This is a genomic window from Shewanella sp. SW1 (genome assembly GCF_025653545.1).
GTDB lineage: Bacteria > Pseudomonadota > Gammaproteobacteria > Enterobacterales > Shewanellaceae > Shewanella > Shewanella oncorhynchi.
Window position 1 is genome coordinate 1 of record NZ_JAKKSG010000027.1, and the last position, 57671, is coordinate 57671.

At 45.9% G+C, this 57671-nt stretch carries 42 protein-coding genes (1 of these 42 running past the window's edge); 18 read left to right on the forward strand and 24 right to left on the reverse strand.

Annotated elements, in window-relative coordinates; genetic code table 11:
- Together L5M71_RS20030 and L5M71_RS20035 are read right to left on the reverse strand one after the other, a co-directional pair.
- Positions 1-121: transposase family protein (locus L5M71_RS20030; protein WP_263205711.1), on the reverse strand; the 121-nt coding region annotated here is incomplete at its 3' end.
- A 30-nt stretch (positions 122-151) separates the two neighbouring features.
- Positions 152-1279 (reverse strand): TonB-dependent receptor plug domain-containing protein, encoded by a 1128-nt coding sequence (locus L5M71_RS20035; RefSeq protein ID WP_411569137.1) that lies wholly within the window; start codon positions 1277-1279, stop codon positions 152-154.
- A gap of 300 nt (positions 1280-1579) precedes the next feature.
- Here L5M71_RS20035 and L5M71_RS20040 point away from each other — a divergent pair, with 300 nt between their 5' ends.
- Positions 1580-2395: a hypothetical protein gene (locus tag L5M71_RS20040; RefSeq protein WP_263209407.1), complete on the forward strand. Its 816-nt coding sequence runs from the start codon at positions 1580-1582 to the stop codon at positions 2393-2395.
- Positions 2396-2542: 147 nt separating this feature from the next.
- On the opposite strand, the gene L5M71_RS20045 is transcribed toward L5M71_RS20040, so the two are convergent.
- On the reverse strand, positions 2543-3505 hold the full coding sequence (locus L5M71_RS20045; RefSeq protein ID WP_168825534.1) for a hypothetical protein: 963 nt from the start codon (positions 3503-3505) through the stop codon (positions 2543-2545).
- Between the two features lies 1 nt (position 3506).
- Complete coding sequence (locus tag L5M71_RS20050; protein ID WP_105251375.1) at positions 3507-3893, reverse strand: PadR family transcriptional regulator; 387 nt, start codon at positions 3891-3893, stop codon at positions 3507-3509.
- 411 nt (positions 3894-4304) lie between these two features.
- Between L5M71_RS20050 and L5M71_RS20055 the strand changes: the two genes are divergently transcribed.
- Both L5M71_RS20055 and L5M71_RS20060 read left to right on the forward strand, forming a co-directional pair.
- Positions 4305-4952, forward strand: a complete 648-nt coding sequence (locus L5M71_RS20055; RefSeq protein ID WP_263169188.1) for an excalibur calcium-binding domain-containing protein — start codon at positions 4305-4307, stop codon at positions 4950-4952.
- A gap of 282 nt (positions 4953-5234) precedes the next feature.
- The gene (locus L5M71_RS20060; protein ID WP_263209409.1) at positions 5235-5582 is read left to right on the forward strand and encodes a thioredoxin family protein; all 348 of its coding nucleotides are present in this window, start codon (positions 5235-5237) and stop codon (positions 5580-5582) included.
- Between the two features lie 19 nt (positions 5583-5601).
- Here L5M71_RS20060 and L5M71_RS20065 read toward each other — a convergent pair whose 3' ends face one another.
- From L5M71_RS20065 to L5M71_RS20075, 3 genes are all read right to left on the reverse strand, one after another.
- On the reverse strand, positions 5602-6117 hold the full coding sequence (locus L5M71_RS20065; RefSeq protein ID WP_263209411.1) for a NifB/NifX family molybdenum-iron cluster-binding protein: 516 nt from the start codon (positions 6115-6117) through the stop codon (positions 5602-5604).
- The gene (locus L5M71_RS20070; RefSeq protein ID WP_263209413.1) at positions 6114-6410 is read right to left on the reverse strand and encodes a DUF134 domain-containing protein; all 297 of its coding nucleotides are present in this window, start codon (positions 6408-6410) and stop codon (positions 6114-6116) included. Before L5M71_RS20070 ends, L5M71_RS20065 begins: the two co-directional genes overlap by 4 nt.
- A 532-nt stretch (positions 6411-6942) precedes the next feature.
- Positions 6943-8457 (reverse strand): ATP-binding cassette domain-containing protein, encoded by a 1515-nt coding sequence (locus L5M71_RS20075; RefSeq protein ID WP_263209415.1) that lies wholly within the window; start codon positions 8455-8457, stop codon positions 6943-6945.
- Positions 8458-8783: 326 nt separating this feature from the next.
- Here L5M71_RS20075 and L5M71_RS20080 point away from each other — a divergent pair, with 326 nt between their 5' ends.
- Entirely contained in the window at positions 8784-9035 is a 252-nt protein-coding gene (locus tag L5M71_RS20080) for a DUF2999 family protein (RefSeq protein ID WP_006083102.1), read from the forward strand.
- Between the two features lie 127 nt (positions 9036-9162).
- On the opposite strand, the gene L5M71_RS20085 is transcribed toward L5M71_RS20080, so the two are convergent.
- Together L5M71_RS20085 and L5M71_RS20090 are read right to left on the reverse strand one after the other, a co-directional pair.
- Positions 9163-9549 (reverse strand): carboxymuconolactone decarboxylase family protein, encoded by a 387-nt coding sequence (locus L5M71_RS20085; RefSeq protein ID WP_131524148.1) that lies wholly within the window; start codon positions 9547-9549, stop codon positions 9163-9165.
- 106 nt (positions 9550-9655) lie between these two features.
- Positions 9656-10231, reverse strand: coding sequence for a hypothetical protein (locus tag L5M71_RS20090; protein WP_263209417.1), 576 nt, complete (start codon positions 10229-10231; stop codon positions 9656-9658).
- A gap of 1481 nt (positions 10232-11712) precedes the next feature.
- Here L5M71_RS20090 and L5M71_RS20095 point away from each other — a divergent pair.
- A complete protein-coding gene (locus L5M71_RS20095) occupies positions 11713-13317 on the forward strand; it encodes an ATP-dependent nuclease (RefSeq protein ID WP_212600122.1) in 1605 nt (534 codons plus the stop codon).
- Positions 13310-14377 carry a UvrD-helicase domain-containing protein gene (locus L5M71_RS20100; protein WP_263209419.1) on the forward strand — a complete coding sequence of 356 codons (1068 nt, stop codon included), beginning with the start codon at positions 13310-13312 and terminating at the stop codon, positions 14375-14377. Before L5M71_RS20095 ends, L5M71_RS20100 begins: the two co-directional genes overlap by 8 nt.
- Before the next feature lie 592 nt (positions 14378-14969).
- Here L5M71_RS20100 and groL read toward each other — a convergent pair.
- Both groL and L5M71_RS20110 read right to left on the reverse strand, forming a co-directional pair.
- Positions 14970-16607 (reverse strand): chaperonin GroEL, encoded by a 1638-nt coding sequence (groL, locus tag L5M71_RS20105; protein WP_071938647.1) that lies wholly within the window; start codon positions 16605-16607, stop codon positions 14970-14972.
- A 57-nt stretch (positions 16608-16664) separates the two neighbouring features.
- A complete protein-coding gene (locus L5M71_RS20110) occupies positions 16665-16955 on the reverse strand; it encodes a co-chaperone GroES (RefSeq protein WP_006086113.1) in 291 nt (96 codons plus the stop codon).
- Positions 16956-17179: 224 nt separating this feature from the next.
- Here L5M71_RS20110 and L5M71_RS20115 point away from each other — a divergent pair, with 224 nt between their 5' ends.
- Entirely contained in the window at positions 17180-18547 is a 1368-nt protein-coding gene (locus L5M71_RS20115) for an MATE family efflux transporter (RefSeq protein ID WP_263180421.1), read from the forward strand.
- 1 nt (position 18548) lies between these two features.
- Here the strand turns inward: L5M71_RS20115 and L5M71_RS20120 are convergent, their stop codons facing one another.
- Positions 18549-19538 (reverse strand): LysR family transcriptional regulator, encoded by a 990-nt coding sequence (locus L5M71_RS20120; RefSeq protein ID WP_263209449.1) that lies wholly within the window; start codon positions 19536-19538, stop codon positions 18549-18551.
- A 128-nt stretch (positions 19539-19666) separates the two neighbouring features.
- On the opposite strand from L5M71_RS20120, the gene L5M71_RS20125 reads away from it, so the two are divergent.
- The 3 genes from L5M71_RS20125 (at position 19667) to L5M71_RS20135 (ending at position 25522) form a co-directional block, all read left to right on the forward strand.
- On the forward strand, positions 19667-20749 hold the full coding sequence (locus tag L5M71_RS20125) for an efflux RND transporter periplasmic adaptor subunit (RefSeq protein ID WP_263180422.1): 1083 nt from the start codon (positions 19667-19669) through the stop codon (positions 20747-20749).
- Between the two features lie 3 nt (positions 20750-20752).
- Positions 20753-23839: an efflux RND transporter permease subunit gene (locus L5M71_RS20130; protein ID WP_263209421.1), complete on the forward strand. Its 3087-nt coding sequence runs from the start codon at positions 20753-20755 to the stop codon at positions 23837-23839.
- A gap of 696 nt (positions 23840-24535) precedes the next feature.
- Positions 24536-25522 carry a DUF3187 family protein gene (locus L5M71_RS20135; protein ID WP_263209423.1) on the forward strand — a complete coding sequence of 329 codons (987 nt, stop codon included), beginning with the start codon at positions 24536-24538 and terminating at the stop codon, positions 25520-25522.
- 271 nt (positions 25523-25793) lie between these two features.
- On the opposite strand, the gene L5M71_RS20140 is transcribed toward L5M71_RS20135, so the two are convergent.
- Complete coding sequence (locus L5M71_RS20140) at positions 25794-26390, reverse strand: FxsA family protein (RefSeq protein ID WP_263209425.1); 597 nt, start codon at positions 26388-26390, stop codon at positions 25794-25796.
- A gap of 225 nt (positions 26391-26615) precedes the next feature.
- Here L5M71_RS20140 and cutA point away from each other — a divergent pair, with 225 nt between their 5' ends.
- The 5 genes from cutA (at position 26616) to L5M71_RS20165 (ending at position 33273) form a co-directional block, all read left to right on the forward strand.
- Entirely contained in the window at positions 26616-26939 is a 324-nt protein-coding gene (gene cutA, locus L5M71_RS20145) for a divalent-cation tolerance protein CutA (RefSeq protein WP_113940010.1), read from the forward strand.
- The gene (locus L5M71_RS20150; RefSeq protein WP_263209427.1) at positions 26936-28771 is read left to right on the forward strand and encodes a protein-disulfide reductase DsbD; all 1836 of its coding nucleotides are present in this window, start codon (positions 26936-26938) and stop codon (positions 28769-28771) included. Before cutA ends, L5M71_RS20150 begins: the two co-directional genes overlap by 4 nt.
- Before the next feature lie 181 nt (positions 28772-28952).
- Positions 28953-30608: a cation:proton antiporter family protein gene (locus tag L5M71_RS20155; protein WP_263209429.1), complete on the forward strand. Its 1656-nt coding sequence runs from the start codon at positions 28953-28955 to the stop codon at positions 30606-30608.
- 294 nt (positions 30609-30902) lie between these two features.
- Positions 30903-32048 carry a galactokinase gene (gene galK, locus L5M71_RS20160; RefSeq protein ID WP_263176406.1) on the forward strand — a complete coding sequence of 382 codons (1146 nt, stop codon included), beginning with the start codon at positions 30903-30905 and terminating at the stop codon, positions 32046-32048.
- Positions 32049-32238: 190 nt separating this feature from the next.
- Positions 32239-33273, forward strand: coding sequence for an aldose epimerase family protein (locus tag L5M71_RS20165; RefSeq protein ID WP_263209432.1), 1035 nt, complete (start codon positions 32239-32241; stop codon positions 33271-33273).
- Positions 33274-33407: 134 nt separating this feature from the next.
- Here L5M71_RS20165 and L5M71_RS20170 read toward each other — a convergent pair whose 3' ends face one another.
- Together L5M71_RS20170 and L5M71_RS20175 are read right to left on the reverse strand one after the other, a co-directional pair.
- Positions 33408-33812, reverse strand: coding sequence for a hypothetical protein (locus tag L5M71_RS20170; protein WP_105251357.1), 405 nt, complete (start codon positions 33810-33812; stop codon positions 33408-33410).
- Between the two features lie 490 nt (positions 33813-34302).
- Positions 34303-35304 carry an NAD(P)H-quinone oxidoreductase gene (locus L5M71_RS20175; protein ID WP_263209434.1) on the reverse strand — a complete coding sequence of 334 codons (1002 nt, stop codon included), beginning with the start codon at positions 35302-35304 and terminating at the stop codon, positions 34303-34305.
- Between the two features lie 409 nt (positions 35305-35713).
- Between L5M71_RS20175 and L5M71_RS20180 the strand changes: the two genes are divergently transcribed.
- A complete protein-coding gene (locus L5M71_RS20180; protein ID WP_263209436.1) occupies positions 35714-38830 on the forward strand; it encodes a M9 family metallopeptidase in 3117 nt (1038 codons plus the stop codon).
- A gap of 158 nt (positions 38831-38988) precedes the next feature.
- Here the strand turns inward: L5M71_RS20180 and L5M71_RS20185 are convergent, their stop codons facing one another.
- From L5M71_RS20185 to L5M71_RS20200, 4 genes are all read right to left on the reverse strand, one after another.
- Positions 38989-40806, reverse strand: a complete 1818-nt coding sequence (locus tag L5M71_RS20185) for a sel1 repeat family protein (protein WP_317630057.1) — start codon at positions 40804-40806, stop codon at positions 38989-38991.
- Positions 40807-41006: 200 nt separating this feature from the next.
- Positions 41007-44078, reverse strand: a complete 3072-nt coding sequence (locus tag L5M71_RS20190) for an efflux RND transporter permease subunit (RefSeq protein ID WP_263209440.1) — start codon at positions 44076-44078, stop codon at positions 41007-41009.
- Positions 44078-45292, reverse strand: coding sequence for an efflux RND transporter periplasmic adaptor subunit (locus L5M71_RS20195; RefSeq protein WP_263172830.1), 1215 nt, complete (start codon positions 45290-45292; stop codon positions 44078-44080). The genes L5M71_RS20190 and L5M71_RS20195 overlap by 1 nt, the downstream gene beginning before the upstream one ends.
- A 296-nt stretch (positions 45293-45588) precedes the next feature.
- Entirely contained in the window at positions 45589-46926 is a 1338-nt protein-coding gene (locus L5M71_RS20200) for a leucine-rich repeat-containing protein kinase family protein (protein WP_263209441.1), read from the reverse strand.
- A 210-nt stretch (positions 46927-47136) separates the two neighbouring features.
- Here L5M71_RS20200 and L5M71_RS20205 point away from each other — a divergent pair, with 210 nt between their 5' ends.
- Complete coding sequence (locus tag L5M71_RS20205) at positions 47137-48576, forward strand: LysM peptidoglycan-binding domain-containing protein (protein WP_263209442.1); 1440 nt, start codon at positions 47137-47139, stop codon at positions 48574-48576.
- A gap of 175 nt (positions 48577-48751) precedes the next feature.
- Here the strand turns inward: L5M71_RS20205 and L5M71_RS20210 are convergent, their stop codons facing one another.
- Together L5M71_RS20210 and L5M71_RS20215 are read right to left on the reverse strand one after the other, a co-directional pair.
- The gene (locus tag L5M71_RS20210; protein ID WP_263181805.1) at positions 48752-49873 is read right to left on the reverse strand and encodes a sterol desaturase family protein; all 1122 of its coding nucleotides are present in this window, start codon (positions 49871-49873) and stop codon (positions 48752-48754) included.
- A 249-nt stretch (positions 49874-50122) separates the two neighbouring features.
- Positions 50123-51493 (reverse strand): DUF4397 domain-containing protein, encoded by a 1371-nt coding sequence (locus L5M71_RS20215; RefSeq protein ID WP_263209443.1) that lies wholly within the window; start codon positions 51491-51493, stop codon positions 50123-50125.
- Positions 51494-51865: 372 nt separating this feature from the next.
- On the opposite strand from L5M71_RS20215, the gene L5M71_RS20220 reads away from it, so the two are divergent.
- Positions 51866-54583, forward strand: coding sequence for a DEAD/DEAH box helicase (locus L5M71_RS20220; RefSeq protein WP_263209444.1), 2718 nt, complete (start codon positions 51866-51868; stop codon positions 54581-54583).
- A gap of 17 nt (positions 54584-54600) precedes the next feature.
- On the opposite strand, the gene yidZ is transcribed toward L5M71_RS20220, so the two are convergent.
- The 3 genes from yidZ to L5M71_RS20235 all read right to left on the reverse strand — a co-directional run.
- Positions 54601-55560, reverse strand: coding sequence for an HTH-type transcriptional regulator YidZ (gene yidZ, locus L5M71_RS20225; protein ID WP_263209445.1), 960 nt, complete (start codon positions 55558-55560; stop codon positions 54601-54603).
- The gene (locus L5M71_RS20230; RefSeq protein ID WP_263209446.1) at positions 55529-56725 is read right to left on the reverse strand and encodes an MFS transporter; all 1197 of its coding nucleotides are present in this window, start codon (positions 56723-56725) and stop codon (positions 55529-55531) included. Before L5M71_RS20230 ends, yidZ begins: the two co-directional genes overlap by 32 nt.
- A gap of 254 nt (positions 56726-56979) precedes the next feature.
- On the reverse strand, positions 56980-57671 hold the final stretch of the coding sequence (locus L5M71_RS20235) for a M16 family metallopeptidase (RefSeq protein WP_263209447.1). 2143 nt of this gene lie beyond the right edge of the window; the window shows 692 of its 2835 coding nt (coding positions 2144-2835); its start codon lies off the right edge, out of view; its stop codon occupies positions 56980-56982.

Consider the following 57671-nt stretch of genomic DNA (forward strand, 5'->3'; position numbering starts at 1 on the left):
CAGACCAGCTTTGAGCGCCTGAGATGACGGCACTAAGCACAAGAAAACAGATGTCAATGACATCATGTTCTTGATTTATATGGGAACGGCAATCAGCAATGTTATCGAGATGTTTGAGCATATATAGGTCAAAAGACAAAGAAAAAGTGACCTATTTGATCACATTGGCGGGATCAATCAAGCTATTTCTTATCTCATTGTTTTTAAGGGTTATGCATAAAAAGCGATCGAGTATGATCAGCCCCTGCTTAAGATCACCGCCCCAAATCGTGCGTTCATCGACTTGTTCAAACTCATCACCATTGATGGGATCGTTTAAGAAATAGGTAAAATTAGAGAATAAATTCATAGTCGAGCGAATGGCGTAGACATTTCCCTGCCAATCACCCGCATCGTAATTAGCTGAAACGCTATAACGGTTAGATTTACCGCCGACGTCTTTATCTAAAGATCCATAAAAATCAATCAATCCAGAATCCACCGCACGGGCGGGGATCTGATCCGCCGAATTCCAGCTGTTATCGTAGGCCATCATAGTGACGCTCAAGTCACCCTCGCCGAGCCGAGTTAAATAACGCCCGACGAGACTGATCTTACTCACATCCTCATCAATATCCGTCCACGGGCCATCATAGGTTTGTGCCTCACCACCCCAAATAAAACGCCCCATGTCAGTGTTTAACTCCTGAGTCGCCACGAGTCGCTGGTAGCCATATTCACCCAACGTCACCCCAACTTGGTTATGGGGGAGTTGATCTGCCAGCAGTAATTGGGCTGCACCCGCGCCAGAAAAATCGGCCACCTCAGGATAATAAGCGCCTTTGGCATAATGGATCTCGCCTATAAGTTCAGGGATCAAAAAGTTAAGATCCGTATAACCCTGACCATGCCCATGGGTTCGCATATTCACAGGCATACCATCGACTCGTGTATTAAAGTCTGTGCCATGATCCAAATTAAAGCCGCGTAAGAAATACTGATTCGCTTTACCCGAACCACTGTGCTGAGTGACTATCATCCCAGGAACAAATTCGAGGATTTCGCCGGTTCGTAATAGGGGTCGACTCTCGATTTCTGCCGCGCCGACTATCCCCTCAGATGCCGAAGTACTATGGCCTAAGGTGTTAATTTGCCTGCCGCGCACCTCAAGGCGTTCGATATTGTCCGTTGCCGCCTCTGCCACTACGGCACTCGATAAACAACAAAGAGGTAATAACCACGTCATTGATAACCAAAGCTTTGATAACCGCATTCCTGATAATCCCAGTCCCGATTTCATCCTTTCTTTCCTACTACAGGTGATAGACGGCAGGGATTTAACGCCTTATTTACAAGCAAAAAACCGATCAAGCTCAAACTCTGATGAATAAAAAACCAGCAAAATACAGGCAAATATCATTTCTATGTGCCGTATCGCACATTTTTAAACCCAAAAGGACAAAATGTCCGCCAGCAGATCACATTTCAACCGTGTGTTAGTGCGAAATCATGGTAATGAAATAATCTTGCTTGAATAAAAATGAACCCATTTATCAGGCTAGCTATACTCTAAATAACTCAACACTTTGAGAGACACGCTATGCAACGATGGAGCAATATGCACATTTGGAGTGTGTGGGTAGGCCTTTTCTTTTGTGTCTCGGTTCATGCAACCAGCAAATCAACAGCAGAAACCACAGCGATGATTGCTGATAAACCTATCATTACGATGGCGTTTTATGAGGACCCCAAACATAACTTCTACTTTAAATGGGCTGAACTGATTTACGCCCAAGCCTTTGAACGCTTAGGATATGACTTCTCCTATCAAGTGGTTCCCGCAGCCCGCGCCAGTATGATGGCGGACTCAGGTAAAGTGGATGGCGAGCCGGGGCGTGTATCTCATTATGGCGAAAAGTTTACCAACCTCATTCGAATTGAAGAACCGGTTATCGATACCCATTTAATTGCCTTCGCGCACAATCCCGAAATCAAAATACCTAACTGGCAAGCACTGCAAAAGAGTCAATACAAGATCGAATACTATCGAGGCGTGTTCCTCGCAGAACAAAAGCTAAAGGGACTCATTCCTAAGGAGCGTCTGACTGAATCTTCGTCCCCTGCGAGCTCCTTTCGTAAAATGCTCCGCGACCGAATCGATATCTATATTGATACGGAGGCAAGCTCATTGGATCTATTACAAACGCCAGAGTTTCAAGGCAGCAAAATAATCGCGATTGCCACCCTAGAAGAACTCACCAGCTATGGTTACTTAAATAAACGTCACGCGGCACTCGCCGTTAATCTTGCTCGGGAGCTAAAACAGATGAAGCAAGAAGGTATATTTGACACCTACAAACAACAGGCTCAAAAATCGCTTAATAATGAAATGAATCATGGCGATACCCCAGAATAAATCAGCATCGACTGTAAAAGTCGTGGCTTACTTTTCTCCACAGAAGATGGCACTAATGTAAAAAGCCTGTTCAATCATACTGAACAGGCCATGTATTCGATGAAAAAGTGAATAAAACTCACCTACAAAACCTAGGCTAAACCTTACTTATTTGCTTGCGAGTTTACGCCAACGCAACCCATCGCGAATCACCTCATAGCCAGGGAACATAGCGGCAATCACTAGAGTATAACTTAGCCAATGTTCTAACTGTAATAACGTAAATTCCCCATTTAATTCAGCTCCTTGGTTTTGTACTTGGCTTTGTAATAGTGGCGAACTAAAGGCCAGAAAGACTAAGAACGAGGCATAAGCAAGATTGATCCCCATATTCGCCAGTAACAATTCAGTAGTCCACACTCGGCGGCGTAGTTGCCAGAGACTATTCCCCATAGACAGCAAAATAATAGGGCTAAACCATTGCAGTAATTGCTGAGCATTGACGCTGAAAATCACAGTCCGCGCGGCTAATTGCTCGCTACTCATCCACACAGAACACCAGATCACAAGTAAGAGAAAAAGATATGTCGCCAGATCGGTAAACACATCGCTTAAACTAATATGCTGCCAACCGGGCCCAACCTTGGGCAAATTCTGCGGCTGCCATTTTTGGCAATTGCTGCCAGATAGGGGTTTCCCCTGAGCCGAGAAACTCCAAAAGGCCAACAGGATAGCGGTAAAGGCAAGACAGGCATCGCCGATAAAACCTTTGGCAATATGGTGGATAAATCCTAATAGATCCCCCTCTGCAGAGCCCAACCATTGAGTCGTGCCGCCCACAACCTGCAGCACAAACAAGACCCCAAGCACAGTGAAAAGTGTATGTTTAAAAAGCGGAATATCCTCAGAGGCAATAATAGGCACTGCCGGAACAAATTGCTGCGCGACCTTACAGGGATGCCCCATTTGCTTTAATACCGCGACAATTTGCGCTTCAGTCAATTCGCCTTGTTCAGATAGGGCATCCAATTGGTCGCAGATATTGGCTTTTAATTCACGGCCAATTTCCTGACGTTTGTTCTCGGGCAATTCTCGCTGCACCGCGGCGATATAGCGATCGACTAATTCCATATCAAATCTCCTCTGCACTCTCGTCTGAGCTTTTCATATCAGAGCCATTAGTGTCAGCGCTTTGCTCCAGTAAAAAAGCCAAGGCGCCATTAAGTTGCTGCCATTCATCGGTCAGTTGACTAAGCAACTCAGCGCCCAATGACGACAATTGGTAATAACGACGCTCACGCCCTTCGGCCTGTCGCCACTCACTATCCAACAATCCTTGATCGGCTAGGCGGCGCACTAAGGGATACAGAGTCCCTTCGTCAATATCGATACCGCCTTCCTGCAACTGTTTGCGGAGCGAATAACCGTAGTGGGCTTGTTTTAATAATCCCAGTACCGCCAACACTAATACCCCACGGCGCAACTCGAGTCGCATTTTGACTAGCTGTGAACTTGTCATTGTCGAATTCCTATCCTTAACACTGTGTCACACACACTGTGCGCCACACAGCAAATACTATGTAGCACACAGTAAAATTGCAAGTTTTCATGCACATTTTTTGATCACTTTGTTTATTATTAATGCAATCTATTGTTTGTATTGAATTTACCAAAATGCCAACCGTTTCTGCTGAGTGCTCACATTTCCCCACCGCCATACACTCAAAACGAATGAGTCATACATAAGCAAATTCAAGATAAAAAATTGCAAAACTTCCTTTGCTTGAGTAACTTAGCATCCAACATTGAATAGCCGATTCGTCAACCTAAGTACGGTTTGCTCCTTAAAAAAGATAAATCGGAGCGACTCAAGTAAGTATTGATATTCAATAACTAAAAATATTAAGCGGTTAAATTAAGGACATAGAAAATGCTCATGGATAGAGGCGTGCTGGTACGCTGGAACGATGAAAAGGGATTTGGCTTTATTCAGCCTGAAAAAAACGCAGCCCAAGATGTGTTTATTCACATTTCAGTGCTGAAAAAGATGGCGAGAAAACCCATAGTGGGCGACAGCATTCTGTTTCAAACGGAAGTGCAAAATGACGGCAAAAGAAAAGCGGTTATCGCCTCGATTGAAGGCGTCGCAGTCGTTGCAGCGAGTGCAACAACACGCTCCCACTCTCATATCCAATCACGCAATGAAAACTTCAATAACAAAAACAAAGCGCATTACCATAGCCCACGAAAATCGTCCTTTAATACGATAATCCCGCTGCTAATAATCGTGGCCATAGTTATCTTTGGCTTTAAACAATACCAAGAATTCAATGAAGCTCCTGCAATCGATGAAGTACCTGTCCTCACGAATGAAGACACTCAGCCAATGCCCATGTATGAAACTAAAGCGCGAACACAAGCAACGGCAACACCAAGTTTCCAATGTGAAGCGGGTAAAACCCATTGCAGCCACATGAGTTCCTGTGCTGAGGCGACTTTCTATATCCAAAATTGCCCCAATACTCAAATGGATGGTGACGATGATGGCATTCCCTGCGAGCGTCAGTGGTGCAGTTAGCAATGCGACATATGTAAAGTCACGCGTATAACCTTAAGCCTGAGCAGGTAGCAGGTAGCTAGTAGTGAAATGATAAATAATCTAAAACAATGGCGAGATAGCCTGACAGACATACAGCAAATCGGAGTGATTGCTGCCAGTATCGGGCTTCTCATGCTTGGCTTATTCTACCTTGGTCAATTTATCGGTAGTAGCGTGGTAAAAATGGGCTGGCTGTAACCCTAGAAATACGCAAACTAGCCCCATGAATTCATACCCATAACAACTTCCAAATGGCAACGCATGCACACTGATATCATCACGCACATTGATTCACCTGAGATACTGGAGTCCATGTTAACCGAGCATGCTGCGGTGCTGTTGTTATTTGGCGCGCCAAACTGCGGTGTGTGCCAAACGCTCAAACCGAGAATTGCTGAGATGTTAGTGCAAGAATTCCCGCAGTTGCGGATGGCCTATATTGATTGCCAAGCCCAAGGTGAGATAGCGGCGAGCCGCAATGTATTTGCCTTGCCTGTGGTGGAATGTGTGTTTTATGGCAAAACCTTTGGACGGTTTTCCAAGGTGTTTTCATTAGCGGATATTCGAGGGGCGCTTGCCCGCCCCTATGGTTTAATCGTGACGGAATAATCCAAATTAGACAGTGAGATTATTTGTTTACCAGCGGTCTAAACCCAGCGTAATGCACTGACTTATCAAGCTTAACCTGTACTGCTGGTGTGCTTATAAGACGTGTTGAGCTAGGTGCTGCTTTAGCTTTACCACTGCAACCGCAGCCGTCACCTGTAGAATGACAACATCCACCCTTGGCTGCATGTTTGAGTGAAGCGCGACCTTGGGATGCATCCGTCAACCTAAGATTAAGATCCGCAGTTTGTGCAAGTAAAGTCGCCACTGTTTGACTCGCACTACCTTTGCTCACACTAATCCCCGCATCGAGCAACTTTCCTAACATGCGCTCACCGATATTCTGCACAAGTACAATGTCGGTACCTTGTTGAATAATCAGCTCTAATAAAGCTTTTTTAGCACTACAGTCACCCTTAATTGCCGGGTTATCGACCAGCTTAATCAGCTGAAACTGTTCATTATAAAAGCCAATTTGTAGGGCTTTAGTAAAGTGACTGGCGAGGCGTTCGCGGCTCATCGGTATGGCAATAATCATGATAAATCCTTGTCTGTTTGGGTTGGCAGCCTCAAGGCTTGACCTTGAGTGATAGCCGTCGCCACCTTTTTACGGGCATTGGCGAGAAGGTATCCAAAGGTTTGCCGAGAGATCCCCATCAAGGCCGCGGCTTCGATCTGGCTTAATCTTTTCACATCACCCAGTTCGAGGGCCTCAAACTCATCGGCCTCTAATTGAATATGGGTTAATTTAACCGCAGGGATCCCATTAGGCTTAAATAGGCTACAGGGCACACAGGTCGATAATTGACGGCATTTTTTAGGTCTTGGCATAAATGTTTTTATCTTTAAGTCGTCTTATATGTCTTGAAATCGTGTTTTAGGTCTTAGTGCACATCTTCGGTACTACGAGTGACACTCGGGCTCATCTAGCTAAGGGAGTCCATAGTTCTGGATTCTCAAGCGTGATAACTGACTTGATGAATAAGTTCAGTGGATGAACCATAAAACTGTCACGAGTTTCCGGCCTAGGCCAGAAACTATTATTCGCGCCAACGGCATTCAAAACTGTAAGACGGCTCACAGTTACCTATATCAAGCATGACTAATTAACAGAACTGCTGTCTGACGAATGGGGGATTAAACACTAGGGCGATACCATCATTATCGATATGTGGTGCATCTCAGTTTTCACTGGAATACGAAAATCTTTCGCGCCACAGGTATATTGCCATTGAGCGTGACTAACACACTCAATGGCTAGCGCCCTGTAAGGTCAATCTTAACCTGCATTGGTGGTGCCGAGGGATAATGACAAACTCTGCAAACAAATAAGCAGCCGTTAAGCCGCTGTTATTGATGATGTTCATGGATTTAAACGGGTGAAATCCTCAGACTCACAGTAGTTCACCTGTACCGAATAGCCGTCATCTTGCTTGATAAAATCGACAAAGTTTTTAATCGCAGGTAAGGCATCTTCCCTATGGTGCGACACGTACAGCAATTGGCTCAGATGATGCTCGGCTATCATCTCCAGCGCCCGCATCACTAAGGTGCGATTGATAAAATCTAAGCCCTGATACGGCTCATCTAAAATCAGCAACAGTGGCTGTTTAATCAAGGCGCGACCTATTAGTAATAACCGCTGCTGACCATAATCGAGCTTCTTAAAGCTGGTGCTCGCCAGCCCTGTCATGTGCAAAATAGCCAACCATTCCTTCGCCAAATCTAGCTGAGGTTTAGTGGGTTTCTGGTACAGGCCAATAGAGTCAAAAAAGCCCGAAAGCAGCACATCTAATGCCGAGCAACTGACGCGATATTGCAAGTGTAGCGCCGACGATACTATGCCAATCCGTTGTTTAATCTGCCAAATACTCTCGCCGCTTCCGCGAGGGCGGCCAAAGAGCGTGATGTCATTGCTATAGCATTGAGGATGGTCGCCTAAAATCAGCCCCAGCAAAGTGCTTTTACCGCAGCCATTTGGGCCACGAACTTGCCAATGTTGCCCCGCCTCGATGCGCCAATTCACACCGCTGAAAATCAGCCCACTGACATATTCCACTTTGCCATTTTTAATCTCAACCAGAGGATCAAACGCCTCGGCGTTGTGCCTTTGCCGCTCCATTAAGGCCAAGAGTTCATCGCTACGTTGGGCAGATAACGCATTCAACTGCGCCATCACAGGATGATTGTGCCATTGCTCAATCGACATCGACGGGCTGAGTTTGTGCACACTCTGCCCCGATTTGAGCATCTCGCCATTAAACAACGCCACATGGCTGATGCACGGCGGCAATTCTTCTTGGCGTGAGGTGATGATCAGCAACTGGCTATGCTCAGCCACTTCACTCAGCAGCTCAGATAAGCTCGCCTGATGTTCAGCATCGAGCCCTGCATAAGGGTCATCTAAAATCAGCAATTGCGGTAACATTGCCAGTGCACGTGCCAGCATGACTCTGCGCGTTTCGCCCGTGGATAATTGCCGAAAACCACGCCGACGCAGAGGCTCAAGCCCAACCTTTTGTAATAATGCTGGGAGTTGCTTGGCATCTTGGCAGCATTCCAATACTAAGGATTCGACACTCGAACCGTAATCCAGTTCGTCTTTTTCTAACTCGCGCTCCAGCAATGCTTGTTGCAACCCAAGTGACACCCAACCGATACGCTGCGGCAGACCAGAAATCGTCCCTTCATCGGGCAGAATGTCACCGGTTAATATTCGCCCGAGCAAGGAACCGCAATAACTGTCGGTCGCGAAAATCGCCCAGTGATCTGCTGGGTGCAGTTGCCATTCATCGACGACTAGCACCTCATTATCACGCCCGTATCGTAACTGTTTAACCACAATACTTTTGTCTTGGTTCGCGACAACATCAAGCATAACCACAGTTCCTTTCTATTTTTAAGGGATGATAAAAGCCAGCGATTACCCAATCGCATTGCGCCATGATATCTAAGGCAATAATATCTAAAGCCACAATATCCAATGCAACGGCTCACGATGCACGACAGTCGCTCAGGTTTTATCGGCTGATTTTGGGGAATACGTCACCAGAGTAAAGCTTATTGGGGATAAAATCTAATGCGCTTAATGGCATAGGCAAAGCGTGGCAACATCCAACGGATACCCATGTGTGAGGCAACCACTCTGGCAGAACTGTGATAAAATCGGCACCTGTTTAACTTTCATATCAACAAGGTAATGCAATGAATCCCATTATTGCCATCTTAAAAGAACACAACGTCAGTGACGCTAAAATCCAAGAACTGTTTCAAACATTAACCGAAAATCCATTAATGGCGATGGGCACGCTCGGTCAATTAGGTATCCCAGCCGAAAAATTACAACAACTGCTGGGGCTAGTGATGCAGAAACCAGCCTTGATCAAAGAAGCCGTGCTTGAACTCGGTTTGGATTTCTCAAAAGTAGAAGCCGCAAAAGCCCAACTGCAAAAATAAGCGCAGACTGTTCAAGTTTGTAGCCATCATGCGCTAGGGGAATCCGCGTAACTCAGATCCCCTAGCGAATGTTAAAACCACTAAACCTCACAGCCATTGACGTTCAAAATGATTAATACCAAGTGAGCTAACTGTGTTGCGCCTGCCACTCCTCAATCGCCTCTTTCGCCGCTCGAAAAGCTTCAATCCCCGCAGGCATACCGCAGTAAACGGTGCAATGCAGTAAGACTTCTTGGATCTCTTCAACCGAGCAGCCATTGTTTAGCGCGCCCCGCACATGGCCCTTTAACTCAGTCGGCGCCTTTAATGCCGCCAGCGTCGCTATGGTAATCAAACTGCGCGTTTGCCTTGAGATAGCATCACGTACCCAAACCTCACCCCAGCAATTGGCCGTAACTAAATCTTGCAGCGGTTGCGTAAAATCCGTCGCACTATTGAGCGCCTTATCCACATAGCTATCGCCCATCACAGCACGACGCACCTCAAGCCCCTTCTCGTATTGCTCATCGTTCATCGATGCATCCTTTTTTCTTATGTGATTAAGCTATGTGATTAGGCTTATTGAACCGCCGCCAACCAATCTGCCCTATATCCTTACCACCTATAACTGATAACTAACGTTAGATTGAGCGCACCCAAGAAACAAACTCTTCGGCGAGTCTGGGAGGGTTACAGGCCTCTGTCTGATCTGCGATCTCGTTATAGTACTCGAGCTCGTGAACTATGATGGGTACCGAACGACCGAAAACGCGACTAACGGTTAAGTTGGAATGGAGTGTAGAAGCGACAACGCATACTGCGGCAACAAATTGCTCGGTTATCTCCTGACCGAGCTCAAGGCAGCGCTCAAAATCGACATCTTCCTCCGCATCACTGTACCCGAGACCGAGATCGGCCACCCAGCGAGCTAAGATATCCACAGTCTGAGAGTCAGAATCCCCAAAGACGAGGAGTTCGTTTTGAAGCCAGAAGGCATAGTTCCATTTTGCTTCGTCAGAGCTAGAAGCCTTTGGAATCGAAGCATGCCACTCGTCGACTGTGTTATAGCCGACTGTCAACGTAGGTAGACGGGGATCGTCATATTCGTTGTTGATATAGAAAGACAATGCATAGATCTGCTCCGCCTCAGCGGTTGGTATACTCGCTAGCGCTTCGGTAATAGCACTCTGAAGCGCGGTAATCATCGGGATATTCATACTGGGTTTCCTGCTCGTTTAATGCCGCATTTAGCTAATGAAAATAGTGCATTGTAATTGAGAATAAGAGCTTAACCCACTATTTTTGTTCAGCTTAAATGTCTGCCAATATATTAGTATTCAACCAATTTATCATTAGGATAGTCTCCAATCTATCACACGTAAGACTGCCATTTTTATATAACCCTATGGCCAAGTGATAGAAGCTTGGAATACTCAAAGATACCTATATTTTTCTTGTAAATAACTCAGAAAGAAATGTGTCTGTCCTCGCTTTCGATCTTTCAAAGGTTGGCAGACTCTTTTGCTGCTCGTTTACGGCTTAACAGCCAAAGTAAATCAAGATCGTGGGGCTTCACCCTACACCCGACCAAGGAGGACTGCTCGTCCTATCCTCCTTGGATTCTCCAAGACGCCCCTAGCGAAGTTACATGCATTAGTTACTGGTCTCATACTCCAATAAAAATTGCCTAACGGCTCAGATGGGACATCCCTGTCCCCCCGAGCCTGCGCCATCATCCATGATGTCGCCACGGCATTTTAATCTGCGTATTTCGACAACTTCGCAGGGGAAGGTGTATCTCTTTTATATTTGGTGTTGCTTGCGAGTCATGCAAAGCAAACAGAATTATACCCACCATCCCTTTTTTAAAATTTAACAATGGGTGGCCCATTAAATTTTCATGGATGTGAAAGAGCGGCCATGCCGTCAACGGTCACTTACATGCCAATGCTTAATTCAACCAACTCTCCAGTTATCTGTATGCCTTTTTATAAGCATACACTCTGCAAATTTAACAATGGATGGCACGTTAGATTCTTTTACTGCTCGTTTGCTGCTTAACAGCGGAAGCTGATGATTAAGCACTGTCATTCCAGTGACGCGCCACCCTTTTTATTTCACAAGAAGTATCCATGAGGGCTCGACGACGGCATCTGCTGCATACGGAAGTGCAAATGCCGCGATCACATGGTCAATGATGTTCCAGACATCATAGTGACATTTCCCATATCCCTATGGGTCAGATATGAAAGAGCGGCTATGCCGTCAACGGTCACTTACATGCCAATGCTTAATCCAACCAACTCTCCAGTTATCTGTATGCCTTTTTTACAAGCGTACACTCTGCAAATTTAACAATGGATGGCTCGTTAAATTCTTTTGCTGCTTAACAGCGGAAGCTGATTATTAAGCACTGTCATTCCAGTGACACGCCATAAACTCATCCATGAGGGCTCGACGACGGCATCCATGCCGTCAACGGTCACTTACATGCCAATGCTAAATCCAACCAACTATGCAGTTATCTGTAGCTTTTTTACAAGCATACACTCTGCAAATTTAACAATGGATGGCTCGTTAAATTATTTAGAAATTTAGCAATGGAGGGCTTGTTAAACTTAAATTCTACTCTACCTACGCATGATAAAAACCTGTAACTTATCTCAATCAAACTCAAATAAAATCAGGGGCTTTAATCATGATCACAAAAATACGTATTCGTGGTTATAGGGTATACAAGGACTTCATTATCAAGCCACACCAAGGGAAGAACATCCTGATCGGTGACAACGATGCTGGTAAATCAACACTGATGGAAGCGATTTCATTAGCACTTAACGGCCGAATAAGCGGCCGAGCTGTACTTGAAGAACTAAATCCACATTGGTTCAACACTGACTTAGTGGACGAATTTCTCAACGCACTGAGTTTTGGCAAAAAGCCCTCTTTCCCCGAAATACTAATTGAGCTGTACTTACGTAATGATGCCGAACTTCAGATGTTGTGTGGAGCGGTAAACACCAGTGTACCTACGGATGTCTGTCCAGGAGTATTTCTAAGGATTTTCCCAAATGATGAATATCAAGACATGCTGGACGAATGGTTGAAGAGCCCCAACGAACTAATGCCAGTGGAATACTACACATGCGAGTGGCGATCGTTTGCTGACCAAGAATTGGTGAAGCGCCCAAGAGTACTTTCTGTAGCGATAATTGATTCCAAAACCGTTAGGTCTGCTTCTGGCGTGGACTACCATTTGAGGCAAATTCTAAGTGATCACCTCGAAGCCCCAGAAAAAGCAGTGATAGCGCAAGAATTCCGCAAAATCAAAGCATCAATGACCGAGGGGGCTCTTGCTCCAATCAACAAACGCATAGCCGAGCTAGGGGCAGCATTACAAGCCGAACCAATGGCCTTAGCAATGGATCAAACCTCAAGAACATCTTGGGAAAGTACTATCACTCCTCATGTGGATCGCGTGCCATTTGCAATGGCAGGGCTAGGTCAGCAAGCTGCGATTAAAATCTCTCTAGCTATGAAGCAGCATGCATCCAAAGCAAAGATCATCATGATCGAAGAACCCGAAAATCATCTTTCCCATACAAGTTTAAGGATTTTATTAGACCGTATTGAATCGCTAGCAACAAAAGAACAGCAGCTATTTATCTCTACTCACAGCACCTACGTGCTGAACCGACTTGGTCTAGACTCCTTGCACCTACTTAGCCGCAATCATGCGTCAAGGATTACAGACCTGTCATCTGAAACTGTCCGTTATTTTCAAAGGTTACCGGGATACGACACCTTACGCCTAGTTCTCGCCAAGAAAGTGGTGCTAGTAGAGGGGCCTTCCGATGAGATAATTTTTGAACGAGTGTTTAGAGATCGCTTCGGAAAAGATCCAATGGAGTCAGGAATTGATGTCGTCAGTATGCGAGGACTAGCACTCGCAAGATGTTTGGAACTATGCCAAACAATCAACAAGCCAGTCGCTGTGATGCGAGATAACGATGGAATTGAGCCAAAAGATCTAAAAGAGCCACTTAAACAATGGCTAGACGACAAGACAAGAGCACTTTTTATTGGTGCAGTTGTTGATGGACATACTCTAGAACCTCAATTGATCAAGGCAAATGGAGAGGAACACTTAAGGAAGATATTAGAAATCACCCCGAGAGCTGATTTAGAAACTTGGATGACCAGAGAAAAAACTGAAGGAGCAATAAGGCTAGCTGAATCAAAGAAGCCTTTGACTCCACCACCGTATATGCTTGCTGCCGCGGAGTTTATACAGAATGCCTAACATTCTAACTTTAGCAGTCGCTGGAGGCCGAAAAACTCAAGGGTTAGTTGATCACTGCAACGCCTTGTCTTCAAATAGAAAAGTTGCATTGCTAACATTCACTCAAACGAACCAACAAGAAGTGAAAGCAAGATTAGCCCTTCAGGCTGGACACGCCTCTGGAATAGAAGTAATGGGGTGGTACACATTTCTACTCAGGCATTTTGCCAAGCCATTTCTAAATATGAAGTTCCCCGGAGAAAGAGTTAAAGGTTTCGATTTTGACGGGCGCCCTAGCAGGTACGCCAAAGGCAAAAGTAGATTCATGACTGCCGATAATAAAATTTTCGGCTGTGAACTAGGCAGATTGGCTTTTGAGTTGATGCAAGCCACTCCAGCATTAGTGCACAGGCTTGAATGCATCTACGATGAAATATTAATCGATGAAGTTCAGGATCTTGCAAGCTATGACTGGGAGATCCTAGAAATGCTTCTGTATTCAAAAATTGAAGTGCATTTGGTTGGTGATGTACGTCAATCCGTCTTATCCACGAATCCTCGTGGACAAAAAAACAAGAAGTTTAGTTACGCCGCATCTTTAGAGTGGTTCCTTAAGCGAGAAGCTGAAAAATGTTTGAATATATTCTACGCAACAACTACATACCGATGCAGGCAAGAAATTGCTTCATTTTCGGACAGTATTTTTGATGCAAGCTGGCGATTTCCCGAGACCATTTCAGAAAACCGCAACGAAACTGGACATGACGGCGTATTTTTAGTGCGCTCGGAGCATGTTAACGAGTATATGTCTCAATACAGCCCGCAATGTTTGAGAAATAGTAAAAGTTCGGCCAAAGATTTGCAGCTTCCATTCCTGAATTTCAAATTAGTTAAAGGGGCTACTTTTGAGAGGGTACTAGTTGCTCCCACTAAAAATATAGAAAATTTCATTAAGAGCGGGGCGCCTTTGGAATCAACGGCAGCATCAACTTTCTATGTTGCAGTAACTCGAGCAAAGCAAAGTGTTGCAATCATTTTAGACCAACCTGGACAGTCTACACTTCAATATTGGACTCCTTGAATTCACAAAAATATGGCCGGCATAACTCTTTTGGGTGTAACAGCAGGCACTCAAATCACAGAAGTTCACCCTCCCCTAGGAGTTGCCGTAGGGCATTTGCGTTCGTTGCGTGAGCGAGGCATGGATGCCGAGATAGCGTCAGTCGAATCAGGGACGAGCGTCTGACGCGATAGCATAAGAACGCTAAATGCCCAAGGGGCTTTCAACTCCGTTAGGGCGTCATGGAGCATCCAAGGAGGATAGGACGAGCAGTCCTCCTTGGTCGGGTGTGGGGTGAAGCCCCACGACTTTGATTTAACTCTTATTTCTGCTTGGATTAGCCAATCCAAAATCAATCTAAACCGCAGTACAAAATTCAAAAGAGATAACCAATCACTCTGGCGCGACAGCGCCAAAAAACAAACCCCGACTCAGTTACCCGAGTCGGGGTTTTCTTTTTTTACAAAAATTTAGGTTTAAGCGATTAAGCTAAAGACCGCAGACGTTTTTGCGCAGGATAAAACGTTCAATACAAGGCGCTGTGAGCGTAGCATACGTTGTGTGTATGTGAGCGAGCTGCAACGCCGTAATCAACGTTTTAGACCAGCAAAAATTACATCATGCCGCCCATTCCGCCCATCCCACCCATACCGCCCATATCTTGGCCAGCATTTTGTGGGATCTCAGCAACCATAGCTTCTGTAGTGATCATCAGACCTGCGATTGACGCAGCGAATTGCAATGCACAACGGGTCACTTTAGTTGGGTCAAGGATACCCATTTCTAACATGTCACCGTAAGTGTCATTACCGGCGTTGTAACCGAAGTTACCGCTGCCGTTCTTCACTGTGTTAGCAACAACTGACGCTTCTTCACCCGCGTTAGTGGCGATTTGACGCAGTGGTGCTTCCATTGCACGCAGTGCGATAACCACACCGTGTTTTTGGTCTTCGTTTAATACTTCAACTTCAGCGATCTTAGAAGCTACGCGAACCAGAGCAACACCGCCGCCAGGAACCACGCCTTCTTCTACCGCAGCGCGAGTTGCATGCAGTGCATCTTCAACGCGGGCTTTTTTCTCTTTCATTTCAACTTCAGTCGCTGCGCCAACTTTGATTACTGCTACGCCGCCAGCTAGTTTAGCCATACGTTCTTGCAGTTTTTCTTTGTCGTAGTCAGAAGTTGATTCTTCAACTTGTTGTTTGATTTGGCTTACACGAGCAGCAATTTGTGTTTGCTCGCCGTTACCATCGATGATGGTGGTGTTGTCTTTCGTGATCACAACACGCTTAGCTGTACCTAAATCTTCCAGGGTTGCTTTTTCAAGCTCTAGGCCGATTTCTTCAGCAATAACAGTACCGCCAGTCAGGATTGCTACGTCTTGCAGCATTGCCTTACGACGATCGCCAAAGCCAGGTGCTTTAACGGCAGCCACTTTCACGATACCGCGCATATTGTTCACAACTAAAGTTGCTAATGCTTCGCCTTCAACGTCTTCAGCAACGATAAGCAATGGCTTACCGGTTTTTGCCAGACCTTCAAGGATAGGTAACAGTTCGCGAATGTTAGAGATTTTTTTGTCTACTAACAGTACGAATGGGTGATCTAATTCAACGCTGCCCGTTTCTGGCTTGTTGATGAAGTATGGAGATAGGTAGCCACGGTCAAACTGCATACCTTCTACTACGTCCAATTCGTTTTCTAACGCTTGGCCTTCTTCAACTGTGATCACGCCTTCTTTGCCGACTTTTTCCATCGCAGTTGCGATGATTTCGCCGATAGATTCGTCAGAGTTTGCAGAGATAGTCGCAACTTGTGCAATCGCTTTTGAATCTGCACAAGGTTGTGATAAGGCTTTTAATTCAGCAACTGCAGCGATAACAGCTTTGTCGATACCGCGCTTCAGATCCATTGGGTTCATACCGGCTGCAACGGCTTTTAAGCCTTCAACAACAATGGCTTGAGCCAGTACAGTTGCAGTAGTAGTACCATCACCGGCGGCGTCGTTGGCTTTAGAAGCAACTTCTTTCACCATTTGCGCGCCCATGTTTTCGAATTTGTCTTCTAACTCGATTTCTTTGGCAACAGAAACACCGTCTTTAGTGATCAGTGGTGAGCCGAAGCTCTTGTCTAATACCACGTTACGGCCTTTAGGGCCTAAGGTCACTTTAACTGCGTTTGCGAGAATGTTTACGCCAGCCAGCATTCTTACGCGAGCGTCATTACCAAATACAACTTCTTTAGCTGCCATCTTGATTATCCTTTAAATTTTTAATGATTAATTGGAATGTCGAATTGATGCTGAGGATTAACCCACTACTGCCATCAGGTCAGCTTCCGACAGGATCAAGACTTCTTGACCGTCGATTTTTTCTTTCTTAACGCCGTAACCTTCGTTGAAGATCACCACGTCACCCACTTTGACATCCAGTGGCTTAACTGTGCCATTTTCTAAAATACGGCCATTGCCCACAGCAAGGATTTCACCGCGAGTTGATTTTTCAGCGGCGCTACCGGTCAGTACTATGCCACCCGCTGATGTTGATTCAACTTCTAGACGCTTAACGATTACGCGGTCATGTAATGGACGAATATTCATCTATGAACTCTCCTAATGATTTGATGCCCTACAATCGAGCCTATTTGTGATTAAAAAAACAGACACCTTAGTCTGCTCTTTTGCTGTCTGAGATATGGGGCTGACAGTGTCGAGATCCAAGGGCATTTACAAAAAAAACTTCAATTTTTTGATGTCGGTTTTTTCAAGTCCACACAATCCTGCTAGAATCTCGCCTCCGCTCGCTAACAAGGCACTATTTTTCCATGAAAGACAGACACGGGCTGCTCACCGCGCCAATTGGTCGTGTACTGCTCAACATGAGCCTCCCCAACTTAATTGGCATTATGACCATTCTAGGTTTCAGCCTCGCTGACACTTTTTTTATCAGCCAATTGGGCACTGAAGCCTTAGCCGCCATCAGTTTTACCTTTCCGGTGACCTTAGTGATCTCTAGCATCGCCATTGGTATTGGCGCTGGTGTCTCGACCAATTTAGGCCGACTTATCGGTTCGGGTAATGCCCACAAGGCCAAAGTGTTCTTGCATGATGCCTTATTGCTCACCTTTGTCTTGATCGCCAGTTTAGCCGCACTGGGTAGCATTTTTATTACGCCATTGTTTCGCTTACTCGGGGCAAACGATGACAGCTTGCCGCTGATCCACGACTATATGATTTACTGGTATGTCAGCGCACCGCTGCTGGTATTGTTGATGGTAGGCAATCAAGGCTTACGTTCCACTGGCGACACCCGCTCGCCGGCGATGATCATGGCGCTGGCGGCACTCATCAATCTTATCCTCGATCCGTTACTGATTTTTGGTGTTGGGCCATTTCCACGTTTAGAAATCCAAGGCGCCGCAATTGCAACCCTGTTCGCTTGGTTGATTGCCTTATCTTTGTCGGGATATTTGTTGATTGTCAGGCGCAAAATGCTCGAATGGGCCGCCTTTGACATAGACAGAATGCGCGCGAACTGGAGCAAATTAGCCCATATAGCACAACCCGCCGCCTTGATGAATTTAATCAATCCACTAGCCAATGCCATTATTATGGCCATGTTGGCGCATATCGATCACAGCGCCGTGGCAGCCTTTGGTGCCGGTACTCGGTTAGAGTCAGTGCTATTAATCGTAGTGATGGCACTGTCGTCGAGTTTAATGCCCTTTATTGCGCAAAATTTAGGGGCAGGACAGCCACACAGAGCGAAAGAAGCCCTGCTATTATCGATAAAATTTATCTTTATTTTCCAAACCTTACTCTATATCCCACTGATCTTTTTAGCCGAGCCTATCGCGCATTTATTCAGTACCGATCCGCAGGTTATCGAATGGCTAAGTTTTTATATCTTAGTGCTGCCCTGCGCCTACGGACCTTTAGGTATAGTGATTATTGTCGCGACCTCGCTCAATGCCTACCACAGGCCTATGAGTTCATTAGTCATCAATCTGTGCCGCTTAGTACTGCTCATGCTGCCGCTAGCAGCCTTGGGATCGTATATAGGTGACGTTAAAGGCCTGCTGCTCGCGCTACCTGTGACCAATATTTTGATGGGAATTGCCTGTTATTGGCTGGCGCAGCGGATCTGTGAGCCCACAAAGATCACGACCGCAAACGCCATTAGCGAGGGGTAAACTAGCTTGATTTTTTAACGGGAAAGCGCAACACGTCGTCTGAAAACGCTCCCGTAGAGGCTTTGCAGGATCGACGTGGGCCTTGCTCACTCATGTTGATCGGCACGCCATTTGGTACTAACTCTTGCATGATATAGTCGATAAAGCGTCGACAGGCTAAACTCACGTAACGTCTTGATGGATAAGCTAAGAAACACTCGCCTTGGTGGGGCTGGATTTCAGGTAACAAAGTCACTAACTCACCGCTTTGTACATATTCATCCACGACTTCAGCAGGCGCATACACTATGCCGCGTCCTTGCAATCCAAACTCAACCGCCACTTCAATACTGTTGGAGCAGAAATTACCTCTGACTCTCACCTCTTGTTCTGAACCGATAAATAACTCATTAAAGATTTTGCCGTTGGATAAACGGAACATAGACACATTATGTGCTTCAATCTCTTTCGGTGTTTTAGGTGTACCGTGTGCAGCTAAATATTGAGGACTCGCGTAAAAACGTAAGTCAGTAGTAAAAATCGGCCGCACTACTAAATCTAAGGTATCCAACGCAGGCTCGACCACAAAGGCCACATCGAGATTATGTTTCACCATATCAACGGATTCTGAACTGCTGATGACTTCTAAGGTGAGTTTAGGATGCATATCCATAAAGCGGAAAATGGCTTGCATCAAGATTTTCATCCTGTGGATAGGGAACATTTGAATGCGCAAATGCCCGCTGATCTCAGCATCGTCATTGGTCATTTCGAAGAGGGTTTCGTCGAGCTGAGCCAAAATATTCTGCGAACGCTGGTAAAAATGGCTGCCCGCAGAAGTGAGCGTCATAGAGCGGCTCTGACGGTGGAACAATTTAATGTTCAGCTCATCTTCCAAGGCTTGCAAACGCCGACTCACAGTCGATTTAGGTAAGTTAAGTAAATCCGCCGCTTCAATCAAACTACCGGTTTCAGCAATTCGGTGGAATAACGCTAAGTCCTCTGTCTTCATTTTGACCTTAAGTTCAATCTCATTATGTGGGACTGATAATCCCAAAGTATCCCGTTTATTGCAACTAATTTAGCTGGTATCTTCGCGCCCAGAAATGCTGACAATTTGTTAACTAGGAAATCTCCACCATGAAATCATATCGACTCTTGCCGCTGACAATGCTGCTTCCAGCCCTGATCAGTGGTTGTTCGCCTGCGGAAAGTTCAGTGCAAGTGGCAACAATTCGTCCGGTTAAACTGTTTGAAGTACTCAATGTAGAAGACGGAGATTTCAGAACATTTCCAGCCCGCGTTGCCGCCAATAGTCGCGCAGAATTATCGTTCCGCATTTCAGGACAATTAACAGAATTGGCATTAGTTGAAGGGCAAAGAGTCACTCAAGGTAGCTTACTCGCAAAACTTGATGACAGGGACGCCCACAATAATTTAATGACCCGTGAGGCGGAGCATGAACTGTTAGCCGCTGACTTTAAACGTAAAGTCGAGCTACTCAATCGCAAGCTGATTTCACAATCTGAGTTTGATAGCACTCAAGCGCAACTCAAATCGGCCACCGCCGCCTTAGCCGCTGCACGCGATCAACTGAGTTACACCCGTTTAACGGCACCTTTTAGCGGTACAGTCGCCAAACGTTTAGTGGATAACCACCAAATAGTGCAAGCAAACCAAGGGGTATTAACATTACAAAACAATAATTTGCTCGATATTAGCATTCAAGTTCCCGAGTCGATGGCGGCGGGTTTGAAGCAATATACCGATCAAGCTCATTTTACAGCTAAGGTGCGTTTTAGTGCCTTCCCCGAGCAAAGTTTCGATGCCAAATTTAAAGAATACTCGACTCAAGTCACGCCGGGCACCCAAGCCTATGAAGTGGTGTTTTCGTTACCTCAACCTCAAGATATTCAGTTACTTCCAGGAATGAGTGCCGAGTTGACCTTAGCCTTAGTCAAAGATCCTAGTGCCCTTTCGTCAACGGTAGTGCCAGTGACCGCTATCGATAAGCGCGACCAAGATGGCCAAGTGCAAGTGTGGATTTATCAAGCGCAATCGGGTGAAGTAAAACCGACGATGGTGACGCTAGGACGCGTGAGTAATCAAGGTGTTGAGATTTTAACGGGCGTCAACAAGGGCGATCTCATCGTCAGCGCTGGAGTGTCTCAATTATCCGATGGCATGAAAGTCAAACCACTACGCTGGCAGCGTGGGGTGTAATTGATGAACATTGCAGAGTATTCGATACGCCACAAAGTCATCAGTTGGATGTTTGTGTTGCTACTACTCGTGGGTGGTAGCGTCAGTTTTACCGGTTTGGGGCAACTAGAATTCCCCGAATTTACCATTAAAGAAGCTTTAGTGATCACGGCTTATCCCGGTGCCTCGCCTGAGCAAGTTGAAGAAGAAGTGACATTACCGCTCGAAGATGCCCTGCAGCAACTCGACGCCATTAAGCATGTGACTTCAATTAATAGTGCGGGTTTATCACAAATCCAAATCGAGATTAAAGAAAGTTACGATAAAACCAGCCTGCCGCAGGTGTGGGATGAAGTGCGTCGTAAAGTTAATGATGCTGCGGGAAACTTGCCGCCGGGCACAGCAACGCCAAAGGTGATGGACGACTTTGGCGATGTGTATGGCATTTTATTTAACCTTTCGGGACCTGATTACAGCAACCGCGAGTTGAGCAATTACGCCGACTATCTGCGCCGCGAGCTAGTGCTAGTACCTGGAGTAAAAAAGGTTTCTGTTGCTGGCAACGTCACTGAGCAAGTCGTGATTGAATTCTCCCAGCAAAAGCTGTCGGCACTAGGGTTAGATCAGAGCTATATCTATGGCTTAGTGAACAATCAAAACGTCGTCTCTAACGCGGGTAGCTTAGTGATTGGCGATAACCGTATCCGCATTCACCCCACGGGCGAATTTAGCAATGTGCAGGATCTCGCGCGTTTGATCGTCAGCCCTCCGGGTAGCTCTGAGCTGATTTACCTTGGCGACATTGCCAATATTGAAAGGGATTATGACGAAACCCCTAACGTGCTTTATCACAATAAAGGTGAAGCAGCGTTATCGCTGGGGATTTCTTTCTCTAGCGGTGTGAATGTAGTCGAAATCGGGCAAAAGGTCAGTGACCGTTTAGCCGAGCTTGAATCACAACGCCCAATCGGCATGAATTTAGCGACGGTTTATAATCAGAGTCAGGCGGTAGATGAAACAGTTAACGGCTTCTTAATCAACCTAATGGAATCCATTGCCATAGTGATCGCCGTGCTTCTGCTGTTTATGGGATTGCGCTCAGGTCTATTGATGGGCCTGATTTTACTGCTGACGATTCTAGGCACTTTTATCGTGATGAAAGTGCTCGGGATTGAGCTACAACTCATCTCCCTCGGCGCACTTATTATTGCCCTTGGTATGTTGGTCGATAACGCCATTGTCGTTACTGAAGGCATTTTAATTGGTATCCGTCGCGGTAAGACCCGTTTGGAAGCGGCCAAACAGATAGTGTCCCAAACCCAGTGGCCGCTATTGGGCGCGACTGTAATTGCCATTATTGCCTTTGCGCCCATTGGCTTATCGCAAAATGCCGCCGGTGAATTCTGCCGTTCTTTATTCCAAGTGTTGATGATTTCGCTGTTTATCAGCTGGATCACCGCCATCACACTCACGCCGTTTTTCTGTCATCTGTTATTTAAAGATGCGCCGAGCGATGAAGAAGCCCAAGACCCCTACAAGGGCTGGTTCTTCAGCTTATATCGCACAAGCTTAATTGTAGCGCTGCGCTTTAGGCTGGTGAGCATACTGCTGGTTATCACTATGCTTTTCAGCGCTGTGGTGGGCTTTGGTCATATCAAGAATGTGTTCTTTCCTGCTTCTAACACGCCGATTTTCTTTGTGGATATCTGGATGCCAGAGGGGACTGACATCAAGGCGACCGAGCGTTTTACCGCTGATATCGAGAAGTTAATGCTTACGCTGAACGAGCAAAAAGACGTTGGGCTAAAACACTTAACAACCGTTATTGGCCAAGGTTCGCAGCGCTTCGTACTGCCCTATCAGCCAGAAAAAGGCTATCCCGCCTTTGCCCAGTTGATTGTAGAAATGCAGGATTTAGACGCAGTTAAAGCCTATATGCCAGAATTAGAAACCTTGTTAAATCAACGTTTCCCACAGGCACAATATCGTTTAAAAAACATGGAGAACGGCCCTTCGCCCGCCGCCAAAATTGAGGCACGCTTTTACGGTGATAACCCTGAAGTGCTGCGCGCTTTAGGTGCTCAAGCCGAGGCGATTTTCCACGCCGAACCAAGCATGGATGGCATACGTCACAACTGGCGTAATCAGGTGCCGTTGATCCGTCCGCAACTGGAAAATGCCCAAGCGCGCGAAACAGGCATCAGCAAGCAAGATCTCGACAATGCCCTATTGGTTAACTTTAGCGGTAAGCAAATTGGTTTATACCGAGAAACCAGCCACTTGCTGCCCATCGTCGCCAGAGCGCCCGCCGAAGAACGTTTGCAGGCCGACAGCCTATGGAAGCTGCAAATTTGGAGCAGCGAACACAATACCTTTGTACCCGCCACCCAAGTAGTCAGTAGCTTCAACACTGAGTGGGAAAATCCGCTGGTGATGCGCCGCGATCGCATGCGCATGCTCGCAGTAATGGCCGATCCTAAGCTTGGTAGCAATGAAACCGCCGATTCTGTACTGCGCAAAATCAAAGACCAGGTCGAAGCGATCAGCTTGCCCGCGGGTTACCGTTTGGAATGGGGCGGTGAATTTGAAACCGCAGGTGAAGCACAAGCGTCGGTATTTAGCTCGATTCCCTTAGGTTATCTAGCGATGTTTTTAATTACCGTATTCTTGTTCAACTCAGTGCGTCAGCCCTTAGTGATCTGGTTTACTGTGCCACTGGCCTTGATTGGGGTTTCGGCGGGACTCTTGTTGTTCGATGCGCCCTTCAGCTTTATGGCACTACTCGGATTACTGAGTTTGTCGGGCATGGTGATTAAAAACGGTATTGTCTTGGTCGATCAGATCAACCTCGAGCTCAGTGAAGGTAAACCAGCCTATTTTGCCTTAATCGACTCCTGTGTCAGCCGTGTTCGTCCAGTGATGATGGCCGCAATAACCACTATGCTCGGGATGATACCGCTGATCCCCGACGCGTTTTTCGGTTCTATGGCGATTACAATTATTTTCGGTCTAGGCTTCGCTTCTCTGCTGACGCTCATCGTACTGCCAGTGATGTACAGCCTAGTATTCAATATCAAAGCGACGGCAACAGGAGGTCAATCACCCAGCTAACCTGCTCCGCATTTTATCCAAAAACGCTTCCCGGCGCGGCCGGTCAGTCATTCGTGGCTGGCTGGCCATTTCCTTTTTGATCTATTGCGGTTTGAGGGACAATTTAAACAAGCACATCCATTAGATAAACAAGTTTGGCAAACTGAGATTGGTCTTTAATTACGATAACTAATATGACTGATAAATAAATATATTAATTAAAAAATATGAACTATCAGTTCCATATTTTCACCGCTAATACGGGACAATTACCTGTTACACACATTTACACGAGTAAATAGCAGCGGTATATTTAGTGCTGATTATTCATTTACAATGCCATCTGAAATACCACTACCTATAACTAACAACATAAACAATGTTATTACTTTGTTAGCATAATAATTTATGTTTGAGAAACATCATGAAATTACGCTTTGATAGCGTCCAGACAATGAGTAAACAGACAATATTACTGGCAGTTATTAGCACTTTACTAATACTCACTACAATCCCGTTTATCTGTAGGTCATTCTGGCTCGCACTTGTACTATTATGGTATGTTTTTTGTAGTTTTTAATTCTAAAATCAATTAGAAATCTGTCTAATCAAAAACTTTATTGCTTCAAACAGAAAAAATTTAAGTCATTTATACATAACATCAGCCTCACTACAAAAAATTGCTTTTAATAGAGATTAGCTAAAAAAGAGTTTTCGATGAAATATGCAAAGAAAATTTTATTTGTGACTATTAGAGCACATCTAATTTATACGGTAATATTTTTACCGAGTACTTTCGCAGAAAATATCAATTATAGTCATTATGGGCCACTTCGTGTGCATGCCCAATCACCTACACAGGCAGGTAGCTTAACGCCTCTACTTCGTTCAGGATTTGCACTGCCTGAAGGGAAAAAAGAGATATACGGATCTGCAACAGTAGCAAGTGTATGGGCTGAAACTGACGATTACTATGCTGACTATTATCATAATTCTCTTAATGGCGGAATAAAGTGGCAACTCACTGAAAAATGGATGTTTGATAGTAATTATAAGTGGAGTTTTAGTGGGGATAACCATCTTGACTCAGTCACTATCTGGTTTCATGATGCATTTGGTGTGGGTCAAAATGGCCGCGACAATACAATCAAAGACAAAAACCAAATATTTTCAAAGAATGGTATAAATCAACCTGATCTTTCTGGCGATACGCTAACGAATGCCCTAAATTTCTATTTAGAATATCAATTGCTTAGTGAGGATAATTATGGTCTATCAATAGGTGGCAGCTTATATTACAACCATGTTAATTCTGGCCCATTTGTAGATAACCGTTTTGAACAAGCATTACAGCTGAATTATAGCTATACATCTGGAATGCATCATTTTTACTCCACAACAGGTATAAGTTTTAGACAAAATGATGAAAGTCTATCTGGAATAGACTATAAAGATCATGCAGTAATGTTATCTTTAGGTTATGAGTATTTAATGGGACGCCATGGTTGGCTTATTGAATTACATCATTATGAAGGTTTACTCAAAACAGATAATGACTTTTCAAAACCTTCTCACGAAGTATTTCTAGGCTATAGGTATTATCTGAATAACAGTGCAATTGAATTTACTATCGTCGAAAACCTATTCAACATGGACAACAGCACTGATATTGCTTTTTCTCTTGGGTACAGAGTCATGATTTAATAACACTTTACTTTATCGCGTGAATGCGATCAAAAAGCTTTTCTCTAATATCATGTTAACTCTTATACCTGAGTGGGCGGGTTATTAGGATTGGAGTTTTTTAAGAGTGAAATGGCTATTACGGGGGAGGTGAACCAGCGGCACAGGTCAGATTGATTCAGTGGGCCACTGGTATCTAAGGCATATTAGGGAGAAAACTCAAGCGAATAAATGCGATAATCAACTGAGTTAATCCAATAACAAACTAACGCAACAAGCGACTAATACAAGACTAAGGCTTAGGATCTTTATCCTGTTCTTTGTCCTGCGCTTTATCAGAGAGTTGATGGCTAGCGGGCTTGATATCACTTGGGTCGACTTTATGTTCAAAGTCTCCCTCAAACACATTACCGTCCTTTTTCACACTATCATCAAATGGCGATTGGCCAAATGGGTCCTGTGGCTTAGGCCCAAAGGGACCTTGGCCCGCTTGAAAGCCACCGTGCATTGTGCCCTGTAAACCGGCAACAACCCGTAACTGCATGCGTTTGAACAGCAAGGCAGCAATGGGACGACGGGTTAATGGCGTCAAGAATAATAGGCCAATGGCATCGGTCACAAAACCGGGGATCACGAGCAAGATGCCCGCCATAGCTAACATCATACCTTCAACGATTTCTTGCCCCGGTGCTTCACCGCGGGCGAGTTTTTGTTGTACTTGCATTAAGGTATTTAAGCCTTGGCTGCGAACCAGAGAGACCCCGAGCACGGCGGTAAACAGCACTAAACCTATGGTAGTCCAAGTGCCAAGCACTTCACCCACACGGATCAGCACCGACAGCTCTATTACTGGGATCAGCACAAAGAGTAAAAAAATAATGAAAAACATACCGACCTCAGGTTTATCTGACTATCTCTGTAAACTAAATGGGGGTTATCCGGTCTTAATTCAAGTAAGGATAACCATTAGGACCAAGTAAGGGAGCAAAACACTGATATTTAGCTCACTCTTTTGTTAACCCGCTAATGTATGAGACCATTAAAACACGTAAAGTAGCCTAACGGAGTTGGCTTAAGCGAACTTTAAGATTCTTAAGAGACGATACCTAACACCATGCAGCATCAGTATTTAGTGGTTAGCACAACCTGCCCCGATGAAGTACAAGCCAATACCTTGGCCCGAGCTTTAATTGAGTCGCGTATTGCCGCTTGTGTTCAGATTTCCGCCCCAATACGTTCAATTTATGCTTGGGAAGGAAAAATCTGTGAAGAGCAAGAATTTAGCTTACAGATTAAATGTTTACAAAGTCGATATACAGAGTTAGAACAACTTGTGCTTAGGCTTCACCCTTATCAAGTACCCGAAATTATTGCCGTGCCTGTAACCCACGGGCTACCAGCCTACTTAGATTGGATAAAAGACAACACTCAGCCATGAAAAAACTACTCAGCCTTATTTTCACTTCTTTATTGCTTCTTGCGCCCTTAGCTCATAGTGAAGGGGTGTTCGGTACCAAATTCGACTTCATGAAGGGTGAGCCTGAATTGATGCCTGTCGATCAAGCATTTGCCTTCGATTCCAAGCAAGAAGGCAATCAGGTCAAACTCAATTGGGTGATTGCCGACGGTTACTATATGTACCGCGACAAGCTTAAATTTAGCGTCAATGGTGCCGAGTTAGGCACGGTCGCTCTACCAAAGGGAAAGCCCCATGAAGATGAGTATTTTGGTAAGCAAGAAGTCTATTATACCTATGTCGATATTCCCGTTGGTTTAAAACAGGCCGATGAAAATGCTACGCTCACAGTGACCTTTATGGGTTGTGCCGAAGGTAAATTGTGTTATCCACCGACCAAGCATGAAGTCGTTTTAAAGGCGATAGCAGCCAACGATGGCTTAATTGCAGGCGCCGAATCAACCACAACGACTGAGCAAACCAGCACTGAGCCAAGCACTGCCGATAAAGCCAATACGCAACCCATTACTCAGCAAGATACCCTGAGCCAAATGCTGTCGAACGACAGTTTAATTTGGACTTTAGTGATTTTCTTTGGTCTAGGTGTCGGTCTGGCATTAACGCCCTGCGTATTCCCTATGTATCCGATTTTGTCGGGTATTATTGTCGGCCAAGGGCAAAAGCTCTCAACCGCAAAAGCCTTTATCCTGTCCATGGCTTACGTCCAAGGCATGGCAATCACTTACTCTATCTTAGGGTTAGTGGTTGCATCGGCGGGACTAAAATACCAAGCGGCATTACAACATCCTGCCGTATTAGTCGTACTCGCGATTTTGTTCTTTGTGCTCAGCTTATCTATGTTTGGCCTATACGATTTGAAACTGCCATCGAGCTGGCAGGAGAAGATGAACTCAGTCTCGAATAATCAAAAAGGCGGCAACTTAGTTGGCGTGTTCTTGATGGGCGTGATTTCTGGCCTTGTCGCATCACCTTGTACTACCGCGCCGCTGTCGGGTGCACTCGTTTATGTGGCCCAAACCGGCGACCTACTCCAAGGTTTCTTAGCCCTGTATGTACTCAGTATGGGTATGGGATTACCACTACTGATTATCGGCACCTCAGGCGGTAAATTATTACCGAGAGCCGGCGCTTGGATGGACATCATCAAGACTATCTTCGGATTCCTGCTGATCGCTGTATCTATCGTGATGCTTGGCCGTATTTGGACAGGCGTAGTATCCGATGTGCTTTGGTCACTGTGGGGCGTAAGCTTCACTGGCTACTTGATGCATCAGAACAAACTCAGTGAATTTAACTGGAAACAAACTGTACGTTCAGTGCTATTAACGCTGGCGCTACTGGCGAGCTTCTCCTACGGATTCCAAGCTGTGATGGGACACTTTGGTTTTAATAACAATTCCGTAGGCACTGCAGCGACGACCGAAGAAGTCCATGGCTTTAAACGCATTAAATCGATTGAAGATCTTGAGCAAGAAATTGCAGCCGCTACCGCCCAAGGTAAGCCTGTGATGCTCGATCTGTATGCCGATTGGTGTGTTGCCTGTAAAGAGTTCGAAGCCATCACCTTTAAAGATACCGACGTGTTAGCCCGCATGAATAAAATCGTGCTGCTACAAGCGGATGTGACTAAGAGTGACAAGGTCGATGTGGCCTTACTCGAAAAATACAATGTGCTTGGTTTGCCTACGCTGTTGATGTTTAACGAACAAGGTGAGCAAAGGGAAGATTTACGCGTGACTGGTTTTATGGGCCCCAAAGATTTTGCAACCCATTTAGATCATCTCGTGAAATAACGACGATTTAGGCTTAGACCACCAGAGTGATTTAGTTAGCGCGTGTTTTAACGGCCAAGTGTATTTACCGCAACACCAATAAAAAGCGGACTTTTTTCATTAAAAGTCCGCTTTTTTATCCAAGTGTCATAGATTTCTTATACAATCACTTACAATTTTAGACTTTTTAGATTGGAGCATCATGGAACCAGGCATCCTCATTATTACACTCATCTGCGGCATGCTCGTTAGCCGTATAGGACTCCCTCCGCTCATCGGCTACTTAGTGGCAGGCTTTGTACTGTTCATCTTAGGTATAGATAAAGAAAGCCTGCCATTACTGCAAGAACTCGCCAGCCTAGGCGTCACTTTACTGTTATTCGCCATAGGGTTAAAACTCGATATTCGTAGCCTGTTCAAGGCCGAAGTATGGGCGGGTTCGAGCGTACACTTAGTGCTATCAATCGTAATTTTTGTGCCGATTCTAAAACTCTTCGGCTTACTGGGCTTAAGCCAACTCACGAGTCTGAACCTAGAACAACTGACGTTAATTGCCTTCGCGTTAAGCTTCTCCAGCACCGTATTTGCGGTCAAAGTGTTAGAAGACAAAGGCGACGTGCAATCCCTCTACGGCCGGGTCGCTATTGGTATCTTGATTATGCAGGATATCTTCGCCGTACTGTTTTTAACTATTTCTAAAGGCGATGTACCTTCGGTATGGGCCTTTGCATTACTCTTACTGCCACTGGCTAAACCGCTCATCTATAAAGCGTTCGACCGTGTCGGCCACGGTGAACTCTTAGTGCTCTTCGGCCTAGTTATGGCACTCGTGGTTGGCGCTTGGTTATTTGAATCTGTTGGCTTAAAACCCGATCTCGGCGCACTGATTATCGGCATCTTGTTGGCGGGCCACAAAAAATCCTCCGAGCTGGCAAAATCCCTGTTCTATTTTAAAGAACTCTTCCTCGTTGCCTTCTTCTTAACCATAGGGCTCAACGGCTTACCTACGGTATCGGATATCGTCCTCGCGGCGCTATTGGTGTTGTTAGTGCCACTTAAAATCCTGCTATTTGTTTACATTCTGACTCGCTTTAAACTGCGTTCACGTACCTCTATGTTGGGCTCGTTTAACCTAGGTAACTTCAGTGAATTCGGTTTGATCGTCGCCGCAGTAGCCACCTATAAAGGTTGGTTACCTCCTGAGTGGCTAGTGATCATCGCCGTAGCATTAAGTTTTAGTTTTTTACTCGCCGCGCCACTTAACGCCACCGTCGGTAATATCTACCAGCGATTCCAGCAGCGTTTAATCAAGCTTGAAAAACGCCCGTTACACCCAGAAGACAGACCCATAGCCATTGGCAATCCACGCTTTTTAATCTTAGGCATGGGCCGTATTGGTAGCGGTGCCTATGATGAACTCAGGGAACAATTTGATGGGGAAATTCTCGGTATTGAACACAAGCAAGACTTAGTCGACTTACATAAAACAAAGGGTCGCAATGTAGTGCAAGGTGACGCCGCGGATACCGACTTTTGGGAAAAACTCGACAGAGCACCTAATCTTGAACTGGTACTGCTAGCCATGCCGCACCACGCGGGAAATATGTTTGCAGTTGAGCAACTCAAAAAACTGAATTATCAAGGCAAAATCAGTGCAATTGTGCAGTACAGTGACGATGCTGCGGCGCTTCGAGAATCGGGGGTGCACAGTGTGTACAACCTGTACGAAGCCGCTGGTGCCGGTTTTGTGGATCATGTTATTTACGAGCTATTGCAAAACTCGGAGAAAAACACAGTTCCAGCGGAAGATACAGTACAAGTGCCTGATCCTAAACTTAATGTGGAGCCACGTAGTTAAGTGCCTGCTAATACTGCATTAAATTAAAATCACGCCATAACAGGTCGCACAAACGAGCAGTAACAGCCTCTGCCAGTTTGTGCGGCATCCAACTAAATGCTGACTAATCTTTACAAATCAATTAACTAGATAAAACACTCAATACGCTATTTTGCCTCCTCATCCCAGTATCAATTTACTCATTGCAGCCTATCGCCATTTCAGCAAAAAATCTCAGTTACATCACTGACTCAGTCGTGATATAAATCGATGACGGTAACGAAATTAGCTCAGCTTTTTGGAATTTTTTACAGCATGTCAAACCCTGCGCAACGCGCCACTAAGTTATTTGTCCAAACCTTTGGCACTAAAGCCGACGATCTATATCAAGCCCCAGGGCGAGTCAATCTGATCGGTGAATACACGGATTACAACGACGGTTTTGTACTCCCGGCAGCCATTAATTTTCATACAGTGATTGCGGTAAAACGCCGTGACGATACTAAGTTTCGAGCCGTCGCCGATGCGTTTCCCGGACAAATTAAAGAGTGGGTTTTCGGCCAAGAAAACGACATGGACCCGCAAGATGGCTGGGTGAATTACCTCAAAGGTTTTACTGCGGCTATGGCGCAAACTGGCTTATTAGCCAAGGGCTTAGACTTAGCCATTGTGGGCGATGTACCACTTGCCGCAGGTCTTTCATCTTCGGGCGCACTCGTTGTCGCCTTCGGTACAGCCATTAGTGATACCAGCCAACTGCATTTATCCCCAATGGCAGTGGCGCAACTCGCACAGCGCGGCGAACACAGGTATGTTGAGTCGGCCTGTGGCATCATGGATCAAATGTGCAGCGCCATGGGTGAGCAAGACCATGCACTCCTGATTGACTGCTTAGATCTCGATAGCGAAGCCATTCCCATTCCAGAAAACCTAAGCCTTATCATCATAGATGCCCATATCGAGAAACAACGCTTAGCCGCGACCAATGAGCAACGTCGCACTGAGTGTGCACAAGCGGCAGAGTACTTTGGCTTAGATGCACTGCGTCACCTCGATTTACGCCAACTAGAAAGTGCAAAGGCAGATTTAGATGAAGTGCTATACCGCCGAGCGAAACACGTAGTCACTGAGAACCAAAGAACTCAAAATGCTGCTCGCGCCTTAGAGCAAAATAACATCCAAAAATTCAGTCGTTTAATGGCTGAATCCCATGCTTCACTGCGTGATGATTTTGAAGTCACACTGCCAGAATTTGATACTTTAGTTGAAATTGTCAGCCAAGTGATCGGCGAACGTGGTGGCATCCGCATGACCGACGGCTGCGTGGTCGCCTTAGTCGACCATGAACTGACTGACGCTGTTGTTGCCGCCGTTGAACATGAATTCTTCGACAAAACCGCCATCGATGCCACAGTGTATTTATGTTCCGCCAGCGCTGGCGCGGGGCGCATAGATAACTAGCCAGAACAGGCAATTTGCTAGAACAAGCACTTAGCCGCACTTAAACCAAAGACAACCGAATAGAGTGACTACGCCGTCGATAACATACGAATTCATCACTGAACTTTATGCTGTTGATGGCAAATAATAGGGTTAACATACTAATTTAACACAATAAGCAGTGAGCATATTCAACACAGAGGGAAGCTAAATGGTACGTTTCAGTGTTTTGGATCCTTGGACAGATCCCCGCGGCGGTGAAATCGAACGGGTTCGGATCGACAATGGCATACTCGCATTAGAAGTCATCAGCTTAGGCGGTATTATCCGCGCTCTGTGGACACCTGATAAACACGGCGAACGTGCCAATATCGTCTTAGGTTGTGATAGCGCTGAAGATTACTTGACCCAATCGGCTCACTTAGGTGCCATTGCAGGCCGCTTTGCAAATCGCATCGCTAACGGCAAAATGCACTATCAAGGTCATGATTATCAATTAGATGTAAACCAAGCGACTAACTGTTTACACGGCGGCCGTGAAGGGTTTAATCGTAAAAACTGGCAACTAGGTCAACTCCCCGATGGTGTGCGTTTGACCTTAATGAGCCCAGATGGCGACATGGGTTTCCCCGGTAATTGCACAGTTCAGCTGGATTACCGCCTCGCAGGCAATAATTTGTACGTAGAAATCTTAGCCTCCGTCGATAAAGCCTGTCCCGTAAGCCTCACCCAACACAGTTATTTCAACCTCGATGGCACAGAGACCAATCATGAGCATCTGATGCAAATCGATGCCAAGCGCTATCTCACCATGAATGATGTCAGTGTTCCCACTGGGATTGCCGATACAACTGGGTCGATTTTCGATTTAAGTCAACCAATACGCTTAGGTGACAAGCTGCATGCCGCTGAACTCGCAAGCACTCGCGGTTATGATCACTGTTATATGATGAATAATCCCGATGGCTCACTCGCCCGTTTTGGCTGTTTAAGCAGCCCCATTAGCGGTCGTGCTATGACGGTTTATACTAATCAACCGAGTGTGCAGCTGTACTGTGCTAATTTTTTAAATGGCACAGTAGGTCGCAATCAACAGGTATTAAATCAACATCATGCTGTGTGTTTAGAGCCGCAGATGCTGCCAGACTCACCGAACCAAGGCGAGCGCTTTGGTGATGACGTTTGGTTAATGCCAGGCAAGGTTTATCACCACATCAGTCGTTATCAGTTCGATACCGATGCGTAGCCATTCGCAATAAAAATTGAGAAAACGAGGAAAAACGCGGTTTAGCAGAAGGGAATAAATAAAGCGATAAGGAATAAAATAAACACTACTTTATTCCTTACACTCACAGTGTTAGCCCTTAGGCCGACACTGTGTTAATCATCAAAATCATCGCCCCAATCATCGTCAAAATCCACGCCAACGGCATCAGATTCGACTTCTGGTTCAACTTCAGGCTTCGCCTTACGTACAGGCGCAGTTTCCTTCACGTTGTTCAAGTCAATGCGAGCTTGATGTTTACTCATAAATTGAGATCTTGCCGCCTTCCATGCACCACCAAACTTAGCCTCAGCAGCTTTTAACGCAGCCTCATCTAAGTCGTATAGGTTCACTTTGACTATATCTTCCACATACTCAATGATCGCATCGCGATCGGTATTGTATAGGTAGATACGTCCTGGGGAGGCATCGGGCAGCTGGTTGTCATGGACGACAATCGCGTTGCCTTTCGATGTTCTCAGCTCACCATACCAAACCTGTTTCTTTGCTGTGTTATACATATATGCTAATACCCTTAAATCAACACATACACCATGAGTTTTTTAGCCTGAATAAGCGAAGCATCGCTTGCTTTGATCCACGAATAGCGCCTGAAAGTCTCTGACGTTTTCAACTGGGTATTTTTACAGAATATTTCCGATAATCAATGCCTCATACCATGAAATTTTCACTAATTACGTATTAATTTCTGCCAAAGTACCCAAAAAGTTTAATCATTAACGACTTTAGTCTAAAAAATCGACGCGGCAAGTTTTATTCCCAAGAAAAAGCAATCATATCTATGGTGTTTGATGAGTCATCAACGTTAACAATTCGAGGTTGCTGTAAAGTTAACCATCAAGGTTATCCATGAAGATTTAATTACAGCGCTACAAACTCATATTTACCGAACAATGACTAAGCCACTATGATGTCAGAATGTCTTCTAGATTGACTCGAATGGCAGCGACTTAAAGCAAATATGTCGCTGCAAAATCCAGTATGCCTAGCTCAAATGACAGTCAGTATGACTTTGCCCCTGTGCTCACCCGACTCCATCAAAGCATGGGCTTTAGCGGCCTGTGCTAATGGAAAGGTTGCAAAAATATTGGGGACAATTTTATGGGCGTTTAACAACGGCCAAACTTTCTCCAATAATTCAGCAGCAATGGCTGCTTTGGCCTCCACGCTCTGCGGTCTTAGGGTCGACCCTGTCCACATGATACGTTTTGCCATCAGGCGGAAAATCTCGACCTCGGCCTTAGGCCCCCGTTGCATAGCTACCGACACCATACGCCCGTCCATCGCTAAGGCTTGTAAGTCGAGATTGATAAAATCGCCACCCGCGATATCAAATACCACGTTTACGCCCTTATCTTGAGTGAGTGCCATCACAGGTTCAACAAAGTTTTGAGTACGATAGTTGATGACTTCAGCGGCGCCAAGACTCAAGCAATAATCGCGTTTCTCATCCTGTCCCGTCGTCGCTATCACTTTTGAACCCAGCGCACTGGCCAACTGAATAGCCGTACTACCAATGCCACCTGAGCCACCGTGGATCAGTACCGTCTCGCCCGCTTTCAGTCCCGCACGCATAAACAGGTTACCCCATACGGTGAAGAAGGTTTCTGGCAGCGCAGCCGCCTGCACATAACTAAAGCCCGTCGGGATCGGCAAACAATGGGCCGCATAGGTCAGTGCATACTCGCCATAACCACCGCCCGGCACTAAGGCGCATACCTTATCGCCAACTTGCCATTGGCTCACGCCGTCACCGAGGACACAAATATCCCCAGCAACCTCAAGACCAATAATCGGTGATGCACCCAGTGGCGGTGGATACGCGCCCACCCTTTGTTTAACATCGGGGCCATTCACTCCTGCTGCATGTACGCGGATCAACACTTGCCCCGCCGCAGGGATAGGCAAAGGCGAGCACGATAGCCGCATCACCTCGGGCGCCCCAGGTTGCTCAACATGAATATGGGTGTACTCGCTTGGTAAAGCTGACATAAAAGCTCCTGTGAGAATGGCACCAACCTAATAGCAGATTGCTATGCTTAAACGGTTCGTTTGCTAAACCTTAATGCGGCTAAGCTAGCGCAATTTCAAGCCAAATAGCCACAGTTATTCCATTCTATATTCCATCGCACTAAATCAAGCGGCTGACGTTAACCATTTGAACTGAAAGCTGAACCTAAGCTGAACAGAAAAGATGTATCAAAAAAATATTATGACAAATACTAGATATATTAAAAACTTACAGCCATTATTCTGAGGCATTATTTGCTGGCTGCGATGTTTGTCGCGCTATTGTTATCACGCAAATAATCCAATGAGGTTTGATGCAAGTCTGTGTTAAATGCATCAAATAACGCCCAAGGAAGATCTGCTTTGCAGACTAGATAACTACGGATACACAATGAAAAACACACTACTCTTCGCAGCAATTAGCTTAGCGATTGCAACTCCCGTTCTTGCCCATAACACTCATGCAAGCCCCCCATTAGGCAACAACACACCAAACAGTTCACCAGCTCAACCCGTCCCGCCACCGCCCTCTGCACCAATTAGCTTAATTGAATCACATAGACCGCTACTGCGGGAGACGCCATTGATGGCATCCCCTAATGATCCGACGATGACAGAGCAGCCTAAGATTCATTCACGCCAAAAACGTCAGATAGAGGTCTCGGAGCAACCCCCACTTAAGTTGCAGAATCGTAGCGCCGCGATGCAAGTCAGCGACTGCAGTGACTTTGTTGGGAAATCAGGTCAGGCACTAGTCAATGAACTGAGCCAATCTACTCCCGAATGTGTCGGTAAACTCTATAGCCTCAAAGGCAGTAGCGCGACCGCACTATTTAGCGAGGCCAATGTGATCAGTGTGGCCAACGCCATTGCCACTAAAGCAAAGGACTACACTGGGGTCGATATTCAGCATCTTGAGTCCCATATTTACTTTATTCGTGCCGCCCTTTATGTGCAGTTTTACAGCCCAAATGATGTGCCCGCTTACAGCAATGCTGCTAAGGTCAGCTTAAAATCTGCCCTTAATGCTTTATTTGCGAACGCTGCGATTTGGACTGTCTCCGATGCTAATGCTGGTGTGTTGAAAGAAGCCTTAATCCTGATTGACTCAGCCGAGCTCGGCGCCGAGTTTAATCATGTCACTATCAAAGTGCTTACGGACTATGATGCTAATTGGCAAGCCAGTTTCGCCATGAACGCCGCAGCAAACTCAGTGTTTACCACCTTATTTCGCGCTCAATGGAATGATGACATGCAGGCGCTGTTCGCGCGTGATCAAGAGATTTTAGATGCGCTAAATAACTTCCAACTCGAACATCGCGACTTGTTAGGCACCAATGCAGAGTATCTTTTGGTCAACTCAGTTAAAGAGTTATCTAGGCTGTATTACATTGACGCCATGCGCCCGCGAGTGACCCAGCTGGTCAAAAACATCCTCAGCAGCACCAGCAAAACCGAACCGAGCAAAGTGCTTTGGTACGCGGCGGCAGAAATGGCAGACTATTACGATCGCAGCCATTGTAACGATTACAATATCTGTGGTTTTAAGGCGCAGTTAGAAGCCGATGCTTTACCTTTTAATTGGAAATGCTCCGACAGTCTCAAGATCCGCGCCCAAGATCTCTATCAAGATCAAGCCAAATGGGCCTGTGATGTGCTGACCAGCCAAGAAAGCTATTTCCACAGTAAACTCGAAACGGGCATGCAACCCGTGGGGCAGGATAACAACGATGACTTAGAGCTAGTGATCTTCGGCAGTTCGTCTGAGTATAAATCCTTAGCCAACAGTATCTTTGGTATCAGTACCGACAATGGCGGCATGTATTTAGAAGGTTCGCCCGCTGGACTCAAAAATCAGGCACGTTTCATCGCCTATGAAGCCGAATGGCGCACGCCAGATTTCCACGTCTGGAACCTGCAACATGAATACGTACACTACCTCGATGGACGCTATAACCTGTTTGGTGATTTTAGTCGTGGCACTTCGGCCAATACCATTTGGTGGATTGAAGGCCTCGCGGAATACATCTCTTACCGTGACGCAAACCCTGCGGCCATTGCCATGGGTGAAACAGGTGAGTATATGTTGTCGACCATATTCAAAAACAACTATGAATCTGGCCAAGACCGCATCTATCGCTGGGGCTATCTAGCGGTGCGCTTTATGTTTGAACACCACAGGGACGATGTGAGACAGATTCTAGCCTACCTACGCAACGATCAATATGCAGAATATCAAGCCTTTATGGATAATATCGGCACACGTTACGATAACGAATGGCAGGGTTGGCTCACCAGTGGTTTAAGCACGGCTGACGATGGCATAGTCGATAAGGGCCCGAGTGATGTCGACGCTGAGCCCAGTGGCCGCGAAGGCAACTGGACAGGACCCGCGGGCACAATCAGTAAGGATTACTCGCCTTGCCAAGTGACTAACGAAGCCTACCGTTACACTGAATCGGCCAGCCTGAAAATTAATGTGCCGATGGAATGTATCGATTCAAAACTCGGCCGCGCCAGTTTCAGCTTCACCAATACCGATCGCACAGCCCAAGAGCTTTGGATCAAGATTGGCGGTGGTTGGGGGGATGCCGACATTTATTTCGATTCTAGAGGCTGGGCAAGCCCTGAGCAAAACCAAGGCGCGGGGATAGGCAACGGTAACTATCAAGTCATTAAAGTGCAGTTAAACCCTGACGAATATTGGCATTACATTACCTTGTCGGGAGATTTTGGCGGCGTTGATATGCAAGTCAGCACCACTGAGCTGTTCGCTGATGTTGATCCCGATCTGGGAGATGGCGGCGTGGATCCTGAGCCACCAGCCAATTGCGGCGCAGTGACCTTAGATTACGGTAAGCTCACCCTAGGCAAAAATGAGTGCATCAGTGGCGGGCGTAACAGCTTCTACTTCTGGGTTGAGGAAGATAACACTCAGTTTACTGTCACCACTAAGGGCGGCTCTGGGGATGCCAATATTTACTTCAATGCCAGTCAGTGGGCCGACGCAGATAATGCCGATGCAAAGAGCGATCAAGCAGGAAATCAAGAGTCGCTTAGCTTCAGCGCCAATCGTGGCTGGCGTTATATCACGATTGATACTGCCACTGAGTTTAGCGGTGTAACACTGACCTTAAGCACAGGCACGAGTAACACACCCGATCCGGTGCTCATTGCCAATGCCTGCGCGACTCAATCCCCCTTGAGTCATGGTGAGCTGAGTTCAGGCAAAGCCATCTGCACCGCAGATGGGCGCAACGATTATTACCTTTGGGTACCAGAGGGAACGAATCAGCTAAGTATAAACTCCGCCCACGGCAGTGGTGATGTTAGCCTGTTTTCGGGGACGACTTGGGCGAATGCTCAACACTTCGATGCAGCCTCTGTGACACCCGCCAACACGCGGGAAAGCATCACAGTCAATGCACCAAACGTGGGTTGGTATTACATCACAGTGCAAAGTGAGCCTCAGAGTTCAGGTGTCGCACTGCAGGTTGATTTACGCTAGTTTGATGACTCGCATCGCTTAAATAAGCAGTTTTAGCCATTACGCATAAATCAAGCATTTGAATAAATAGCAAAATCCCTGCTTCGGCAGGGATTTTTATTGAAGATAAGCTGAATAAGCGACACTGACGTCACAGAGTCTTTAGCGACAATACGTTATTAGCGCATCCCTTCGAGCACTTGCACTCTCTCCTTGGCCCTTGCTGCATAGTCGTTTGAAAACCGCTCTGCCATTTCAATGCTCTGCTGATAAAGCGTTAACGCTGCTTTAGCATCGGCCGGTCCACCCTCGCCTTTATCTAACAGGGTTGCGAACTGAAAGTAAGCATTGCCTAGAATATCCGCCTGCAAGCCTTGTTTGGCACCCAAGGTTGTCACTTTTTCTAACCAGTATCTCGCGTTAACCGTATCTCTATAAGGTTCCAATAGCAGGATATTGGCAAGTTCAGCGGCGGCGTAAAGATCTCGCTCGGCGGCAATGATCCAAAACTCCTCGCTCTGCTCAAAATCCTCTTTAAAGTAGTAATAGGTTTCGGCGGCATCTCGCGCTAAATCAGGTTGAGCTTTAACACTTTGGCGATAATTTTCCAATGCCGTTGTGGCATTAAAGTAAGGGGAGCAAGATAACACTTGATAAAACGCCATCAGACTTCTTGCCTCAGGCAACCCTTGGTCAACTAGCTGATTTAACTGCTGCCATGCTTGCGTTTCATGGACCTTATCCGCACCTGTATTAACCAAGCCACGCTCGATAACCGATAAAGGTAAACGGATTAACTCAAGCTTTGCCGCGTTATCGCCAAAGCTCGCGGCGCGCTCCAGCCAATAGATCTTTTCATCGGCACGCCCCGCGTAACCCGCTTGATCTCGCAGCCAATGCAGCGCCTCAATATCGCCAGCTTCAGCGGCTTCACGGTAATATTTCTGTGCCTTAATTTTATCCTTGGGTAAGGCGTGTCCAAGCTCATAGATACGTGCTAACAATCGTTTATCAGTAGCCTTTGAACTCTGAGCTAAGGTATTGATTTGTGATTCAGGTTTACCATAGGCATACAATTCCACATCACCGTTAGCATAAGTATATTGAGTGCCATCGGGATAATTCACCTCAACCGTATCAGGCTGATACCAAACATTGACCTCATACTGTTCGGCAATCTGTGGATTAAAATTCACCCGCATCACAGCCTCATCACCGCGACGAACCGCTTGAGTATAAGGACTAGCCCATAGGCTAGAAATTTGCTGCAAACTGCTTTTCAGCCTAGCCTCGAAGGGTTTGTCTTCCTTAGGAGAATGAATAAATACTGGATAGTAAACTGGCGCTAAAGATAATGGCGTAGTCGCAAGCAACGAATTATCCGCCTCGCTACCCGCATAAATTGGATCGATATTAAGTTCATGACTTAAATAAAAATCATCGTGGGGTGACACTTGAGTCGGCAACGTAGTTTGGCTAGCAACTTGTGCCGCATCCACAACAGAAGTGCGCTGCAACTTAGCAAGGTATTGTTGTTTAAGTGCTTTAGCCCTTTGCCACAACGGATGGTTCGGCAGTATTGTCACATCGAGCATTAAATCCTCAAGCCGCCACTGACAATCGCCGCCACCATTTAAAGCTAAGGGCAGCGAAAACTCACTCGCTTTGCTACCACTGCTAATCACTTGCCGCAGCACTGAGGTTTCTTCGAATGTCGCGCGGTATGGATTAGCAATATCACCACTGGGAAAACGGATTTCCTTTCGAGTACAAACAGATGAGACGTAATAACCGACAAGTTCTAATTGCGTATTAGCAGGTAATACACCAACAAACTCGAAACGCGGACTGTCTACAGGTGCAGTCACTTGATCGACGGGCAACTCACTACGAAATAAGGAATCCCAAAAAGAGGCCATGGCGGGAGAGGCAAACATCAATCCAGCCGAGCAAGCCAAATATAAAAAAGCCCTATGAAAGCAATGTAACAAACTCATAATGCCAGCTCTCCGTCGCTGATGAGGCAAATCCACTCGCACTTAAACACTCGCTTAAATACAACAAAGATCATTAAGTTATCGACAAAAAATTAAGCCAACGCGTTTAGCCGTTGGCTTAAATCATAACGTATTTACAGGCAAGTTGAACCCATGCCTCTCAGTCTAGGCTCGATAAACCTCAGCGCATAAAACTCAACTTAAGCACTTCGCAGTCTAGCAAGCACATCCTTGGCCTTCAATTCAGCCATAGCGACATAGGCCACAGGCACTACAAATAACGAGAAGAAAGTGCCCGCTAACAGACCTCCGACTAAGACTAAACCTATGTTAGCTAATCCTAACGAGCCTGGTCCCGATGCCAAGGCTAAAGGAATCGCACTTAAAATCATGGTTAAAGACGTCATTAGAATCGGTCTTAAACGAGATTTGGCACTGCTTCGCGCCGCCTCAATCGCACTCAAACCTTGGTCTTGTTGCTTATTGGCAAACTCCACCAGCAAGATACCGTGTTTAGTCACTAGCCCCACTAAGGTTAATAAACCAATCTGCGAATAGATATTCACACTCTGGCCAAACAAGGCTAAGGTCAATAACGCACCGACAATACACAAGGGCACTGTCAGTAAGATAATTAAGGGATCGACAAAACTTTCGAACTGCGCAGCCAAAATCAAATAGATAAACACCAATGCCAGCAAGAATAGCGACTGAGTGCCCGCCTGCGAATCCATAAGATCCTTCACCACGCCATTGTATTTAAAGCCTTGGGCATCATTAAGTAATGTCGGTAATTGTTCATCTAAGTAGGTTTTGATTTCATCAGTTGAATAGCCGGGCATAATATCTGCCGTCAATTCAGCGCTATCAAGACCCATAAACGTCTTAATGTTAGATTCTGCCGTAGTCTGTTTAATCGACACAAATTGCGACAATGGCAGTGCTTGCCCAGATTCAGAAGTGACATACAGCTTATTCAACACTTTAAAATCACTCAGTTTGTCTAAGTTTACTTGCACTTGAATAGGATAAGTAAAACCATCAGTAGCATGTAAGTCCGCCGCCTTCACTGAGCCAAGAAAGGTAGAAAGTGCATTCGTGACATCACCATAACTCACACCTGAAAGGATAATGGCGTTGCGATCGATAGACAGATCGTAGCGTAGTTGATCCCTCAGCACTGAGTTGCCTACGTTATTCAGGCCAGGATAATCCTCGAGTAACTTTTGCACTTTGGCGGCGGTTTCGCTGAGTTCGTCCTTATTCCGATCTAAGGTCGTCAGCTCTAAACGCAAATTATTGGCAATATTGAGATTATTTGCTGAGCGAATGCTAAACGACATGTTATAGGCAGAAACGTTTTCCTTTGATGTTGTAATCAAGTCGCTGATCACATCATTTATACCCTCACTGCGCTCACCCCAAGGTTTGAGTAGCACATGGTTCACAGGCTCTCCCTCGATATAGGACAAGTTAGCCCCAACCGCGGGATGCTCGTCCATCACGCCATTAAGCTCAGCATTGTGATTGAGATGATACTGCCGACCGACACCGGTAGGGCCATTAGACGCCACATCGATAAAGCCGGAGTCCTCCGCAGGCAAGAGTATTTTGGGTAATTGCCAGTAAGCAATACCCGCAAGACCCACCAAAACCACAGCCACACCAAACATCAAACGCTTGCGGACAAACCACTTATTCAGCTCATTGATATACAAATGATTTAACTGCTGCAGCGCATTCTCGACTCGGCTAAACCATTTAGGGTGTTGCTCAGTGGTATTGATAAGATAGGCGCTCATCATAGGCGACAAAGTCAACGCCACCACGCCAGAGATCATTACGGCCGCTGCTAAGGTAAAGGAGAATTGCCGAAACAGATCGGCGGTTAAGCCCGACATTAATCCGATCGGCAGATACACAGCGGCGAGCGTTAACGTCATGGCAATGATAGGGAAAATGATCTCCTGACAGCCTTTAATTGCCGCATTGAAAGGCGTTTCACCGTTTTCAATATGGCGATAGCAGTTCTCGACCACCACAATGGCATCATCCACCACCAGGCCAATAGCCAAAATAATCGCCAAAATAGTCAACACATTGATACTAAATCCGAGCGCCGACATCACAGCAAACACCCCAATCACGCACACGGGAATGGTAATAATGGGGATCGATGCCGCCCGCAGGCTACCCAAAAATAACACCACAATCAGCGAAACTAAGATCACCGCTTCAATCAACGCAGAAAATCCTTCGTCGATGGAGGCTTCAATAAAATCAGCTTGGTTATAAGCCAAGTTCATTTCTAAGCCTTGGGGTAAATGTTTTTGCATGCGTGCAATTTCGGCTTTAATGTTCGAAGCCACTGTCACTGGGTTAGCGTTGCTCAGCGGTAAAATCTGCAATGACATTGCACTATGTCCACCGATAGACAACATACTCGGCGACAGACTTTCCTCGCCCATCACCACATCGGCGACATCGGACACACGGATGATCTTACCCTCGCTGACCTTAATCACCAGATCCTTCACGTCTTCAAGCGTTTCAACTTGATTCAAAGGGTTAATCGAGAAATCCCGCGACTTACCTTTGATCGCACCCGAGGTAAAACTGGCATTGTAAGAGCCTAACGTGCCCACCACATCGGCAGCTTTAATATTCAGCGCCTTCATTTGTTCAGGATTGAGCCAGACTCTGACCGCCTTTTGTGAGCCACCATATGGCCCCCAAACGGCACCAACGCCTTGAACTTGTTTGAGTTGCGGTACTAACTGCTGGCTAATGTAGTCGTACATAGCCTGCTTTTCCATGCCACCCGCGTTCACAAAGGTGATGATATTACTGGCCGAATCCGTGGCCGAGGTATCGTCGGTGACTGTGGGCTTATCTATCATGCTCTGGGGGAAATCGTTAATCCCTTCGACGCTGCTACGCAACTTGTTCATTAAGTTGGTGTATTCAATATCGCTGGTGTCATCATTGAATTTAATCGTTAATGAGCAACGCCCCTCGCTACAGTCGGTCGACATGGTATCGACTTTATCTATGCCCGAAGCCGCTGCAATCAACTTATCGGCCACATTGCTCGACATAAAATCGGCGCTCGCCCCTGCAATCGACGCATTCACAGATGCAGAGTGGGTGGTATGCTCAGGGAAGTATTGGATATCGAGTTTTTGAAAGGCAATCAAGCCCAGTAACACAGCCATAATACTGAGTACGGAGGCGAAGATAGGATGACGAATACAGACTTCGGGTAAACGCATTATTCAGCCACCTCAATATTTGGAGTTGAGCCTGAATCAGCACCTTTGTCAGCGCTTGATGTTGCCGCTTTATCTGCAGTGTTTCTATCCTGCACGACTTTGATCTTGCTATCGGACTTGAGGTTTTGCATACCCGTTTTAACGACTAAATCGCCTTCGGCTAAACCTTCAGTCACGACGGCATAACCGTCATTCGTATTTTGAGCGAGTTTAACCACTTGCTTTACTACGCTATCGCCCTGCACTAGCCAGACAAAACGTTCATCGTTATTGGCAATAATCGAATTTTGCGGCACTAATAGACGTTTAATCCCTAGACTATAGAACTGCTTAATGTTGGCGAACATGCCAGGAGCAAGCTTAAACTCAGGGTTTTCAAGGGCGGCATGCACTTCAACCCGTCCTGAGCTTTCATCTACCGCAGGGGCAACATAGTTAACTAACCCTTTGAATACCTTATTACCATAGGCCTCAACAGTCACATTCACCTTTTGGCCCTTTTGCGCCTTGCCTAAATCCTTCTGACTGATGGCATAACGCACTTCGACCGGATTTAAACTATAAAGGGTGACTAAGGCCGTACCGGCACCAATTTGACTGCCGATAGACTGACTAAAGCTGGTCAACTGACCATCGAAGGGCGCCTTGATCAGGTAATCGTTCATGGTTGCTTGTTTCTGGCGAAAATCCGCATCGGCCAGATTCACATTTTCCCGTAGCTCATCCACATCTTGCTTAGCAAGCGCAAAGGGTTCTTTAATCAGTAAGTCTTCGATACGCTCCAGCTTAGTTTTAGCCAGTGCTAAGGTGCTCTTGGCTTTGTCTAAATCAGCCTTGGCTTTAATGTTGTCCTGCTCGGCAATCACTTGACCTTTAGTCACTTTGTCGCCGTTACTAAAATGAATCGCGCTAATTTTTTCGCTAGCATTAAAGTTCAGCGTGGCTGAATCGATAGCGTTGATTTTACCGACTTCATTCACTACATCGGCAAAGGATGTTTCTTTAACGGCCTCGACCGTCACAGGGATGATATCGACCTTGTCCGCCGACATCACGGCCATAGGGGCTAAAGCGAAAACACTCGCCAGTAGAAACGGCAAAGGCGCGAATAAGGGCGCCTTTGAGAGATGATGGGAATGGCTTTTTAATGAAATATCGCATGCACTGCGTGCTCGTTCAGTTACTCTTTGTGTAAACATCGTTTGTGTAAACATAGTATGCAAACCTATCGTTCTTACTATTCAACGGACATCCTATCCGACAACAGCAAACCGGATTGAACCCAAAACTAATACCAAGTCCCCCCAAAGTGCCTGTTTAAGCAATTTGAGGTTATTTGGGTATACAGCCTATAGGCTTAATCCCAGTCAGTGCCAGTAAAAACTCGGTTACACAACCAAACAAAACAATAACTTAACGATAAACTCAATAGTGAGCACTTAAATCACACAAACAACCATAAAATACAGCAAACTTGAAACAAGTGTAGAGCCAGCCTATTAGCAAGCCACTATTTACCTTTTAACAGGGCTCCGATGGCCTTTTTCACATCTGCAAAACAGGGGCGCTGAGCCACATCTAACTGCATGCACTCGTCTTTAATCGCACTCAACTGTGTGTAGTACAGAGGGCCAATCGAGGCACTCACATAGGCCAACAGATCTTCAATCAAGCAACCAAGCGCCCGCACTTCAATAGCTTCTATCGCTAAGCGTTCTGCTGTCGATAGATTGCGTAAGTTTGATGCCGCACCAAAATCCCCAAACAATAAGCTCATCTGTTGATTAACCATAATATTATGGGCGTAGACATCACCATGACTTACTTGTTTGGCATGCATGTGCGCCATTGCATCGGCCAACTGGTGTGTGATTTTGGCGACTTCATCAAGGCGAAATTCGCTACCGTCTTTAAAGGTATCGCGAGTGCAGGTGACAAGACTTGGTGGTAGCCCTAAGTTACTAAACCCTGGCGGAATAAGTTCCATTACTAAACCCAATTGATCTTTCTGGCTAATGTGCGCCACGACCTTAATAAGGCTGGGATGATCACCCGTTGTGAGACAGCAATCTAACTCGTCAGCGGGATAACCATCGCTCGTCACTTCACCCTTAAAGAGTTTTACCGCAATCTGCACCGACCCCGTCGCGGCTATCATAGCTTGATTCAACCAATCGCCTCGATAAATGACCCCAGAAGCCCCTTCGCCAAGCTTCTCAGCCAACTTGATATCACCCAGAGTCACATTCGCCACTGTGGCCACATCGGCGTGGGGATCGACTAAGGTATGGCTGAATGGATTTCCCGCAAAGGCGAGCCAAGTCAGTTTAGGCAAACTGAGTAACCAAGCTGGCAGTGCGTGGAGTTGATTGGCCGATAAACGCACTAACTCTAAGTTGCGGCAATTGGCCATCGACTCGGGCAAGGCTGTTAAACGGTTACCCGCTAAAGCTAATTTTTGCAGACGATGTAAATCGCCCATGGCCGCAGGCAACGTCTCAATGAGGTTATCGGTTAGGATGAGCCAGCGGGTTTTCAGCGGTAATGCCGCCGCAGTCACTGTTTTGATTTGATTGACCTTAAAGCCAATCATCTCTAAATTTGTGCAGCGCCCTAATGCCTCAGGCAAATGTTCAAAGCGATTATTCGAGGCGAAAATTATCTTTAAATGCGATAAGCGGTGTAAATCCTCGGGCAAAGTGCTCAGTTGATTATTCGATAAATCGAGGATTTCGAGGGTATCGGCTAAATCAAAAATCTCCCGCGGGAACTCGGTTAAATCCTCAACCAATTGTAAACGTGTGATCCCTTGTAACTGCCCTGCCCTTAACTGCGCTAACGTCTGCACTTTGCTACCCAAATTAATGAAAAATCGCGGCTATGGTAGCGTATAAATCGATAAAGCTAAACGCAGGATCTGCAATCAAAGGGCGGCACAATCGGCCTTAAGACAACTTTGATACGATAGGTAAAACTTGGGGGAGCTATCCAGAAACTCGAAAACAGATTAGCATGTGCACCAATATGGAATGCCCAGTCAACTCATCACAGGACAATCATGCGGACACATTTTCGCCAAACGCACTCTTTTACAGTGCTTATGCTTGCCATGCTAATGGCCCTACTGAGCGGTTGCGCTACAACATCAGCAAGCCCATCAACCACTGAATTCAATGCCACAGCAAGTGATGTCAGTAACGATAACGACCACTCGCCACAACAGCATCAAACACCACCCGCAGTAGTTGAGCAGTACAGCGACGTGTGGGAAAAGATCCAACACGCCAATACCATTGACGTCCATGATGATGCCGAAGTACGTAAACAGCGTAACTTTTTCGATGATAAACAAAAATTTATGAACCAAGTCGGCGATCGCGCCGAGCCATTCTTGTATTACATAGTCAGCCAGCTCGAAGCGCGTAACATGCCATTAGAATTGGCGTTATTGCCCATAGTCGAAAGTGGCTATAACCCTTTAGCACAAGCTAACGGCCCCGCAGGACTGTGGCAAATGATCCCTGCTACTGGACGTAATTTTGGCTTAACGGTGAATTCAGCCTACGATGGCCGTAAAGATGCGCTGGCCTCAACCGATGCAGTGCTCGACTATCTACAGCACCTATACGACACCTTAGACAAAGACTGGATCAACGCCGTCGCCGCCTACAATACCGGTGAGCTAGTGATCAAAGCCGCCATTGATAAAAACAAAGCCAAGGGCAAACCTACGGACTTTTGGTCACTGGGTATCCCCGCTAAGCGAGTACAAACAGTCCCTAAGTGGCTGGCATTTATTCAGATTATTCGAAATCCCAACCACTACGGTTTAAAAGTCCCTCCTATTGCTAACCGCCCTTTCTTGGAAAGAGTGCCAGCACCTAATGGCGTAGATATTGGCCAGATTGCTAATGCAGCAGGGCTCAGCAAAGCAGAATTTAAAACCTATAACCCAGGCTTTCGCCAAGGTGTAATCCCCAGCAAAGGCAAATATCAAATCGCCTTACCGCTGGAAAACATAGGTCATTATCAGGAAAATCAAGACAAGCTCTACGCTCAAAAACGCTATGACAGCCAAAGCTATATCGTCAAATCTGGCGACAGCCTAGGCACAATCGCAGCCAAGTTTGATATGTCAGTGAAAGCATTAAAACAGGCCAACAATCTGACATCTGACCGCCTAAAAATCGGCCAAGAGCTCACACTGTTAACGCCAATGGCGGGCAATGATAATGAGCCTGAACCCACTAAAACTAAGGCGAAGGCCGATAAGAAAGCCAGCAGTAAGCCATCAAGCAAGGCGAATAGCACTGCCACCGACTCAACATCGGCCGATAAACCGGCAACGAAAGCGGCCACGTACAAGGTAAAATCCGGCGATTCGCTGGATAAAATCGCCCGTAAGAATAAGGTTAAACTGGCTGACTTAATGAAGTGGAACCAGCTCAATGGCAAAAGCATTATTAAGCCAGGCCAAGAACTGAAAATTTCCGAATAACGATTGTAGTTTGAACGGCAAAAAGCCCAACAAAGCGCGGTTCCAAAGCGCTGTGTTGGGCTTGTTTCTATCCCAATATCAGAGTTAACCGCCACAGCTCAGCGTTACTACTCAGTTGACCTAACCAATACTCCCGGACAATCATTCCAAAACAAACCATTCTAATTGCACGCCATTATTTTGTGTCTTTCTTCGCTAAACCAAGGGGATACAATTGCTGCTTAAACATGCCAACAGGCATGTAATCGCCCACGACACCATATTGCTCTGGCCACTCTTTCTGACCTCGAACTGCAGTCCCAAATAGGTAATCTAAAAAAGAAAAATGGGCAGCATAGTTACGGTCGATTGCCGCCTTATCGGAAGCATGGTGCCAATGGTGGAATTGCGGACTGACAATTAAGTAACGTAGCCAGCCAAAGTTAACCTGCACATTGGCATGATTAAAGACCGCCTGCACGCCAACGATAATCACATAAATACTGATGATGTCTTTGGAGAATCCTAAGATAAAAATCGGCGTGAGCACTAAACAACGGGTAGCAATCAACTCAAACATATGTTGCCTTGAACCAGCCAACCAATCTAAATGTTTCGCGCTATGGTGCACCGAATGGAAGCGCCACAGGAAAGGGATCTCATGGTAAGCACGGTGCGCCGCATATTGCATTAAATCGGCGACCAATAAAATCAACAACAGTTGCAACACAAAGGGAAGACCCGCGATAAAGCTTTGCACTGTGCTGGAAATAGCCCAAGAAAAGGTCGACTGCACAAATTGGTTTGCCACCAATAATACAAATCCAATCGCTAAGTGATTCACCAAAAAATGGTTTAAATCCCCTTGCCACTCGGGTCTCAATATTGCTTGTTCTGGTTTATGGGGTAGCCATTTCTCGATAAAAATGAAAATTAAGGTTGAGCCTAATAAGTCTAAAATAAACCAATCTAAACCCAGTGAGACCTTATGATTAGCAAAAGGCTCGACCTCAACTTGATGACCACCAAAGGCAATCGCTAAGCTCACAAATACCCAAGCCACAAAGCCGAAACGCTTATTTTTATTTCGAATAAAATTCAATAAACCTAAACTGCCCGATACCACTAAGGCGACAAATATTAAGCTGCGAATAACATCGACATTATAGCTTTGGCGTAATTCTGGAGTGGTGAGATATTCGGGAAAATGAAACGCCAATACACCCAGAAACGATAATATCGCTAACATACACGCTATAGTACCGCTAATACTGCCTTCACCAATTTGGAAATGACCGTCTTTAAATCCTTTATTCATCACAGTGAACTCCTTTTCCTATATTGCTCGCGTTATTCATACCACAGCTTATTCACACCACAGCAATGCTCGGCTTAATTTTTGCCGATCAGCCTACATTAACCCCGCAGCCACAATCAATAAAAAGTGAATGCTAAGACAATAATGCTCAATCTACTAAGCCCACTAAAACGAGCACACAAAAACAGCCCAAAAAAAGCGCTACCTAAGTAGCGCTGTTTTATTAGAGCCGTTCACTCACCTTAGCGGTTAGATCTTAATCAAGTTATAACCAAAGCTAGTAGAAGGATCTTTATTCAGCACCATAGTCACATTGTCTTCATTGCTGAAATCCATTAAATCGGATGCATAGACAACGGTTTTAGTACCGTTTTCCACAGCGATAACTTTAATAGAATATTCGCCAGCTGGCACAGTCACTGACTGAGGGCTCGCAGGATTGACCGCGGTGATCTTATTTACAGCCGTTTCAATCGTGTCATTTGCCTTTAAGAAATACACGGTTAGATTGCTTTTATCGGCAAAACTCACAATGTCGAACTTAAAGCTATAGGGACTTGGCGTCTTAGTTTGCTTCATCTCCATCGCCTTCACTTGGCTGCCCTGCTCGGTCGTTTGCTCATAGATGAAGATGGTTTTAATCTCATCTTGGTTCAGGGTGATAAGCACATTATCGAGCAATTTATTTTGCGTACCGTGGTCGAACACACTCACACCAAAATCATTAAACTCAGCACCTTGATAGCTAGTCACCCCAAAAGATGGCACTTCGCTAAACAGAGTATCTTGCTTACTGCTGGCCACTTTCACATCGATAATGTGCGAACCTAAACCGTTAAAGACGCGATAATCGACACTCGCTTCTAATGCTACATGATTGCGAACATTGGTGGTTGAATCGACACTGTCCAAGGTGATTTTTGAATCCGAAGCACCAAAACCTTCACGGATGATCAGCTTATAAGGCACCTTAGAACTGAATTTAATGTTCGCAGTTGTATAAGAAACATTGGTTGTTCCCGCTGGTGCGAGGTAAACCTTATATTCACCCGTATCCATCACTTGCGGCTGCGACACTTCACCGTAGGCCACACTGCCTAACATCACGGCATCGGCAAAGGTTTGGGTCGACTTAGAAACATAAGCGTCAAAGGCTTGGGCATGAACTGCAGTATTGGCAATCAAGAGCTGCATTTTACTGTTTTCAGCCACTTCGTTGAGCTTATCGAGTTCAGTGCGAGAATAGTTGATATTAAGTAATTTAGGTTCGGCAAAATCACCATGTAATACAAAGAAATGGTCCGTTGCAACTTTCAAATCGATATTTTCTTTATAAATAGAGATATCTTTATCAGAGGCATCCTTAGCCATCACTTCAATCGCAGTCACGCCAGCCGTCGACGTAAATCGCGGCATAGTGTCCCCATAGATCACACTTTCATAGGTTTTATCGGCAACTTTGAGTGCAGTAGCAGTGCTTCCAGCTGAAGCATTATAGAATTGCACATAGGTGGCATTTTGATCTGTGCCCTCTTCATTATTATCATCTGAGCCACATGCCGTTACCGCTAAACAGGCAACAGCCACCGCAGCGAATCCCTTTAGCTTACTTTTTATCATTGTTTCCCTCATTAGCAGACAAAAATTCAGTTCAATCTACGCAGTTATACAATGACAACAATGGCAATTTCCACTAAAAACAAAAACAAATATTTTACAAACTCAAACACTTAACAAACATTTCAATAACACACTGAAAAGTGATACAAACCACACTTTTCAGGCCCTTAATTGATACAAATGCGGCTGCTGATACTTTTGCTCGCCTCTCAAAAATTCTGCTCCAGTGGAAAATGACTGTTCTATCGAACACCTCTCTTTTAGGCTTAAAGCGACTATGGATAAACTATCCTCAGACGGTACAAACCTTGTTCGACTAATGCGATTAGGTTACTCTCGCATCGCCAATTAAGCCTTTGGGATGGATAGGATTTGCAAGGGATTCTCAACTACTACAAGCAATGTTTTCAACACGATAGTGCCGAAATCAATCTCTGGTCAAGCCACAAGCTTGCCGAGCAAGATCAGCTATTACTCCAACATGAAGACGAGTTAAGCAGTGGCTTCCTACCCCGCTTGCCTGTGCCATTTGCTCCCGCCAGTGCATTACTAGCACGTAGCACTTTGTATTTACGTGAAAAGGTATTATTGCACTGCTGTCTGTTTTTCTGCGGCGCAGTCGACCTTAATGGCGAAAAACGTAAAGTCGTGACACCACTCCTTTATCGCGAATGCCAATTACAGGCTGACGGCGATAATCTCTACCTAGAGAGTAATAACACTCTAGCTGGCAACGGACCATTCACTATCAATGAAGCTCTATTAGAAAAATTAGTCGTTGAAGGACATAGCCTAAGCCAAGATTTACGCGATAATCCAACGGATGTCAGTGGCTGGATATCTTGGCTGCGGGCAGGCCAAGCCGATGTTGATACCAGTCATTTATTGCATTTTCCCAAGCTGATCGATGAGGCTGAATTTACTAGCTTATGCCGTAAACGTGGGCAGTTTCTTGTCAGTCGAAGCCAAATCATTTTGGCAGAACGTTCGATCGCAAGTCGGGGCATTTTGCACGAACTCGACAAACTAATGACAGCGCCTGAACCATCAGCACCGCTTAAAGCGCTATTCGCAGAAACACAACAAACAACATCAATCAGCGCCAGTGAAGACACACAAGAGGCTTATCTTCCTGGGCTGTTAAGCCGCGCGCAAATTCAGGCCTTAAAGATTGCGGCCAATCATACTTTGGGGCAGATCTCAGGCCCACCAGGAACAGGTAAGAGTTACACCATAGCCACAGTGGCAGCAGAGCAGGTATTAAGGGGTAAATCTGTCCTCATCGTCGCCCACACTGATGTTGCTGTTGATGTGATTGCCGATAAGTTACAGCAACAATTCCAGCTAGGGAGCAGCCTTATTCGAGCAGGCTCGCCGCAGTTTATAAAAGTCCTTAAAAACCAGATTGATGAAATGCTCCATGGTCAGCACCCAGCATCTGATGAAGCCGTCTCGGATAGGTTGCTACTCAATGCAAAACAGCAACTTAATACTGTGACTCGTCAGCAAGTCAAGATGGAAGCGGGCTTTATACGTCATTGCCGCCATGCCATACGTCGCGGCCAAAAACTGGCGACCTTACAACAAGGACAATCCCGTTGGCGCTTAGGATTTTATAATTGTGCTTACCGTGCAGGTATCAAAAGGTTTGCCCAGCAATGGAATGAACTCGATAAATTAACGGCCCTCATCGCGCAAAAAGAAGACTTAAGCCTCAAATACTTACAATTGGCAACTCACTATCGATTAAACCAATTACTCAAACATAAGCGCAGTACGCTGGTGAGTTTTGCCAGTGCGTTACGCGCTCGCCAGTCCGCTAAGCAACTCGACGGCTTCTACAAGACGGATTTTGATGCCTTAAAACAAACCTTTCCCATTTGGTTATCTAGCCTTGCCAGCTTGCATAAAGTGCTGCCCATGGAGCAGCAAATGTTTGACTTAGTGATTATTGATGAAGCCACTCAAGCCAATATTGCCGCATGTTTACCGGCCTTGCAGCGAGCAAAGGCGGCACTGGTGGTGGGAGATAGCAAACAACTGCGACATTTCTCGTTTTTATCCCGCGCAAAACAAACTCAAATCCAGACCCAACTCGGACTCGCGCAGGATTGCCGCGGCCTAATGAGCTACCGTGATGCCAGTATGCTCGACTTAGCGTCACAATCCCTCGCAAGCCAATCCCAAGTGGTATTTTTAAATGAGCATTTTCGGAGTAAACCTGAGCTGATCCAATTTAGTAATCAGCAGTTTTATCAAGGCATGCTGAAGATTATGCAGCACAGACCTTGCACAAGTTCAGGGCACTTACACAGAGTCCACGTTACCGGCAGCCGTGATAGTAAGGGAATTAACGCCATAGAAGCGGAGGCATTAATTCAAAAGTTAGCTCAACTGATTGATGAACAAGAAAATGTATTAGTGCCTTCCAGCATTGGTGTACTCTCCTGTTTTCGCAATCAGACGGAGTATTTATCCCAGCAAATCCTTGCGCGCTTTAGCGCACAACAACTCGAGCGTCACCAATTACGGATTGCCACGCCCTTTGGTTTTCAAGGGGAAGAGCGCGATATTATGCTGCTGTCGTTTAGCATTACGGCCAACGACAGCCGCGCCGCCGTGTATTTAAATCGCGAAGATATGTTCAATGTCGCCATCACCCGCGCTAAACAGATACAGTGGCTATTTTTATCGGTACAAGCGCATGAACTCCCCAACAATAATTTACTGGCAACTTACTTAGCATCGGCGGGTCAATTTCAAGCGGCACACAATTATGTCGATTCCCTCGATACCTTCGGCCAGTCTGTGGCACTCGCGATTGAAGAAAAAGGCATAACTGTCTGGCGAGCCTACCATATGGCGGGGCTAGAACTGGATATTTTATGTCGCTATGGTAACCAATATTTAGCAATAGATTTAATCGGTTACCCAGGACCTTGGGCGGACTTTTTCGATATTGAACTGTATAAACTCTTACAGCGCGCGGGCATTAAACTGATCCCCGTCAGCTACGGGCTATGGTGCCAACAACGAGAACTTTGTATCCAACATATTTGTCAGCAATTGGGTATTACCCAAACAAGTTAATGCAGTAAATAACAGCCTTAATCATGCTGTTGATAAATCGCTTTTATCTTGCTTCGCAACCAAGTGATTTTGGGGTTATGGCTGTTTCTCTTATGCCAAATCAAGGTAAAAGGAATGGCGAGTTTATTAAGATATTCGCCACTTATCGGGATCGGGCGAGTGACTAAGTCAGGGTGTAATTGGCGGGCATATTGCTCACAATATTGCGGCGCTATTGCCATCATGCTGTGGTGAGGCTCTGCCGCGACAAACAGTGACTGCTCAAAACTGGCCAAGGTCAGCACAATATTGCGACTTAACCCAAGCTCAATAAGCACATCATCCAAGGCCCAGGTTTCGCTCTTTTCCCACAAGATATTGATATGCGGATATTTAAGAAAAGTGTCTATGCTCCACTCTTCCTGTAAGGCGGGATGATCGCAGTGCAAATACACCTGGGGAAGATCGGTAAATAAAACCTCAAAATCGATAAAATACGGCAGTAAATCAAGGGACTCCTTGGAACGAGGATGACTTTCTCGGCCGGTAAACCCCATATCCGCTTCACCACGCACAATCGCTTCGAGTGAATCGTAATCCCAATTTCGTACCTTCACCTTTGCATCAGGGTATTTAGTATAAATGGCCTGAGTCAGCTCATTAAGCATGATAAGCAACAAAGGCGACTCAAGCATCAACTCGAAGGTGAGCCCTTTGGTCATCTCGTCACCGCGCTTAGCCATCAGTTGCTTACCCATTTGCAACCATTCGGATAACTCCTGCTCCATACCGTGAGCCAATGGCGTTAACTGAAATCCCTGCGGCGTTTTGACAAATAAGGGATCGTCAAACCAATTCCGTAATTTGGCCAGCGACTTACTCACAGTGGATGGCGTGACATTGAGCTTTTTGGCAGCCTTAGAGACACTCCGCTCCTGTAATAAAAGCTGCAAAATAAACAATAAGTTAAGATCGAGCCGACTCAGGGATTTGGTCATTAAGTACAATTTCCGGCAATTTAGGAACCGCTAAGATCAGTGTAATGCTCACCAGCGCACCGACAGCGAGGATCACTAATAATATATTAATCGCACTTACTTCGAGCAGACCCATCACCCAAATATATAAAGCTGAAGTACACACTTGAGCAATTCCCAGTAAAGAGCTGGCAACTCCAGCCCGAGTAACAAATGGACTCAGCGCCTGACTCATGGTGACCCCAAATCCAATCGCAAAGCCCGAACACACAAAACCAAAACTGAGCAGATTGAATAACTGACCCAGCCAGCCCAATTGGGTCAAAATCAACACCAGTGCTGCGGCGGCAAATAATGTCTGAGAGAACAAGATTAAGGATTTTTCTTTAAACAGGTTAAGCAAAACGGGCGTCGAAAATGAGGCCACCATACTCACAAATGCTGTCATAGCCATAGTGTTAGAATATTGTCCACGGTCAAACCCCATCTGCCCCATGATCAACATGGGAGAGACATTTACATAGCTTAAAATCGTGGTCACGCCTAAAGTCGTTATCACCACGCGACTGAGAAAAAACCGCTGTTTAAAGGATTCTTTATACCCACCCGACTCAATTGTGGTGTGAAATTGCGGTTTAGGATAGGTTTCGCGCAATACAAAAATACACAGGGTTAATACCATTAATCCCATCCCCGCCATAGTATTAAATAGGCTAGGCCATGGGAATTTAAGCATAATTAAATGGCCTATCACAGGCGCTATCACAGGGATAATACAAGTCACGCCATTGACCATAGAGAGCACTTTTGCTCGGCGCTTATCGTCTAATACATCACGCAAAATCGCAAAAGCCACAACATAGCAAGAACCCGCACCAATGCCTTGTGCAAAGCGTGCCATTAAAAAGAGATCACTGGTTTGCGCACTACCGGCAAAGTAAGAGGCAATAGCAAACAAAAATGCGCCAAACAAGGTAATGGGTTTACGCCCAATCCTATCGGCTAAGCTCCCCGCAAACAGCATAGTGGTCGCCATTCCCGCAAGATACACAGAAAAAGCAATATGCAGCTGCGCCTCACTCGCCCCTAAATCCTGCGCAATTTGCGGCAAACCGACCAAGTACATATCTATCCCTGTCGGGTACAAAAGCACTAGACAAAAACTGCACAATAGATATCGAAACATATACCTCACCCCATTAGCCATCTCACACATAAGTTGCGCCTAGCCTAGTTTCACTCGCACAGATCTGTGAGTGGCATTTTCGACAACAGGTATTTCCATTGACGACCTATGGGTGGGCATAACACCACGAACGTGAAAGAAAAGTTGGTAAAAGAAGATAGAGGAGGAAAGGGGTAGAAAAATATCCCCTGCGGTTTGCGACCACAGGGGATATGTCGGTGAATGATCAGTCCACTATTCTATGAGCCCAACACTCATTGCTGAGGATCTGGCGGTGCAGGCAGGACTTGGATCATTAAACTACTATCGTCTTGCAGATATTGCTGCGCCAATTTATTAAGTTCTGCAACTGTCATCTGCTGCGCTAACGCTTGCCTTTGTTTAAAGGCAGCAAAACGACCGGGATGACTCTGGGCAGTTGAGGTGAGATCTAACCAAAAACCATTGGTTTGCGGCGCAGCTTGCATCCACTCAAGCACTGGTTGGCGGGCTCGATTAAGTAAGTCCTCACTGATCCCCGAAGGCGCTTTAACTTGCTTAACTGCGGCGGTGAAATACTCGGCAACCGTTGGCAACATGGCTTGAGTCGTCACGCTAAACAAACCTAAGTAACCATAACCGCTGGCATTGAAATCGTTATAAGAAAAGGCCGATGGCGAATAACTCGCACCCGCTTTCTCCCTCACGTTTTCCGTTAATAGAATGCTTAGCACTTGCTCCAGCAGACCCAATCCCGCGTGTTGACTCAAGTGAGTCATATCCGTTGTAGGCCACACCATGGCAAGTGCCGCCATATCCAGTTGACCATAATGCGTTAATGTTTTCTGAACGGGCACTTTCGGAAACACAGGTACTATCGACTGCGCATTATCAATAGGGCTACGCTTAATGGCGCCAAGCGTTTCAGCCACAGCAGCAATGGCACTCGCTTCGTCAAAATCGCCCA

What these genes read in the sequence shown, in the direction of transcription:
- L5M71_RS20195 (WP_263172830.1), bottom strand. Translation starts at nt 45,292, where the DNA reads ATGTTTACACAAACGATGTTTACACAAAGAGTAACTGAACGAGCACGC.
- L5M71_RS20205 (WP_263209442.1), top strand. Translation starts at nt 47,137, where the DNA reads ATGCGGACACATTTTCGCCAAACGCACTCTTTTACAGTGCTTATGCTT.
- L5M71_RS20095 (WP_212600122.1), top strand. Translation starts at nt 11,713, where the DNA reads ATGATCACAAAAATACGTATTCGTGGTTATAGGGTATACAAGGACTTC.
- L5M71_RS20075 (WP_263209415.1), bottom strand. Translation starts at nt 8,457, where the DNA reads ATGCTTGATGTTGTCGCGAACCAAGACAAAAGTATTGTGGTTAAACAG.
- L5M71_RS20135 (WP_263209423.1), top strand. Translation starts at nt 24,536, where the DNA reads ATGAAATATGCAAAGAAAATTTTATTTGTGACTATTAGAGCACATCTA.
- yidZ (WP_263209445.1), bottom strand. Translation starts at nt 55,560, where the DNA reads ATGACCAAATCCCTGAGTCGGCTCGATCTTAACTTATTGTTTATTTTG.
- L5M71_RS20170 (WP_105251357.1), bottom strand. Translation starts at nt 33,812, where the DNA reads ATGTATAACACAGCAAAGAAACAGGTTTGGTATGGTGAGCTGAGAACA.
- groL (WP_071938647.1), bottom strand. Translation starts at nt 16,607, where the DNA reads ATGGCAGCTAAAGAAGTTGTATTTGGTAATGACGCTCGCGTAAGAATG.
- L5M71_RS20115 (WP_263180421.1), top strand. Translation starts at nt 17,180, where the DNA reads ATGAAAGACAGACACGGGCTGCTCACCGCGCCAATTGGTCGTGTACTG.
- galK (WP_263176406.1), top strand. Translation starts at nt 30,903, where the DNA reads ATGTCAAACCCTGCGCAACGCGCCACTAAGTTATTTGTCCAAACCTTT.
- L5M71_RS20100 (WP_263209419.1), top strand. Translation starts at nt 13,310, where the DNA reads ATGCCTAACATTCTAACTTTAGCAGTCGCTGGAGGCCGAAAAACTCAA.
- L5M71_RS20215 (WP_263209443.1), bottom strand. Translation starts at nt 51,493, where the DNA reads ATGATAAAAAGTAAGCTAAAGGGATTCGCTGCGGTGGCTGTTGCCTGT.
- L5M71_RS20190 (WP_263209440.1), bottom strand. Translation starts at nt 44,078, where the DNA reads ATGCGTTTACCCGAAGTCTGTATTCGTCATCCTATCTTCGCCTCCGTA.
- L5M71_RS20120 (WP_263209449.1), bottom strand. Translation starts at nt 19,538, where the DNA reads ATGAAGACAGAGGACTTAGCGTTATTCCACCGAATTGCTGAAACCGGT.
- L5M71_RS20175 (WP_263209434.1), bottom strand. Translation starts at nt 35,304, where the DNA reads ATGTCAGCTTTACCAAGCGAGTACACCCATATTCATGTTGAGCAACCT.
- L5M71_RS20040 (WP_263209407.1), top strand. Translation starts at nt 1,580, where the DNA reads ATGCAACGATGGAGCAATATGCACATTTGGAGTGTGTGGGTAGGCCTT.
- L5M71_RS20090 (WP_263209417.1), bottom strand. Translation starts at nt 10,231, where the DNA reads ATGAATATCCCGATGATTACCGCGCTTCAGAGTGCTATTACCGAAGCG.
- L5M71_RS20150 (WP_263209427.1), top strand. Translation starts at nt 26,936, where the DNA reads ATGAAAAAACTACTCAGCCTTATTTTCACTTCTTTATTGCTTCTTGCG.
- L5M71_RS20125 (WP_263180422.1), top strand. Translation starts at nt 19,667, where the DNA reads ATGAAATCATATCGACTCTTGCCGCTGACAATGCTGCTTCCAGCCCTG.
- L5M71_RS20055 (WP_263169188.1), top strand. Translation starts at nt 4,305, where the DNA reads ATGCTCATGGATAGAGGCGTGCTGGTACGCTGGAACGATGAAAAGGGA.
- L5M71_RS20080 (WP_006083102.1), top strand. Translation starts at nt 8,784, where the DNA reads ATGAATCCCATTATTGCCATCTTAAAAGAACACAACGTCAGTGACGCT.
- L5M71_RS20155 (WP_263209429.1), top strand. Translation starts at nt 28,953, where the DNA reads ATGGAACCAGGCATCCTCATTATTACACTCATCTGCGGCATGCTCGTT.
- L5M71_RS20165 (WP_263209432.1), top strand. Translation starts at nt 32,239, where the DNA reads ATGGTACGTTTCAGTGTTTTGGATCCTTGGACAGATCCCCGCGGCGGT.
- L5M71_RS20085 (WP_131524148.1), bottom strand. Translation starts at nt 9,549, where the DNA reads ATGAACGATGAGCAATACGAGAAGGGGCTTGAGGTGCGTCGTGCTGTG.
- L5M71_RS20210 (WP_263181805.1), bottom strand. Translation starts at nt 49,873, where the DNA reads ATGAATAAAGGATTTAAAGACGGTCATTTCCAAATTGGTGAAGGCAGT.
- L5M71_RS20230 (WP_263209446.1), bottom strand. Translation starts at nt 56,725, where the DNA reads ATGTTTCGATATCTATTGTGCAGTTTTTGTCTAGTGCTTTTGTACCCG.
- L5M71_RS20045 (WP_168825534.1), bottom strand. Translation starts at nt 3,505, where the DNA reads ATGGAATTAGTCGATCGCTATATCGCCGCGGTGCAGCGAGAATTGCCC.
- L5M71_RS20065 (WP_263209411.1), bottom strand. Translation starts at nt 6,117, where the DNA reads ATGATTATTGCCATACCGATGAGCCGCGAACGCCTCGCCAGTCACTTT.
- L5M71_RS20070 (WP_263209413.1), bottom strand. Translation starts at nt 6,410, where the DNA reads ATGCCAAGACCTAAAAAATGCCGTCAATTATCGACCTGTGTGCCCTGT.
- L5M71_RS20035 (WP_411569137.1), bottom strand. Translation starts at nt 1,279, where the DNA reads ATGAAATCGGGACTGGGATTATCAGGAATGCGGTTATCAAAGCTTTGG.
- L5M71_RS20050 (WP_105251375.1), bottom strand. Translation starts at nt 3,893, where the DNA reads ATGACAAGTTCACAGCTAGTCAAAATGCGACTCGAGTTGCGCCGTGGG.
- L5M71_RS20140 (WP_263209425.1), bottom strand. Translation starts at nt 26,390, where the DNA reads ATGTTTTTCATTATTTTTTTACTCTTTGTGCTGATCCCAGTAATAGAG.
- cutA (WP_113940010.1), top strand. Translation starts at nt 26,616, where the DNA reads ATGCAGCATCAGTATTTAGTGGTTAGCACAACCTGCCCCGATGAAGTA.
- L5M71_RS20060 (WP_263209409.1), top strand. Translation starts at nt 5,235, where the DNA reads ATGCACACTGATATCATCACGCACATTGATTCACCTGAGATACTGGAG.
- L5M71_RS20110 (WP_006086113.1), bottom strand. Translation starts at nt 16,955, where the DNA reads ATGAATATTCGTCCATTACATGACCGCGTAATCGTTAAGCGTCTAGAA.
- L5M71_RS20185 (WP_317630057.1), bottom strand. Translation starts at nt 40,806, where the DNA reads ATGAGTTTGTTACATTGCTTTCATAGGGCTTTTTTATATTTGGCTTGC.
- L5M71_RS20180 (WP_263209436.1), top strand. Translation starts at nt 35,714, where the DNA reads ATGAAAAACACACTACTCTTCGCAGCAATTAGCTTAGCGATTGCAACT.
- L5M71_RS20130 (WP_263209421.1), top strand. Translation starts at nt 20,753, where the DNA reads ATGAACATTGCAGAGTATTCGATACGCCACAAAGTCATCAGTTGGATG.